The 57671-nt window shown below is 45.9% G+C and carries 56 protein-coding genes and 1 pseudogene (2 of these 57 running past the window's edge); 15 read left to right on the top strand and 42 right to left on the bottom strand.

The annotated features are described in order from the left end of the window. Together DRI82_RS05010 and DRI82_RS05005 are read right to left on the bottom strand one after the other, a co-directional pair. Window positions 1-1326: the 5' portion of a family 43 glycosylhydrolase gene (locus DRI82_RS05010; protein WP_114192424.1), read on the bottom strand. Its footprint begins 219 nt before the window's first position; 1326 of the gene's 1545 nt are visible here — the first part of the coding sequence; its start codon is at window positions 1324-1326; the stop codon falls past the left edge of the window. A gap of 274 nt (window positions 1327-1600) precedes the next feature. Continuing rightward, complete coding sequence (locus DRI82_RS05005) at window positions 1601-2638, bottom strand: LacI family DNA-binding transcriptional regulator (protein ID WP_114192385.1); 1038 nt, start codon at window positions 2636-2638, stop codon at window positions 1601-1603. A gap of 251 nt (window positions 2639-2889) precedes the next feature. Between DRI82_RS05005 and DRI82_RS05000 the strand changes: the two genes are divergently transcribed. The 3 genes from DRI82_RS05000 to DRI82_RS04990 are packed head-to-tail and all read left to right on the top strand — an operon-like array spanning window position 2890 to window position 4931. Then, complete coding sequence (locus DRI82_RS05000; RefSeq protein ID WP_114192384.1) at window positions 2890-3333, top strand: PTS sugar transporter subunit IIA; 444 nt, start codon at window positions 2890-2892, stop codon at window positions 3331-3333. Between the two features lie 41 nt (window positions 3334-3374). Further along, window positions 3375-3662, top strand: coding sequence for a PTS sugar transporter subunit IIB (locus DRI82_RS04995; protein WP_114192383.1), 288 nt, complete (start codon window positions 3375-3377; stop codon window positions 3660-3662). Window positions 3663-3674: 12 nt separating this feature from the next. Beyond that, window positions 3675-4931: a PTS ascorbate transporter subunit IIC gene (locus tag DRI82_RS04990; protein WP_114192382.1), complete on the top strand. Its 1257-nt coding sequence runs from the start codon at window positions 3675-3677 to the stop codon at window positions 4929-4931. Between the two features lie 102 nt (window positions 4932-5033). Here DRI82_RS04990 and fbp read toward each other — a convergent pair whose 3' ends face one another. The 6 genes from fbp to DRI82_RS04960 form a co-directional block, all read right to left on the bottom strand. Further along, window positions 5034-6026, bottom strand: a complete 993-nt coding sequence (fbp, locus tag DRI82_RS04985; RefSeq protein WP_114192381.1) for a class 1 fructose-bisphosphatase — start codon at window positions 6024-6026, stop codon at window positions 5034-5036. A 492-nt stretch (window positions 6027-6518) separates the two neighbouring features. After that, on the bottom strand, window positions 6519-7313 hold the full coding sequence (locus tag DRI82_RS04980) for a spermidine synthase (protein ID WP_114192380.1): 795 nt from the start codon (window positions 7311-7313) through the stop codon (window positions 6519-6521). Between the two features lie 121 nt (window positions 7314-7434). Next, the gene (locus DRI82_RS04975) at window positions 7435-8193 is read right to left on the bottom strand and encodes an iron ABC transporter ATP-binding protein (RefSeq protein ID WP_114192379.1); all 759 of its coding nucleotides are present in this window, start codon (window positions 8191-8193) and stop codon (window positions 7435-7437) included. Continuing rightward, complete coding sequence (locus tag DRI82_RS04970; RefSeq protein ID WP_114192378.1) at window positions 8190-9197, bottom strand: iron chelate uptake ABC transporter family permease subunit; 1008 nt, start codon at window positions 9195-9197, stop codon at window positions 8190-8192. Before DRI82_RS04970 ends, DRI82_RS04975 begins: the two co-directional genes overlap by 4 nt. Continuing rightward, window positions 9187-10146, bottom strand: coding sequence for an ABC transporter permease (locus DRI82_RS04965; RefSeq protein ID WP_114192377.1), 960 nt, complete (start codon window positions 10144-10146; stop codon window positions 9187-9189). The genes DRI82_RS04970 and DRI82_RS04965 overlap by 11 nt, the downstream gene beginning before the upstream one ends. 9 nt (window positions 10147-10155) lie before the next feature. Further along, window positions 10156-11109, bottom strand: coding sequence for a siderophore ABC transporter substrate-binding protein (locus DRI82_RS04960; RefSeq protein ID WP_114192376.1), 954 nt, complete (start codon window positions 11107-11109; stop codon window positions 10156-10158). Window positions 11110-11606: 497 nt separating this feature from the next. Between DRI82_RS04960 and pelA the strand changes: the two genes are divergently transcribed. Then, entirely contained in the window at window positions 11607-12746 is a 1140-nt protein-coding gene (gene pelA, locus DRI82_RS04955; RefSeq protein WP_114192375.1) for a pectate lyase, read from the top strand. A 79-nt stretch (window positions 12747-12825) separates the two neighbouring features. On the opposite strand, the gene DRI82_RS04950 is transcribed toward pelA, so the two are convergent. Beyond that, entirely contained in the window at window positions 12826-13803 is a 978-nt protein-coding gene (locus tag DRI82_RS04950) for a LysR family transcriptional regulator (protein WP_170138669.1), read from the bottom strand. 366 nt (window positions 13804-14169) lie between these two features. Here DRI82_RS04950 and DRI82_RS04945 point away from each other — a divergent pair, with 366 nt between their 5' ends. Next, the gene (locus DRI82_RS04945) at window positions 14170-15657 is read left to right on the top strand and encodes an SLC13 family permease (protein WP_114192373.1); all 1488 of its coding nucleotides are present in this window, start codon (window positions 14170-14172) and stop codon (window positions 15655-15657) included. A gap of 10 nt (window positions 15658-15667) precedes the next feature. Next, window positions 15668-16909 (top strand): 2,3-bisphosphoglycerate-independent phosphoglycerate mutase, encoded by a 1242-nt coding sequence (apgM, locus tag DRI82_RS04940; RefSeq protein ID WP_114192372.1) that lies wholly within the window; start codon window positions 15668-15670, stop codon window positions 16907-16909. A gap of 70 nt (window positions 16910-16979) precedes the next feature. On the opposite strand, the gene DRI82_RS04935 is transcribed toward apgM, so the two are convergent. Further along, a complete protein-coding gene (locus DRI82_RS04935; RefSeq protein ID WP_114192371.1) occupies window positions 16980-17486 on the bottom strand; it encodes a GNAT family N-acetyltransferase in 507 nt (168 codons plus the stop codon). A gap of 107 nt (window positions 17487-17593) precedes the next feature. Here DRI82_RS04935 and DRI82_RS04930 point away from each other — a divergent pair, with 107 nt between their 5' ends. The 5 genes from DRI82_RS04930 (at window position 17594) to DRI82_RS04910 (ending at window position 22410) form a co-directional block, all read left to right on the top strand. Continuing rightward, window positions 17594-18490, top strand: a complete 897-nt coding sequence (locus tag DRI82_RS04930; RefSeq protein ID WP_114192370.1) for a LysR family transcriptional regulator — start codon at window positions 17594-17596, stop codon at window positions 18488-18490. Between the two features lie 167 nt (window positions 18491-18657). Further along, window positions 18658-19383, top strand: coding sequence for a PIG-L deacetylase family protein (locus tag DRI82_RS04925; RefSeq protein WP_114192369.1), 726 nt, complete (start codon window positions 18658-18660; stop codon window positions 19381-19383). 27 nt (window positions 19384-19410) lie between these two features. Then, window positions 19411-20292 carry an amidohydrolase family protein gene (locus DRI82_RS04920; protein ID WP_114192368.1) on the top strand — a complete coding sequence of 294 codons (882 nt, stop codon included), beginning with the start codon at window positions 19411-19413 and terminating at the stop codon, window positions 20290-20292. A 110-nt stretch (window positions 20293-20402) separates the two neighbouring features. Next, window positions 20403-21704, top strand: a complete 1302-nt coding sequence (dctA, locus tag DRI82_RS04915) for a C4-dicarboxylate transporter DctA (RefSeq protein ID WP_114192367.1) — start codon at window positions 20403-20405, stop codon at window positions 21702-21704. A gap of 10 nt (window positions 21705-21714) precedes the next feature. Continuing rightward, window positions 21715-22410, top strand: a complete 696-nt coding sequence (locus tag DRI82_RS04910) for an RraA family protein (protein ID WP_114192366.1) — start codon at window positions 21715-21717, stop codon at window positions 22408-22410. Between the two features lie 211 nt (window positions 22411-22621). Here the strand turns inward: DRI82_RS04910 and dcuC are convergent, their stop codons facing one another. From dcuC to DRI82_RS04895, 3 genes are all read right to left on the bottom strand, one after another. Next, window positions 22622-23992 (bottom strand): C4-dicarboxylate transporter DcuC, encoded by a 1371-nt coding sequence (gene dcuC / locus DRI82_RS04905; RefSeq protein WP_114192365.1) that lies wholly within the window; start codon window positions 23990-23992, stop codon window positions 22622-22624. A 21-nt stretch (window positions 23993-24013) separates the two neighbouring features. Further along, entirely contained in the window at window positions 24014-24832 is an 819-nt protein-coding gene (locus DRI82_RS04900; RefSeq protein WP_157968015.1) for an alpha/beta fold hydrolase, read from the bottom strand. A 150-nt stretch (window positions 24833-24982) separates the two neighbouring features. Next, entirely contained in the window at window positions 24983-25840 is an 858-nt protein-coding gene (locus DRI82_RS04895; protein WP_114192363.1) for a MurR/RpiR family transcriptional regulator, read from the bottom strand. 546 nt (window positions 25841-26386) lie between these two features. Here DRI82_RS04895 and DRI82_RS04890 point away from each other — a divergent pair. Then, window positions 26387-27442, top strand: a complete 1056-nt coding sequence (locus DRI82_RS04890; protein WP_114192362.1) for an NAD(P)-dependent alcohol dehydrogenase — start codon at window positions 26387-26389, stop codon at window positions 27440-27442. A gap of 64 nt (window positions 27443-27506) precedes the next feature. Here the strand turns inward: DRI82_RS04890 and DRI82_RS04885 are convergent, their stop codons facing one another. The 10 genes and pseudogenes from DRI82_RS04885 to DRI82_RS04840 all read right to left on the bottom strand — a co-directional run bounded on the left by DRI82_RS04885 (window position 27507) and on the right by DRI82_RS04840 (window position 38328). Further along, window positions 27507-27794 carry a ferredoxin family protein gene (locus DRI82_RS04885; RefSeq protein WP_114192361.1) on the bottom strand — a complete coding sequence of 96 codons (288 nt, stop codon included), beginning with the start codon at window positions 27792-27794 and terminating at the stop codon, window positions 27507-27509. Continuing rightward, a complete protein-coding gene (locus tag DRI82_RS04880; protein ID WP_114192360.1) occupies window positions 27791-29080 on the bottom strand; it encodes an FAD-dependent oxidoreductase in 1290 nt (429 codons plus the stop codon). The genes DRI82_RS04885 and DRI82_RS04880 overlap by 4 nt, the downstream gene beginning before the upstream one ends. Before the next feature lie 99 nt (window positions 29081-29179). Next, window positions 29180-30124 carry an FAD-binding protein gene (locus DRI82_RS04875; protein WP_114192359.1) on the bottom strand — a complete coding sequence of 315 codons (945 nt, stop codon included), beginning with the start codon at window positions 30122-30124 and terminating at the stop codon, window positions 29180-29182. 16 nt (window positions 30125-30140) lie between these two features. Next, window positions 30141-30831 (bottom strand): annotated as a pseudogene (locus DRI82_RS04870) (adenine nucleotide alpha hydrolase family protein). A 285-nt stretch (window positions 30832-31116) separates the two neighbouring features. After that, window positions 31117-31785, bottom strand: a complete 669-nt coding sequence (locus DRI82_RS04865) for a cyclic nucleotide-binding domain-containing protein (protein ID WP_157968014.1) — start codon at window positions 31783-31785, stop codon at window positions 31117-31119. Between the two features lie 208 nt (window positions 31786-31993). Further along, on the bottom strand, window positions 31994-33088 hold the full coding sequence (locus tag DRI82_RS04860; RefSeq protein WP_114192357.1) for an AMP-binding protein: 1095 nt from the start codon (window positions 33086-33088) through the stop codon (window positions 31994-31996). A gap of 73 nt (window positions 33089-33161) precedes the next feature. Beyond that, on the bottom strand, window positions 33162-34430 hold the full coding sequence (locus DRI82_RS04855) for an MFS transporter (protein ID WP_114192356.1): 1269 nt from the start codon (window positions 34428-34430) through the stop codon (window positions 33162-33164). 19 nt (window positions 34431-34449) lie between these two features. Further along, on the bottom strand, window positions 34450-35664 hold the full coding sequence (locus DRI82_RS04850) for a CoA transferase (protein ID WP_114192355.1): 1215 nt from the start codon (window positions 35662-35664) through the stop codon (window positions 34450-34452). Window positions 35665-35678: 14 nt separating this feature from the next. Then, window positions 35679-36824 carry an acyl-CoA dehydrogenase gene (locus DRI82_RS04845; protein ID WP_114192354.1) on the bottom strand — a complete coding sequence of 382 codons (1146 nt, stop codon included), beginning with the start codon at window positions 36822-36824 and terminating at the stop codon, window positions 35679-35681. A 70-nt stretch (window positions 36825-36894) separates the two neighbouring features. Beyond that, the gene (locus DRI82_RS04840) at window positions 36895-38328 is read right to left on the bottom strand and encodes an SLC13 family permease (RefSeq protein WP_114192353.1); all 1434 of its coding nucleotides are present in this window, start codon (window positions 38326-38328) and stop codon (window positions 36895-36897) included. Window positions 38329-39119: 791 nt separating this feature from the next. Between DRI82_RS04840 and DRI82_RS04835 the strand changes: the two genes are divergently transcribed. Next, window positions 39120-39749, top strand: coding sequence for a GNAT family N-acetyltransferase (locus DRI82_RS04835; protein ID WP_114192352.1), 630 nt, complete (start codon window positions 39120-39122; stop codon window positions 39747-39749). Window positions 39750-39836: 87 nt separating this feature from the next. Here the strand turns inward: DRI82_RS04835 and DRI82_RS04830 are convergent, their stop codons facing one another. Continuing rightward, the gene (locus DRI82_RS04830) at window positions 39837-40091 is read right to left on the bottom strand and encodes a Txe/YoeB family addiction module toxin (RefSeq protein WP_114192351.1); all 255 of its coding nucleotides are present in this window, start codon (window positions 40089-40091) and stop codon (window positions 39837-39839) included. Then, window positions 40088-40339 (bottom strand): YoeB-YefM toxin-antitoxin system antitoxin YefM, encoded by a 252-nt coding sequence (yefM, locus tag DRI82_RS04825; protein ID WP_114192350.1) that lies wholly within the window; start codon window positions 40337-40339, stop codon window positions 40088-40090. Before yefM ends, DRI82_RS04830 begins: the two co-directional genes overlap by 4 nt. Before the next feature lie 447 nt (window positions 40340-40786). On the opposite strand from yefM, the gene fumA reads away from it, so the two are divergent. Then, window positions 40787-42430: a class I fumarate hydratase FumA gene (gene fumA / locus DRI82_RS04820; RefSeq protein WP_114192349.1), complete on the top strand. Its 1644-nt coding sequence runs from the start codon at window positions 40787-40789 to the stop codon at window positions 42428-42430. A gap of 668 nt (window positions 42431-43098) precedes the next feature. Continuing rightward, window positions 43099-43749 (top strand): acyl-homoserine-lactone synthase, encoded by a 651-nt coding sequence (locus tag DRI82_RS04815; protein ID WP_114192348.1) that lies wholly within the window; start codon window positions 43099-43101, stop codon window positions 43747-43749. 17 nt (window positions 43750-43766) lie between these two features. Here DRI82_RS04815 and DRI82_RS04810 read toward each other — a convergent pair whose 3' ends face one another. From DRI82_RS04810 to DRI82_RS04730, 17 genes are all read right to left on the bottom strand, one after another. Then, window positions 43767-44510, bottom strand: coding sequence for a helix-turn-helix transcriptional regulator (locus DRI82_RS04810; RefSeq protein ID WP_114192347.1), 744 nt, complete (start codon window positions 44508-44510; stop codon window positions 43767-43769). Between the two features lie 603 nt (window positions 44511-45113). Continuing rightward, the gene (arsC, locus tag DRI82_RS04805) at window positions 45114-45542 is read right to left on the bottom strand and encodes a glutaredoxin-dependent arsenate reductase (protein WP_114192346.1); all 429 of its coding nucleotides are present in this window, start codon (window positions 45540-45542) and stop codon (window positions 45114-45116) included. Between the two features lie 73 nt (window positions 45543-45615). Next, complete coding sequence (locus DRI82_RS04800; RefSeq protein WP_114192345.1) at window positions 45616-46905, bottom strand: arsenic transporter; 1290 nt, start codon at window positions 46903-46905, stop codon at window positions 45616-45618. Window positions 46906-47052: 147 nt separating this feature from the next. After that, the gene (locus tag DRI82_RS04795) at window positions 47053-47406 is read right to left on the bottom strand and encodes a metalloregulator ArsR/SmtB family transcription factor (RefSeq protein WP_114192344.1); all 354 of its coding nucleotides are present in this window, start codon (window positions 47404-47406) and stop codon (window positions 47053-47055) included. A 188-nt stretch (window positions 47407-47594) separates the two neighbouring features. After that, window positions 47595-48221: a lytic transglycosylase domain-containing protein gene (locus tag DRI82_RS04790; protein WP_114192343.1), complete on the bottom strand. Its 627-nt coding sequence runs from the start codon at window positions 48219-48221 to the stop codon at window positions 47595-47597. Window positions 48222-48250: 29 nt separating this feature from the next. Beyond that, the gene (locus DRI82_RS04785) at window positions 48251-49828 is read right to left on the bottom strand and encodes a hypothetical protein (RefSeq protein ID WP_114192342.1); all 1578 of its coding nucleotides are present in this window, start codon (window positions 49826-49828) and stop codon (window positions 48251-48253) included. A gap of 77 nt (window positions 49829-49905) precedes the next feature. After that, window positions 49906-50544, bottom strand: a complete 639-nt coding sequence (locus DRI82_RS04780; protein ID WP_114192341.1) for a hypothetical protein — start codon at window positions 50542-50544, stop codon at window positions 49906-49908. A 34-nt stretch (window positions 50545-50578) separates the two neighbouring features. Then, the gene (locus tag DRI82_RS04775) at window positions 50579-52300 is read right to left on the bottom strand and encodes a VWA domain-containing protein (RefSeq protein WP_114192340.1); all 1722 of its coding nucleotides are present in this window, start codon (window positions 52298-52300) and stop codon (window positions 50579-50581) included. A gap of 1 nt (window position 52301) precedes the next feature. Continuing rightward, window positions 52302-52907 carry a tight adherence pilus pseudopilin TadF gene (tadF, locus tag DRI82_RS04770; protein ID WP_114192339.1) on the bottom strand — a complete coding sequence of 202 codons (606 nt, stop codon included), beginning with the start codon at window positions 52905-52907 and terminating at the stop codon, window positions 52302-52304. Window positions 52908-52917: 10 nt separating this feature from the next. After that, window positions 52918-53406: a TadE/TadG family type IV pilus assembly protein gene (locus DRI82_RS04765; RefSeq protein WP_114192338.1), complete on the bottom strand. Its 489-nt coding sequence runs from the start codon at window positions 53404-53406 to the stop codon at window positions 52918-52920. A 36-nt stretch (window positions 53407-53442) separates the two neighbouring features. Continuing rightward, entirely contained in the window at window positions 53443-53847 is a 405-nt protein-coding gene (locus tag DRI82_RS24700) for a prepilin peptidase (protein WP_425452622.1), read from the bottom strand. Window positions 53848-53953: 106 nt separating this feature from the next. Continuing rightward, a complete protein-coding gene (locus DRI82_RS04755; protein ID WP_114192336.1) occupies window positions 53954-54439 on the bottom strand; it encodes a hypothetical protein in 486 nt (161 codons plus the stop codon). Then, the gene (locus tag DRI82_RS04750; protein ID WP_114192335.1) at window positions 54432-54995 is read right to left on the bottom strand and encodes a roadblock/LC7 domain-containing protein; all 564 of its coding nucleotides are present in this window, start codon (window positions 54993-54995) and stop codon (window positions 54432-54434) included. Before DRI82_RS04750 ends, DRI82_RS04755 begins: the two co-directional genes overlap by 8 nt. A gap of 78 nt (window positions 54996-55073) precedes the next feature. Next, window positions 55074-55556 carry a roadblock/LC7 domain-containing protein gene (locus DRI82_RS04745; protein WP_114192334.1) on the bottom strand — a complete coding sequence of 161 codons (483 nt, stop codon included), beginning with the start codon at window positions 55554-55556 and terminating at the stop codon, window positions 55074-55076. Beyond that, window positions 55519-56100, bottom strand: a complete 582-nt coding sequence (locus tag DRI82_RS04740) for a GTP-binding protein (RefSeq protein ID WP_114192333.1) — start codon at window positions 56098-56100, stop codon at window positions 55519-55521. Before DRI82_RS04740 ends, DRI82_RS04745 begins: the two co-directional genes overlap by 38 nt. A gap of 89 nt (window positions 56101-56189) precedes the next feature. Next, window positions 56190-56552 (bottom strand): hypothetical protein, encoded by a 363-nt coding sequence (locus DRI82_RS04735; protein WP_114192332.1) that lies wholly within the window; start codon window positions 56550-56552, stop codon window positions 56190-56192. Window positions 56553-56727: 175 nt separating this feature from the next. After that, window positions 56728-57671 carry the 3' portion of a tetratricopeptide repeat protein gene (locus tag DRI82_RS04730; protein ID WP_114192331.1) on the bottom strand. The gene runs 433 nt beyond the window's last position, so the window shows 944 of its 1377 coding nt (coding positions 434-1377); the start codon falls outside the window, past its right edge; the stop codon is at window positions 56728-56730.

The following is a 57671-nucleotide window of genomic DNA, read 5'->3' as shown; positions in this document are numbered from 1 at the left end:
CACGATGTGCGGAGGTTTTTTCTCATCCAGATTCATTCCTGAGCGATGCAGCACCATCCCTTCCTGATTAAAGGCCAAACCGGCATAGAGTTTCTGATTATAGAACAGCAGCAAACCAGCCTGCGCTTCTGGGCTAACATGTACGTTGACCTCGACCTGATAAGCCAAATCGCCGGTGTTCAGTGTCAGCGGTGAACTGTTGCTGGGCGAGGTACCGCGCGCGCTTAATTGCAGCTTGCCGTTTATCAGTTTTATCCGTTGCTGTTCAGTCGGCGAGGCATGGAAGAAATGCCAGCGCGACGGTATAAGATCGAAGCTAAAGCTGTCTGAGAAAGCCATGCCATGCTCAACCGCCTCACCTCCGCTGGGTTTGGGGATCGGTTTGCCCACGTCCAGATTGGATGAGGTAAACCAGCCATCCTCCGTCCACTTGATAGGCTCCAGCAACGTCTGACGCCCTAGCGTCATAAAACCATTTTCATAGCCGTGATAGACCATATACCAGAGCTTGTCCGGTCCCTCGATCAGCGTCGCATGACCACGCGACCACCACTTTTCAGAACGATCCTGGGTCCGGACGATCGGATTGTATGGCGAGTTCTCCCAAGGGCCATCGATCGAACGTGAACGTGCGGCGATCACCATATGACCGGTCGGTGGTCCTGCGGTGCCGCCTTGCGCCAATACCATGTAGAAGTAGTCGCCATGGTGCAGCATTTTTGGCCCTTCCTGCGAGAAACTCTCAACATCCCATTCTTGCGGATACTGCCATCCCGAATATACCACTTCCATCCGGCCAACGGTTTTCAGGCCATCATCGCTGAGCTGAACCCGATTGCCTCCTGACATAAACAAATAGCGTTTACCGTCTTCACCGACGATATGACCAGGATCGCTGGGAGGATCTTTTAGCCCGACATCGCGCGGTGCGTCCCAAGGACCGTGAATGTCATCGGCGGTAACGACATAAAGCGTTTTTCGCTTGGTTCCTGTCGCATCCAGGACTCGGTTGGTGGTGAAGTAGATATAAAATTTGTCCTGATATTTGATCAACTCCGGTGTCGAGATCACATCAATAGGAATGGTGAGGGCAGGCCCTATCGGCTGCCAATTTACCAAATCGCGCGAATGCCAAATCATCAGGCCACGCGTATCGTCAAACGAGGAGAACGTCATGTAGTAATCATCGCCATCTTTGATGATGGTAGGGTCGGGATGATCGCCTGACATGATCGGATTCAGATAACATCCATTACCGAGATCGGCCTTACGTTGCTGCTCAATACCTGTTCCCCAGCGATCGGGTGCGACCTTTTGGCAATCCATAGCATAAACAGCAGGCCCCCATAGCGCCAGAAGCGTCGCTCCCAGAGCGAATATTTTCCGCACGAATAACCCCTTGTTTTTATATGATAATTTTCAAAACCATAAGAAATGTTACTATGTTGTTTTAATTATGTGAATTTTACGTATTTTAAGCAACAGATTTTCCAGTCTTCAGGATTGAATTCATCTGCATACGCCCGATATGCCGCACCACGACAAAAGGCCAGCATGATGCTGGCCTTTTGGTGGTTTTTTGGGTTCTATTGCGACGTTTTCAGGTACTTTGCCGCGGCTCGAATTTGTAGCTGAATGATTGACTCAGGGTTTCATCATCCTCTCCACCCTCCTCATTATCATTGAGCATGTCGATCAGCATCTTGCCTGCCTCTCTCCCCATTTTTTGGTAATCAATGCGCATGGAGGTCAGTGTTGGGTGGGTTTGATCACAACTGTCGGAGCCATCCAGACAAGCGACCGCAATATTGCCCGGGATCTTCAACAGTCGCCGCTGACATTCAAACAGCACCCCGAGAGCAATATCTTCATGGCTGCAAATCACCGCATCCAATTCCGGTTGGCGGTGCAGTATCTCCGTCAGGGCATAGCGGCCAAACTGCAAGCTGGCGGTGTCTGGTGTGGTGACGGTTTGATCGGCATTTTTGTAGTGTTCCAGCATCGCCTTATGCCAACCGTTCAATTGCTGACGCTGCAATCGGTTATCCATATGGGCACCGATAAAACCAATATTGTTATAACCCCGCTCCAGGAGATGGCGGGTAATTTCATAGGCCGACTCAAAGAACGCCGCCTCGAAGGTGATTTTCGCCGCTTTAAAATATGACCCAACTACATTGACGGTGGGTATATTCGCCCGCTCAAGCAGTTGATAGGTTTTTTCGGCCAATTGTGAGCCAAAAATCACCACCGCCGCCGGGTTACTTTGCAGCAGCGTCATCAGAATTTCCGTTTCTTTGCTCTGGTTATATTCGTGGCAGCCGAGTAATAGCTGAAACTCGTTTTTATTCAGAATCTCTTGCAGCGCCTGCATGAATCTCGAACTGGCTTTGTCGGTTAATGAGGGAATCAGAACGGCGACGGTATCACTGTGCCCTGATGCCAGCGCGCCCGCCGCACGGTTGGGAATGTATCCGAGCGTTTCAACCGCCCGCTCTATTATCTCACGCAATTTGTCAGAAACCTGCTCCGGCGTTCGCAGTGCCCTGGAAACCGTCATTGGCCCAACACCGGCATAATTCGCCACTTCTTGTAGAGTCACCCGCCCGGTATTACGGCGCTTACGCGTTTTTTCCATGCTGATTTCCTGTCTGCCTAAAATATCCCGTTTTGCTTAAACAGGCCACTTCGAACCTTTTCACCACAATAGCACGCATTGTATATGGCTTAACTGGCGATAGCCAAAGCCGAAGGCGCGACAAATGATAGCGCTATCACATTTCTTGGTAGCGCTATCAGATAGCGCTACCAAATGAGATATTCATCACATCAATAGCTGCAATAAAAATCTACTCTCTGCGCTAATAGTCACCGGGGGTCATAAATATCATGTTAAAAACACTGTTAACGCCAGACGTTGTTCAGGTGGTCAGTCAGGCCAAGGACTGGCGTGACGCCATCGCAATTTCCTGCAAACCGCTGATTGATAATGGCTCCATCGAAGCACGTTATGTCGAGGCAATTTATCGCTCCCATGAGGCCATCGGCCCTTACTACGTGGTTGGCCCCGGCATTGCGATGCCCCATGCGCGCCCCGAAGAAGGGGTGAATAGGCTTTCTTTGGCATTAACCGTTATTTCCGCGGGCGTCACGTTCAATGCAGAAGGTAACGACCCGGTAAAACTGCTCATAGTGTTGGCGGCGACGGACAGCAATAGCCATATCGAGGCTATTTCCCAACTCGCTCAATTGTTCGACAACGATAACGATGTACAGACCTTACTCAATGCCAAAACGCAGCAAGATATCCTGTCAGTCATTGCGCGCTATTAATTACGGCATTCGGTACAGATTACAATTTCAAGGGGATAGAAATGAAAATTACAGTTGTTTGCGGAAATGGTTTGGGTACCAGCCTGATGATGGAAATCAGCATCAAAAATATCCTGAAAGAATTGGCCGTCAGCGCTGATGTGGATCATGTCGATCTTGGCTCTGCAAAAGGGACTGCGAGCGATATTTTCATCGGTACCAAAGATATTGCCGAGCAATTGGTCGCCCAGGCCGTGGGTGGCAAAATCGTTGCCCTCGATAACATGATTGACAAAAAAGCCATGAAAGAACGTTTGTCAGTGGCATTGACTGAATTAGGCGCGCTGTAACAGGAGGCTGATATGGATTTCTTTCGCTTTTTAATGAGTGACGTTCTTTCTGAACCGGCCATATTGGTTGGTCTGATCGCGTTAATCGGCCTGATTGCCCAGAAAAAACCGGTGACTGAATGTATCAAGGGCACCGTAAAAACCATCATGGGTTTTGTTATTTTGGGTGCGGGTGCTGGGTTGGTCGTTTCTTCTCTGGGCGATTTTGCCAATATCTTCCAACACGCCTTCGGTATTCAGGGCGTAGTGCCGAATAACGAAGCGATTGTTTCTGTGGCACAGAAGAGTTTTGGTAAAGAAATGGCGATGATTATGTTCTTCGCCATGGTGATCAACATTCTGATTGCCCGCTTTACGCCATGGAAATTTATCTTCCTGACGGGTCACCACACGCTGTTTATGTCGATGATGGTGGCAGTGATTCTGGCAACGGCTGGAATCAGCGGCGTAACGCTGATTGCCATCGGTTCGCTGGTGGTGGGGGTTGCGATGGTGTTCTTCCCGGCCATTGCCCACCCTTATATGAAAAAGGTCACGGGTTCTGATGACGTGGCAATTGGCCACTTCTCGACCCTGTCTTATGTTTTGGCCGGTTTTATCGGCAGCAAGTTTGGCAACAAAGAACACTCGACTGAAGACATGAACGTGCCGAAAAGTCTGCTGTTCTTGCGTGATACCCCGGTCGCCATCTCCTTTACCATGTGTATCATTTTCATCGTGACCTGCCTGTTCGCCGGGCCGGAAGTGGTGAAAAGCCTGAGTGGCGGCAAAAACTGGTTCATGTTCTCGTTGATGCAATCCATTACCTTTGCCGCAGGCGTGTACATCATTCTGCAAGGTGTGCGGATGGTTATTGCCGAGATCGTGCCAGCATTTAAAGGGATCTCCGACAAACTGGTGCCTAACGCGAAACCCGCGCTGGATTGCCCGGTCGTCTTCCCTTACGCACCCAATGCGGTATTGGTTGGCTTCCTGAGTAGCTTTGCCGCGGGTCTCATCGGTATGTTCGCGTTGTATCTGATGAACATGACGGTGATTATTCCAGGCGTGGTTCCGCACTTCTTCGTTGGTGCAGCGGCTGGGGTATTTGGCAATGCCACCGGCGGTCGACGTGGCGCGATTCTGGGGGCGTTTGCCCAGGGCTTGTTGATTACCTTCCTGCCCGTATTCCTGCTGCCAGTATTGGGTAATATCGGTTTTGCCAATACGACGTTCAGTGATGCCGACTTTGGCGCGCTGGGGATCTTACTGGGGATCATCGTCAGATAATCTGCCGGTTCAGTAAAAAGCGATTCGGTTCCAAAAACGACAAGGCCAGAGTTCTGTATTCCACGGAACTCTGGCCTTTCTGTTTCAGCACGTCGCAGATGCTTACTCTGGGTTTTGGGCAATAAAACGCTCGGCATCATCAACCATCGAACAGACGCCAACAAAGAATGGGGAACGTTGGTGCAACTGCTCTGGAGTTATATCCAGAATACGGCCCGTTCCATCACTGCCTTTGCCGCCAGCCTGTTCTGACAGGAATGCCATTGGGTTGCACTCATACAACAAACGCAGTTTACCCTGTGGGAAACTGGCCGTGCTTGGGTACATGAAGATACCGCCTTTCAGCAGATTACGATGGAAGTCGGCAACCAAAGAACCGATATAACGGGAGTGGTAAGGGCGCAGGGTCGCTTCATCCTGTTCCTGGCAATATTTGATGTATTTCTTCACGCCCGCGGGGAATTTGATGTAATTCCCCTGATTGACGGAGTACATCGTCCCCTTTTCTGGATAGCGTACTTTTTCATGTGACAAGCAGAAAACGCCCAGGGAAGGATCATAAGTAAAGGCATGAACACCGTAACCCGTGGTGTAAACCAGCATGGTTGATGAGCCGTAAACGACATAGCCGGCAGCAACCTGACGATTCCCCGGTTGCAGGAAATCCTCTTCAGTCGCGGGTTGCCCTACGGGGCTGATACGGCGATAAATTGAGAAAATAGTGCCAACGGTGACGTTGACCTCAACATTTTCTGCGCCATCAAGCGGAGCCATCAAAATAACGTATTTGCCATTTTGCGAGCGTTCATTGTTAAAAATGACAATTTTCTCTTCTTCTTCCGAAGCGATACCGGCCACTTCACCACGCGCTTTCAGTGCAGCCTTGAGCTTTTCGTTCGCATGCAAGTCCAGGTTCATCTGAACTTCACCGCGAGAACCCGTCTCACCCAAAATATCCAGCAAACCGGCTTTATTGATATCCCGGTTAATGATTTTCGCACCCAATTTTATGGCGGAAAGCAGTGCCGTCAAATCTCCGGTAGCCTGAGAGAATTCTTGTTGTTTCTCGACAATAAACTCGTCTAATGTTTTCATGATACGATCCCTGAATCTTCAGTTTAATATCGGTTCACTAATTACCGACCAATACTCGAGATATTAATTTTCTTAATGCCAATGACAGGATTTCCAATATGTTTCCAATTATACCCGCTTAACCGCGCACATACGCAATTATAAATGAAACAATATTTCATTTTTATTGGTTTATTGTTTCATTATAGTACTATTACTGCAAGGAAACAGAGACCACGATCGCGTTTCAATCTCTTGGACATAAAAAAATTTTAAGATTTGGCTAAAAAGATTAACGCGCCCTGCGTCAAGTGCAGTGGCGATGACAAAACAATCAGCTAACTTGTTGTTTTACATAAGTAAACAATGAACGTTTGGCGTGATGATCCAAGATGGGGGTGGAAGATACGTTTCCAGGAGCACTATTTCCGAAAAGGTATGGCTTATAGGTTTGGGTTCTGAGCACTGCCCGGGTTCAAAATGGCAAATAAAATAGTCCTATTGGGATAGGCTCTAGAAAGGTCGTGGCCAAAACGCCAGTCTTGGTACCAGAGTCTCAAAGTCACCGCCGAATCTTTTGCCTACCGCCCTGGCCTGCCGTTGTATTTCTCGCAACGGGGTATCGCAGGATGATTTGCAGGCATACATCACCACATTCCCACTCGGCGTGGTGCAATACATGACCGTTTCGAACAGCGTAAACAACGCATGGGAGAGAAGTGAATTACGCCCAGGCCGCGAATGGTAATTCATGACCAGCCAGCCGTCAGCACTGAGGCGGTCTGCGCAGGCCGCCAGAAAATTGCCCTTCGCCTGCACTTCGGCCATCGCATCGGCCGAATAGAGATCCGAGAAAATCAGATCGTAGACGCCGGCGTGCTCCTCTTTATTAATAAAGGCACCCGCATCGTCAATCAGATAACGAATGTTGTCGCTGTCCGGTAAGCAGAAATATTGCCGGGCCACCGACACCACCGCAGACCGCAACTCCACGACATCCATGACGATCCCCTCGCTCCAGGCATGGAGCGAACGCACCAGACCACCGCCCCCCAGCCCCAGATGCAAAACCCGCTGCGGGGAAGTCAGGGCAAGTACCATCAGCATGGCTTTAATGTAGTTATGAACCGGGAGCGCAGGCGAACCTTTGTGCATTTTGCTTTGTTCGAAAATCGAATCAAAACTCAGTATACGGTATTCCTTGTCATCGATGACCGTGATATCACCGTGATCGTCCCCTACCTGGGCAATCACATCGCCACGTAAATGAACGAATTCGGAACGTTTAAACGCATCAACAAGAGACATGACTATCCGGGTTTAAGGCAACGAGCAGACAACCCACCAGACCATAACGCGGGCGCCAACATGACAAAGGTGAGGGATATTATTTCATTTATCACCCCAAACATCACGGCCCATCTCAAACTCAACGGTAGTAAACAGCGATATGCTGATCCTGCACTGTTTCTATATTGATTTTTATGTCAAAAATCTCTTCAAGCACGTCCGGTTTCATGATCTCCGCCGGTGTCCCCCTGACGATAACCTCACCGTTTTTCATCGCAATAATGTGGTCGGAATACGCCGAGGCAAAATTGATGTCATGGATCACCAGTATGATGGTTTTTTGCAGTTCGTCGGCGGCACGCCGCAGTTGCTTCATCATCGCCACGCTATGTTTCATATCCAGATTATTCAGGGGTTCGTCCAGCAGGATATACTTCGTATCCTGGCAAAGCACCATGGCAACATAGGCACGCTGCCGCTGCCCGCCCGAAAGTTCGTCAAGGTAACGATCTTTCAGGGGAATCAGATTAAGGAACGCCATCGCGGCATCAATATGCTGGCGATCGTTTTCGTTTAGCCGCCCCTTCGAGTAGGGATAGCGACCAAAACCCACCAAATCCGCTACCGTCAGGCGGCTGGTGAAATGATTCTCCTGCCGCAGCACGGAAAGAATGGTCGCGAGCTTGTCCCCTGGGGTTTTCGCCACATCCAGCCCATTGATCTGTACGGTGCCAAGGTCAGCTTCAAGAAGACGACTCATGATCGACAATAGCGTCGATTTTCCCGCGCCATTTGGCCCGATGATTGAGGTGATACCGCCGGAAGGAATGGTCTCGTTTATTTGACTGAGTACCGCGGTATCCTGGTATTTTTTATTGATATCCTTTATTTCAATCACACCGGTGCCTTTTTAATTAACAGATAAATAAACAGCGCGCCGCCAACAAATTCAATGACCACTGACAACGTTCCCGACATGTTCAATAAGCGCTCGAGGATCAATTGCCCGCCGACCAGCGTAATCGCCCCCAGCAGGAAAACCCCCGGCAGCAAATATTGATGGCGGAACGTCCCCATAATCGGATAGGCCAGATTGGCGATAAGCAAGCCTAAAAATGTCAGCGGCCCCACCAGCGCCGTCGACATGGCGACCAGCAGCGAAACCAGAAGGAGAATGACGGTGATTTTTTTCTGGTACGCGACACCCAGATTAACCGCGCTGTTTCTGCCCAGCGCAATCACATCAAGGCAATGGCGCATCCGCCAGACGGCCAGCGCCACAAGCACCGTGATCCCGGCCGACACAGCAATAATTTCCGGTGCGGCACGGGTAAAGGTAGCGAAAACGCGTCCCTGAAGGATGGCAAATTCGCCGGGTGAGAGAAGGCGCTGCATAAGGCTGGAGATACTGCGGAACAGCGTGCCGCACACCAGCCCGATCAACAGCACCTTGTGCAGATTGATCCCCACGCCCGTCAACAGCCAGCGGTAAAGAAACACCGAGAACAGCACCAGCAGCGCCGATTCACAGAGAAACTTCCCGGTAACACCCAAAACCCGAAAGCCATTGGCATCGATAAAGAATATCAATAGCGTCTGGATGAGAATAAACAGCGCCTCCAATCCCATGACCGAGGGCGTTAAAATGCGGTTATTGGTGACGGTCTGAAATAAAACGGTGGCAACGCCGGAAGCAAAAGCGACCAACAGCATCGTGGCTAAAATCAGCCCGCGATGGATCAGAATGTACTGAATGTTTCCACCCAGATTGATCGTCATGAAAATGACAATAACCACAAGCGCAATTACGCCCAATAGCAGTAACCGCTTTGCCGGTACGCTTAACGTTCTGTTTGTCCCGGGCAGCAGATGGTCTTTTGACGGATATTCCTCAACCTGCATGACGTTTGGTCCTAACAATTAATAACAGGAAAACGAGCGCGCCGATGGCTCCCAGGATCACGCTGGCAGGGATTTCAAAGGGGTAACTGATTAACCGGCCAATAATGTCGCATAAAACCACCAGCCCGCCGCCGCAAAGGCTCACCCACGGAATGGTTCGACGTAGATTATCGCCCATTGCCATGCTGACAATATTCGGGACAATCAAACCCAGAAAAGGAAGCACACCAATCACGACCACCACAACACCACTGATGATGGCGATGATCGACATTCCCACCAGCATCACCCGCTGATAATTCAGGCCGACATTGACCGAGAAATCTCGCCCCATGCCTGCAACGGTAAAACGATCGGCGATCAGGCACGCAATCAGCGTCAGTGCGCCAACGATCCAGAGCAACTCATAGCGGCCCTGCAATACGCCAGAAAAATCACCGGATTCCCAACTGCCCAATGATTGCAGAAGGTCGAACTCCATCGCCAGAAACGTTGTCACCGCACTGAATACAGCGCCCAGCATGATGCCGGTAAGCGGCACCATCAGCGCCGATTTCATCCTCATCCGTGCCAGCAACAGCATAAAAAGCGCGGTACCGCCCATGGCGAATACCGTTGCCACCAGCATTTTCACCATCACCGGGGCCGACGGGCTGAACACCATCACCAGCAGTAAACCAAGACTGGCCGACTGGGTAGTACCCGCAATTGAAGGCTCGACAAAGCGGTTCTGTGTCAGCATCTGCATGATTAGCCCGGCAACGCTCATGGCACTGCCAGCAAGAACCAATGCCAGCGTGCGGGGTACGCGACTGATTAAAAATATGTCGCGCATGTCCGGATCCGACCAGAGATTCGCCAGAGTGACATGCCCAGCGCCAATGAACAGGCTACATGCCATCAGGCCCAGTAAAATAACCAGACCTGCTACAAAGCTTAAATTTTTCATTGATAAGAATTATTGCGCTGACGCTTGCTTATCCAGAGCCGCATTCACTTTATCCATCAGCAGCGTGTAACTCTGTATCCCACCCGCAATGTAAAGCGAGGCGGAATCGAGATAAATAATGCGATTGTTCTGCCACGCCTTGGTTTTATTGATCAGCGGGTTATCGAGGATCTGTTGCGCGGATTGCCCTTCAGTACGGCCAATGGCATTGTCACGGTCAAGTACGAACAGCCAGTCAGGGTTGGCATTAAGAATAAATTCAGAGGTCACCACATTGCCGTGACGACCTGATTCAGCAAACGTAGCCGCAGGTTTGAATCCCAGATCGTCAAAAACAAAGCCGAAACGGGAACCCGGGGTGTAAGCCGACATTTTGCCACCGCTGATCATCAATACCATTGCCGATCCCGCGTTAGCCGATTTCTGCTTGATGCCGTCTATCTGTGCGGTGAATTTGTCCAGCAGCGTCTTCGCCTCTTCTTCTTTGCCAAATATTGATGCCAGTTGCTCTGTGCGATGGCTCAGGCTCTGGGTAAAGTGCTGGGGATCCAGATCCAGCGAAATGGTGGGTGCGATGGCGCTGAGCTTGTCATAAGCATCATTGGCACGGCCACCTGCGATGATCAGATCGGGTTTCGCCTGACTGAGCGCTTCATAATCCGGCTCAAACAGGGTACCGTCGTTCATATACTCAGACCCGCTGTATCTGGATAAAAATGCGGGCAGATGCGTACTGGTTTGCGGAACACCGGCCACCTTGATGTGCAGGGCGTCGGCGTTATCCAGCATCATCGGGTTCAGTATGATCACTTTCTGCGGATTAAGCGGAACCTGCGTCGTACCCTGTGCATGTTCAATGCTGATCTTGGCTGAGGCTTCTGGTTTTGCTGCGGAATCATCACACCCGGTCAGGGCAAAAGTTGCTGTCAACAATGACGAAAATAAGGCTGAACGTAATCGCATTTTCTCTCCTGAGAATTGTGGATATAGAAATCCCATTTCGTAATGCTAATGATTGGCATTACCAATTCCAGGAATGATACCGTTCAATGGGGCCGATGAACAGGCTAGACAGTCGGTTCTTGCGAGGAATCTTCCAGAATGAACGCTCAATGGTTGCTCACTAGCTGAAATGATTAATGTAACTTCTTGTATTTTTTTAATAAAAAAACCGTCATCTTCCCTATTGAGCCTTTGATTAAAGATTAGGAAGAAGTTGTGAATTTTCACTCTTGGTGACGCAAATACCACTAACTATCATCTGGTTGCATATTCATTGAAATAGAGTATTTAACCTCATACTTCGCCATCAACTTGAGGCATTTGTTTCTACAATAAAAACAAACTGCTATTTCATTTTATTTAATAAACAGTTTCTTAATGTGACAATCATTTGTTTTTTAAACGAAAAGAGTCGTTATAGTCTGCCTGCCAGAAAAACAACTGAAAGGGAGCTATTAATGAAACCGAAGTTTTTACTGACTGTTTTCTCCGTCATGCTGATAACGACGCATGCCTACGCTGACACCAAAACGACGACCTCATTGGACGGTTTTTACGACGCGATACACCATTATCAAAATAAAAATGGCAAAGATTATGCGCGTTATGCACCTGAAGACGTTACGGCGATTTCAAATAATATACTTCTTTATCAAAAAGATAACGGTGGATGGATTGAAAATCAGGATCCGGCACGCATTTTGACACCAGAAGAAATCAGCGCATTCACTGCGATGAAATCCGATCCAAAGTTGTCACTTGACAATCGAAATACCTACACACAAATCGCTTATCTCGCCAATGCCTGGCAGATAACGAAAAATCCTGCATATAAGGATGCCAGCCTGAAAGGGTTGCAGTATATGTTGTCGCTGCAAAATACCCAGTGCGGTGGTTGGCCGCATACGCTGCCTCCCAAAGAGAAATATCACGCCTATATTACTATCGCGGATGAAGTGACCTCCGGGGTGCTCTCTACCCTGCGCCAAGTTATTGCTGAACCTGAACGCTATGATTTTGTGGATAGCCAACTGCGTGGAAAGATTGAGCAGGCGATCGCGAATGGCGATGCCTGTTTACTCAAACTTCAGGTCGTTCAAAATGGAGTTAAAACCGGCTGGGCGGGTCAGTATAATAATGAAACGCTGGAACCGATGATGGGACGATCCTATGAACTCCCTTCTATCGTGTCGCAAGAAACCGTCGAAGTGTTGCGCTATTTGATGCGTATAGAAAATCCTTCCCCGGAAATTATCGCCAGCATCAACGATGGGGCAGCCTGGTTACAGCGTTCGGCACTGACCGGATTAAGAATCGAAAATTTCAGCGCCAAACCCGAGAAGTACGAGTGGCACTCCTCTGACAAAGATCGCCGCCAGGTGAAAGATCCGAGTGCGCCGCTGTTGTGGGCACGCTTCTACGATTTAAAAGACAATAGCGTGGTATTGGCAAACCGAGACAGCGTGAGGGTGAAAGAGTACAGCGAGATAGCGCGGGAAAGACGTACCGGTTATTCATGGTATGGCACCTGGCCAGCAGAACTTCTCAAAACTGAATATCCGGCCTGGCAGGCTAAATTGGCGTCCTCTAAACCTTAAATAATTGGCGTTGCAGGCCCCCCGTCACAGGGATTACCTCTGTGGCGGGGTATCAAATTCTCTGGAAAGACCGTGCAAATCATGATGTCACAGCGCTCTGTATACACTTTTTCTCACCCGGAATGCTTTGCAAAGACCAGTTAAGCAAAGCTTGCTGGATATCATTTTTATGATTTATTGACTCCAGCAGCTTAATAAAGTTACTGGCAACAGGGGTTAATATTTTATCCCTGCGAGTGACATACACCACCCCGCGTTTAATATTCAACTGCGGAGTAAACACCTCCGTCAGCAGCCCATGATTAAGTTCCTGCTTTACCGCAGACTCCGAAATAAAGGCAATACCCAATGAGTTAATAACACTTTGTTTAATGGCCTCCAGACTGCTTATTTCAATATGATTTTTAATCGAAACGTTATTATTTTTTAATAATTGCTCCAGAAAAATACGGGTAGACGAATTCTCAGGTTTCCATAATAAAACGCATCCCTCCAACTGACTTAAATCCAATAAGGTTACCTGAGCCAAAGGGTGTTCACTGGGCGCAACCAAAATCAATCTATCGCGATAAAAATCTTTTTTCTGATAAATAGTCTCATTTATTTTCACTTGATCAGAAAGGATGAGGAAATCCACTTCGTTTTTTTCCAACAGCCCTAACAGCGTTGCTGATGATCTGATCTGCATATTGATCTTTATTTTAGTGTGCTTTTTTTTGAATGTGGACAGCAGAATAGGCAGCAGATAAATTCCCACAAAATTACTGGCCCCAAAAGACAATAATCCATACTCTCCTGAACGGGACCTCAACGCATTCTCCTTTGCGGCGGCCCAGATATTGAGCATTTGGGTGGCATAGATTTTAAATTCATTACCCTGCTGATTAACATACAATTTCTTCCCAACACGATCGAACAGCGTGCAGCCAATTTCCTCTTCCAGCGTGCGAATCTGAATACTGACAGTGGGTTGGCTACAGTACAGAATCTCCGCCGCTTCAGAGAAATTGAGGCACTCGGTTAATACCAGAAATGTCCTTAGTCGTGTGAGATTCATAAAATTCCCCTCGGGTCGCCGTGTTGTTATTATTTTCCCTATCCAACCCTTCATTATTTCTTAACAAAGCAGTAAAAACAGACAATATAAATAAGAATCATTCATTCTTTTAGAGATTAAACCCTACTCTATTTAGAGTAGGGAGAGTTACTCCCTACTTCTGTGATACATCTCACTAATATTTGGTTGTTTTTTTATTTATGATCATAAAATAGAGCAGCTATAAATTTTACCTATAATCATCCAATGAAAATGGAATTGATTAGTCTCTGGCTTCATGATTAGGTAACAGTGAATTTTAGACACAACTGATTATCTCATTAGGTTTTATAGTGACTGATCATAAATGACGCCAGGGATATTAAAATGAAAAACAAAGCTCTGAAGAGTGATGAACACCATCCGAGTGGAGTAAAAAATGGCAAACCTGATTCTTGGATGAAAAAATATGGCTTCTATTTGGCTGCCATTTGTTTCTTACTTCTCTATTTTATGCCGCAACCGGCAGGACTGCCGGTTGAAGGACAAAAGGCCATTGCGATATTTGTTTTCGCGCTGATTATGTGGGTAACCTGCCCTGTCCCGATTTTCATTACCTCACTGATCGTTATTATTCTCTTATCGGTAACGGGAACCTGGTCAGAGAAGAATGTCCTGGGTACCCTGGGTTACGATGTAATCTGGCTAATGGTCTCAGCTTTTGTATTAACTTCGGCCATGATTAAATCTAATCTGGCACGCCGTTTTGCGCTATTTATGGTAACGAGGTTTGGGAAAACCCCCAAGAAGACCCTATTTATTCTGGTATTTATCAACTTTGCCCTCGCATTCTTTGTCCCTTCAACGACTGCCCGTGCAACCTTGATGGTACCTATCTGTATTATTCTCCTTGAAGTGTATAAAGCCATACCGGGGGAAAGTAATTTAGGCCGCGTTATGATGCTGCAAGGGGTGCAGGCCGATGCACTGGCAACCTCTGGAGTCATGACCGCCACGGCAGGTAATATTATTGCCGTGGGGTTTATCAATGACTTAACAGGTTCCTCGATTGGTTATATGGACTGGCTATTAGCCGGTATGCCAACGGCAATTATTACGATGGCGATAACCTTTTTTATTGGTCTTCGGCTGTTTTCTTTTAAAGGTGAAGCAACCTTCAGTGACGGTATTGGGCGGTTGAGCAGTGAACTGAATTCAATGGGTAATATTTCCACCATCGAATTCAAGACCCTGACTATATTTCTGATCACCGTCGTGCTGTGGGCGACCTCAGATTATCATCAGGATTGGGTTGGTTTTAAAATCAGTGTGTATATGACCGCAATTATGGCGGCCACCTGGTGTTTACTGCCCCGGTTTGGCATCCTATCCTGGCCTGAAGCCAATATAAAATGGGACCTGATGTTGTTTGCGGCTGGGGCTTATGCTGCGGGAAATGCGCTTGAAAAAACCAAAGGCGCAGAATGGTTGATTGGTAAAGTGGTGACCAGTTTGGGACTGGAAAATATGAGCCACACCGCCGTTTATATTCTCGTGATTTTTATCAGTATGTACAGTCACCTCATTTTTACCAGCAAGACAGTACGCGTAACGATCCTGATTCCCTCTTTTATCGCCCTGGCGAAAACGTTAGGCATGGATCCTGTGGGTCTGGCACTCGCTGCTGCGTTGACAACAACTTATACCATCACGCTACCACCTCACTCCAAAGTGAATGCGATTTATTTCTCAACCGGATTTTTCAGTGTATTGGACCAAATAAAATACGCCATGGTGACCTGCTTTATTGGGGCATGCGTGATCAGCATTACACTGTTTACCTGGTTTAAAGTACTTGGGCTATTTACCGGTTAAGGATTAAGAAATGTATTATCGAAAAGCGATAGTGGCTATTGCCGATGGATTGGGAGATCGCCCGCACCCATTATTAAATGGACTTACGCCTTTACAGAAAGCACATACACCTAATCTTGATCGCGTCGCGTCACAAGGGATTTGTGGCATGATGGATTTGATTGCGCCAGGAATACCCGTTGGCACAGATATGGGACATCTGGTGTTATTTGGTGGACGGCCAGATGATTATCCCGGCAGGGGACCGATTGAAGCTTACGGTATTGAAATGGATACCCGACCAGGTGACGTGATATTTCGCTGTAATTTGGCGACGGTCGATGAGTACGGCATTGTTATTGACCGCCGGGCTGGGCGGATTAATCAGAATACGGTTGAATTAGTGGCCGCAGTAAATGGCATGGTGCTTTCTGATAACGTCACTGCTTATATGCAGGCAGCGACCGAGCATCGGGCAGTATTGGTTTTTCGTGGTGCTAATCTCAGTGAAAATATTACTGACTCGGACCCCAAGGCACCACATGACGGCAAACCTTATGTCGTACCGCAGGCGATTGACAACAGTGAGAAATCACTGCAAATGGCTGATTTAATGCAGCTATTCCTCAATAAAAGCCATGCAATTCTGGATGCTCACCCCATTAATACCGAGCGCAAACGGCAGGGACTGTTGCCTGCCAACTTTATACTGACCCGGGGTCCAGGCCGGTGCCAACCCCTGGCATCAGTGCCACAGAAATACGGATTCAACGGTTGCTGCATCGCAGGCGAAACCACGGTACTGGGCGTAGCGAAATTGTTGGGTTATAGCACGCACAGTCATCCACTGTTTACTGCCAATATCAGCTCAAATTTTCAGTTGAAAGCTGAACGTGCATTGCTGGCGCTGGATAATAACGATCTGGTTTTTCTGCACTTCAAGGCCACCGATTTAGCCGGGCACGATAACCTGCCCTTTGAAAAAATCACGGCCATTGAGCATTTTGATCAAATGGTCGGCCTGATACTGGATAATCTGCCTGAGTATACCTATCTGGCCCTGGCCGCCGATCATTCAACGCCCTGTGAAGTCAAAGAACACACCGGTGAGCCCGTGCCGGTCGCACTGTGTGGTAATGGCATACGGCAGGATAACGTGGTGCAGTTTGATGAACATGCCTGCGCAAAAGGAGGATTGAACCGACTATCAGGCACTGATTTTATTCATACTATTATTGACTATATGGGGTATAGCCAAAAGCAGGGAAGTTAAGGCAGGCAGAGTAAGATGTAGCGCAAAAAAACCTCTTACTTTGCATTTCCCTATGTGTCTTAAAATTATTTTATTGCATTGATATTATTATGTTTTTCTCAAGGGTAATAGTGAAATGCGCCTCACCTTCAAACTTCTCGATTTTTGCAAATTCGAATCCGCATTTATTGATATAGAAATGATGATTTTTCGTGGAAAATCCCGGCGTTTCGGTTTGCCATTTCCTGGTATTCGGATATTTGTTTTCAATGAATTGCCAGACCAGAAATCCCAGCCCTTTATCTTGATAAGAGGGATCAATAAATATATTTCCTAAAAATCGCTCATTATCTTTCCAGCAAAAGATGTTCACAGCACCAATTAACGTACCGTGAAGGAAAACCTTATAGGCATCGCTTTTAGCGTTGATATACCAGTCACGAATAAAATCGCCATTGTCATAGCCCGGAGGGCCGCCCTGCTCCTTTCCCAAGTGTCGGCGGGTATCTTCATCAAACGCGCGTTTCATTATCCTTGTTAGATCGTCAATATCCTTGACGGTTACCGGTTCAAATGCGAGTTGCTTATAAATTTCCATATAAATCTCCAGAAGCCGCATCTGTGAACCGTTTCACAGCGCCTTCTCTCATTAACCGCTTATCCTAATGGATAATATAATCATATTATTGCGGGACTTGAGTGATCATGGATCTGAAAAGGCTACAATGTTTTATCCGGGTCGCAGAACTGGGTAGCTTTACTCAGGCATCCCTTACGCTGGATCAATCGCAATCCGTGGTCAGCCGTCAGGTACGTCAACTGGAAATAGATCTCAACCAAACCCTGCTGCAACGCAATGGCCGCGGCGTGACGTTAACGCCTGCGGGACGTCAGTTGGTCGAGCACGGCAAGGGAATTCTGCGTCAGGTTGAGGTGGCAGAATTGGCCCTGCAGGGTGAATGCGGAATTCTCAAAGGAACGGTGACCGTAGGGATGACCCCGACACTGGGCAAATTGTTGACGGTGGATCTGGTGACTGCTTTCTTTGCGGAGTTTCCTGACTCTTCGTTGGCGATTACAGAAAACCTGACCTACTGGATCCAGAAGAGGCTGATACTGGGTGAACTGGATATCGCCTTACTGTACAACCCGTTACCCAGTACCCACCTGAATTACCAACTGCTGTGGACGGAAAAACTGTGCCTTGTGGCTCCCGCGTCGGCAGCCATTGCCTCTGAAACGGTTATCCCTTTGCAGGATCTGGCTCGCTATCCGCTGATTATCCCCAGCCGCCAGCATATGCTGCGTAATCTGGTTGAGATTGAGTGCGCCCGGCATAATGTCAGCCTGAATGTAGTGATGGAAATTGATGCCGTCTCTTCCCTGCTGGCCTTGGTGGTGAAGGGTTTCGGCTATGCGATTTTACCGGCAAATGCCCTCGCCGCGCCCTATCGTCCAGAGGGATTGGTGGCAATTCCAACGTCACCGCCCATTCTCAACCGGGTGGTGCTGGCGACTTCCGCGCAGCGCAAATTGACACCGTTGGCACAGCGCACTATCGAGATCCTCCATCAAAGTATTGGTGACGAAGCACTTCCCTGATCCTGTCGATCTCTCCCTCACTCTCCCTGCCTTGCCTTGAAAAGAGTCGCTTTCGGCTCCCTTTCTGTTATGCGGAAAATGCAAATCAGCTAGTACGCTTTGCGTCTTTTTCATTACTCCAGCGCTTGTTAACGTGTCCACATCAATAGAAAGGATGAGGAGTCACTATGAACACGAAAACCAAAACTGCATTAGTCGTCAGCGCACACTCTGCTGACTTTGTCTGGCGCGCTGGCGGTGCCATTGCGCTGTATGCCTCCCGCGGTTGGGATATCACTATCGTCTGCCTCTCCTTTGGCGAACGCGGGGAATCGGCCAAACTGTGGCGTCAGCCGGGTATGGAAATGGCGACGGTAAAACAGGCGCGCAGAAGAGAAGCGCAGCAAGCCGCCGAAATTCTCGGTGCGAAAAACATCCTGTTTATGGACGCCGGGGACTACCCGCTGCGCATCAGCGATGAGGTGCTGTTTAATCTGGCAGATCTGTATCGCGACATTAACCCTGAATTCGTTCTGACCCACTCCCTGAAAGACCCCTATAACTTCGACCATCCGCTGGCCACATACGTCGCACAAGAAGCGAGAATCATTGCCCAGGCTCACGGCCATTGCCCGGAGAAGAAAATTATTGGTGCGCCACCGGTATTCCTGTTTGAACCCCACCAGCCAGAACAGTGCGAATGGAAACCTGAGGTGCTGCTGGATATCACGGAAGTCTGGGAGAAGAAGAGCAAAGCCTTTGAGTCCATGGCTGCGCAGGAACATCTCTGGGAATACTACACACGAGTCGCGTTGCAGCGTGGCGTACAGGCATCCCGTAACTCAAACCTGAAAATAAAATATGCCGAAGGCTATCAACGTATTTTCCCACAGGTTAGCGGCGAGCTGGCTTAGTCATCAACGTCAATCAAGGAGTGAGTTATGAAATCATGTAAAGCACCGGATCCCCATCCGATCAAACCTAAAATGACGCTGCCTGCCGGCGCCTGTGACGCCCACTGCCACGTATTCGGTCCCGGCTCGCGCTTCCCTTACGGTGCCAGCCGTAAATATACCCCGGAGGACGCACCTTTTGAGCAACTGCTGGCGCTGCATGACTGGCTGGGTATTTCCCGTGCGGTCATCGTTCAGGCCAGTTGTCACGGTACCGACAACAGCGCAATGCTGGATGCCATTGCCCGCAGCGGCGGACGTTATATGGGCGTCGGGATGGTGGACGGTAGCGAAAGCGATGCCGAACTGGAGCGCCTGCATGCGGGGGGTGTACGCGGTGTACGCTTTAATTTCGTTCAGCATCTTGGCGGGGCACCCGATTTACCGACGTTCTTTTCGATTCTGCAACGCGTGAAGGCACTCGGTTGGCATGTGGTGTTGCATCTTGATGCGCAGGATATTCTGACCTACGAAGACACCATCGGCAAAATCGATCTGCCGTTCATCATCGACCATATGGGACGGGCGAAAACCGCGCAGGGCCTGGAGCAGCAACCATTCCAGCAGCTTTTGCAATTGATGCGCGACAATCCGTTGGCGTGGGTGAAGGTCAGCGGCTCTGAGCGTATTTCAGCCGGCGTCCGCCCCTTCAATGACGCGATTCCCTTCGCTCAGACCCTTATCGAAACCGCCCCGGATCGGGTGCTGTGGGGAACGGACTGGCCGCACCCGAATATCAGCAACGACATGCCCAACGATGGCGAACTGGTCAATCTGATGCTCGATTTTTGTCAGGATGAAGGTCTGCGCAACAAACTGCTGGTCGAAAACCCGGCTCGCCTCTACGGCTTTCCGGCTCTGGTTGTTTGACCGATACTTGAAGGACTGAGCATCCGACAGACATAGGTGGCTCTGTGCAGTTCACCAGGATTGTACCCATACCTTGCACAGAGCTCGGTTATTACGATGGAATGATAAACATGAAAAAAAAGCCATTTTATAAAGAGCTCTATTTCCAGGTGATAGTTGGGATTGTGGTCGGGGTTTCTCTCGGTTACTTCTTTCCTGACCTCGCCGTGAAAATGAAACCTCTCGGTGACGGCTTCATCAAATTGATTGCGATGATCATCGGGCCCATTATTTTCTGTACGGTAGTATCAGGTATTGCCGGTATGCGCGACATGAAAGAACTCGGTCGTGTGGGCGGGAAGGCACTGATCTACTTTAGCGTGATGTCGATAGTGGCGCTGGTTATTGGCCTGTTCGGCGGCCATATTATTCAGCCGGGTCTTGGGTTTAACATCGATCCCACTACGCTGGATACGTCAGCGCTGAACAAATATACCGAAAGTGCCAAGGACGTAAATCTGGTCGATTTTGCGATGAATATTATTCCCGCAACTTTCGTCAGTGCGTTCTCCTCAGGTAACGTTCTGGCGATTTTGCTGGTTTCCATTCTGTTCGGTTATTCGCTTTCCGCTATCGGTGATAAAGGCAAACCGGTCTTTAATTTTGTTGATAGCGCATCCAAAGTATTTTTCCATAATGTTCATCTGATTTCGAAACTCTCCTCTATCGGGGCATTCGGTGCTATTGCCTATACGATTGGTGCCTACGGATTGGCTTCGCTGATTCCGTTGATCAAGATGGTACTGGGATTTTATCTGCTGCTGATTGTCTTCGTACTGCTTATTTACGGCGCGATTGCCAGCTTCTGCCGCTTCAGTCTGCTTGCCTACCTGAAATTCATCAGGGAAGAACTGCTGATTATCCTGGGAACCGGCTCCTCATCCGTCGTGCTCCCGCAACTGATGGTCAAGCTGGAACGCATGGGCTGCCCGAAATCCGTTGTGGCGCTGGTCGTGCCATCCGGTTACTCCTTTAACCTTAACGGCACCAATCTGTACATGACGATGGCGATTCTGTTCATCGCCCAGGCCACCAACACGGAACTGTCGCTGACCAGCCAGATCATTCTGGTGCTGGTCGCCATGCTCACTTCCAAAGGTGCGGCAGGTGTGACCGGTGCAGCCTTCGTTATGCTCACCAGTACCCTGATCGTCCTGCCTGTTGTGCCTGTCGCCGGTATGGTCCTGATTCTGGGGATCCACCGTTTCGTGGGCACCGGACTGGCGATTGTCAACCTGATTGGCAACGGCATTGCCGCTATCGTTATCTCCGCCTGGGACGGCGTGCTGGACAGAAAAGTGATGCAGCAGACGTTCAAGCCTGACCAAAATGATGCGGGTGAATATCACTCTCAGGCCATCGATCAAAAATGAGGATAAAGCTATGAGCGTTGGATTCCGAGTATTTACTCAGCGCACGCTGCCTGCCCCTGAGCTGGTTGCGGCATTCAAAACCATTCCTGCGGCAAATATCGCTGACTGCATGGGACGCCTGAGCGCGATGAACAGCCAGATTCGTCTGCTCTCTGCACCGGTCACTGAAAATATGGTTGGCGTTGCGCTGACCGTAAAAGCGCGGGCCGGTGACAATCTGATGGTGCATAAAGCACTGAATATGTTGAGCCCTGGTGACGTACTGGTGGTGTCAAACGACGGCGGTACCAGTCAGGCGCTGATGGGTGAGATCATGCTGACCTACGCCAGACTGCAACAGGCTGCGGGCGTGGTGCTGGATGGCCCGGTGCGCGATCTCTACAACATTCAGCAGATGACCCTGCCAGTCTATGGCACCGGCAGTACGCCAGCCGGTCCTTATAAAGACGGGCCGGGCGAGGTGAATGTCCCGATCTCCTGCGGCGGTGTGCATATTAATCCTGGGGATATCATCGTCGGTGACGGCGACGGTGTTATTGTCATTCCCCAGCACGATGCAGAACGTTTATTGGCAGAAGCGCAGAAATACCAGTTGCACGACAGTGGTAAATTAACCGCCACGCAGGCCGGTGAAGCCGAACGCAGTTGGGTTGACCGGGATATGGCCAATAAGAAGTGTGAAATTATCGAGGGTGTTTACCTCTAAAAATAGTCCGTATCCGCATTGAGTTATATTCAAAACGTTATTGCAATAGAAATCGACACCAAGGGTATTAATATGACAAAGGGATCTGACATGACAATGCCAGATCCCTTTTTAACTGCCTACCTTTTACCTATTTACTCACTTACTTTCTTACTCACTTCTTGCTTACTCACTCACTTACTCACTTACTCACTTAAATCAAACCCATCACTTAATTCAAAATACCATTGATAATTAACATTGTGATGATACCGCCAACGGCAGGAATTACAGTTCGGCGAACAATCATGAACGGAGAACACTCACCCGCTTTACTCACCGCAATAATCACACCTGCGACAGGTGAAATCGATCTCCCCATACCGGCCATCAACTGCATAGGTAAAATCATGCTTACTGCGCTTTCGCCAAATTTAGTGGCAATCCCTGGAGCCAGCCCTGAGAACGAAAAGAAGGCGGCGACGCCAGAACCGGTCAAGGCAGCGGTAACGCAAACCAGCAGGGCCATCACAACCGTCATACTGCCGAAACCAAATCCAGCATTTTGAACAGTTTGGATAATGTAATCAACGGCACCTATGATTTGCAGGCCCTGGGCAAAGACATCCGCACAGACCAACAGGGAAACAATACTGGTAAACATTGAACCCATGCCGCGGAAAAAGACCTGAACGCCTTTACATACCGCTTTGAAATCCCGCTTAACGAACAGTTCACAGAAGAACGCCAGCATAGTACCCATGATCATCGCGGTGACAACGTCGACCTTGATGGTAGCGACAATCAACGGGCTGAATACAATAACCAGAACAACGGGGAAAATTGGCAGCAAGGCATAGAACCATGGAACCTTGTCACCCTCTTTCTGTTCCTGTTGTTCATGCGTTTGCTGTACGACAACGTGCCCGTCTTTGGCATCAAAGTAACGTGCGGTGAAGAATATCAATACCGAGACCACCAGCATGACACCGACAGCGACCGGGAGTTGGTAATGGGCAAAATAAACCGCAGTTTCCATTCCTGCATGTTTCGCAGCCAGGTTAGCGGTACCTACCGCCGGGCCGAGGTCCATAAATGCCGACATACCAATCATTGATGCCGCGGCGGCCTTACTGACCCCCAAACGCACCAGGACCGGGAAAAACGTCACCAGCAAGAGCATGGCGAGGCCGGCCGCACTGGAGATCGCCACATGCAGAAGTTGGGATAAAATATAACCAATAGCCAGAATGACATAAGGGGCTCTAATCATCTGCAATGGCTTGATACACATATCCACCATCGAGTTGGAGGCTTTGATATGATCCATATAATCTGCAAAACCACCCGCAGCCATAATGATCAAACCAATTCCCGCCACCTGCGTGGTTAACGACTCTTTAACGAAAGCAAAAATATCGCCGCCTACCCAACCGATCGATTTTGATTTTGCATACAGTATCGATTGTTCAGGAAAGAATACGGCCGTAATGGTTAACAAACTTAAACCGGCCAAGAGCAGAACCGTTTGCGGCTGGTAGTTTTTTATTATAAACCAGGCCGCTAACACGGTAACAAATATACCTATTAAGAATCCAGTCATCATATCTTCCTTAATATATAATTAGTTTTGGGAGATAAAATCATAAAGCAGCGCGTTATAATATTCTGGCGCTTGAAAATAAGGGGCATGCCCCAGACCAGGCATTTCGATATGTCGGGTGAACGGCACCAGCGAGAGAAGGTCTGCTTTGAGTTGCGGTTGCACCACGGTATCTTTTTCGCCGGTCAGAATCAGCGCAGGAGCCTTAATCTTTGGCAACAACGGACGATTATCGGCAAGCTGGAGCATACGGGATGCGCGTCTCAGACCTTCAGGATTGGTTTCCGAGGCGATCATCGCGGCATAGGCCAGGACCGTTTCCGGCACATCATCAAACGGCAACAAATCACGCGCCCGGTTGCGGCCATAGGCTTCGCGACCAATCTCGGCGAGCTCTACCATGCGCTTTTCCAGTTTTTCTGACATGGGCGCGGTTTCAGGCGCCGCATAGCCAGGATGCGTGCAAGATAAAACCACACATTTGACCTTATCAGCATGCTCCACCGCATAACGACTGGCGAGTGTTCCACCCATCGAGTGCCCGACGATGGAGACTTTTTTACCTCCGCAAGTCTCAACGAGTTCGTCCAGCATCTGAATGTACTTATCGATATCGGCATCAACCAACGCGGACTCTCCGTAGCCCGGCGCATCCCATCCAATCACTTTGTAATGCGAGGATAAAGCTGCATACTGGAATGCCCACGCCTTGGAACTGCCCATCAGACCGTGCAGAAATATAACGGCATCGCCCTCACCACAGGAGCGGAATGTTAAATTCCCCTGCGATGTATTAATACTTTGTTGCTCCGGACAAATTGGAACTTCTTTATTGGACATGATAAAAACCTCATTTAATAGAATCAAAACCCGGCATTTCCCCCGTGTTTTGCTGTTACCTGAATATAATGACGCATGCTCATCGCGAGCAATTAGATGCATAGACGTAAAGCAAGTATTTACTTGAATAATCGATACTTTTATTAGTTTTTATTTACTGAAAACATTAAACTCTTCAAATAATGATTCCATAATATGGAAATTATCGCCCAGGTCATTACCGGCAACTTCGCCCATATAATTAACCAGCGCTTCAATAAGAACAAAACCAGAACTTCGACTATTGAAAAGCCCATTATGCTGGCTCTCCATAAGTAACAGCGCAGTGGCGAAGTGGCTGAAAGGATTGACAGCACGATCGGTAATTACCACGGTTTCGCCACGATTCTGATGAAACCACCTGATTAAACGCGTAGTGACGCTAGAAAATCGATAATAGGAGATCGCTAGCAACACATCACCTTTTCGTGAATCTATTAGCTTGTGCGGTAAATTCGCGATGTTGGCATCAAGCAACACGAGATCTTTTTTGATGTACCGGCCCAGCAGATAGAAATACTCGGCCAAAGAGTGTGCGGTAGCGCTTCCTATGATGTAAATTCTTCTTTCTGGGTCACAAATCAGTTCTATGGCTTTTTCCAAATCTTTCTTATTGATATTCTCCAACGTACCGGTAATATTTCCTGTTATCTCTTTGAAATGTCTATCAATATACTCCATCCCACTTTTAATCTTGCTTTCTTTATTATACCTTTCTATTGGAGAGATGTTTCTACGTTGCTCAGATTCAAGGGTGGATTTCTTAAAGTCCTGAAAACCATTGAACCCGATCTTCACCATAAAACGCCCTAGTGTTGACTTGGCAATATTAATTTCTTCACAGATATCAATGACTTTACTGTAAGGTATTGACATGAAATGCTTATCAAAATAGTCAATGATGCGAATATCTGTCTCTGTCAGGTTGTCTAACTGAGCAATACGCTGAGAGAACTCTGTTTTGTTCATATCATTTTTGCCTCACCGTAAAGTTCTTTCTCATTAATAACAAAACCCATGGGATAGGAAAGGGGAATTGAAAATTCCCTTTGCAGAATTGTGTGTCATCTCTCATTCCCTCCCAATTACTCAGATTCCCGGTAGTGCATTGCTGCGCTTCGCTGCACCGCGTAGCGTCTCGCGTGGTCTCTCACCAGTATATCGAAACTTATGAGTTCGATTCATATACTCATGCACATTTCTGGATCTAATCTTCCCACCGAAATTTGCTACTCTTTATGCTGTCCTCGTGAGGTTTTTTTACTGAGCAGAACGTCTGTCGCCTTGATGAATTTTGCTCATGGCGCCTATCGTCTTTTGTTATCTGGTTCTTAAAAAAGAAGGGAGGTACCGTTACTTTACTCGATATTAACCCCGGCAGCCTTGGTCGACGTGGAGGAAAAAGTCACCGACGCGCGGTATAAAAAGTAGCGTCGAGGTAAGTTGTGGCGCAAGGTATCGGAGGCTAGATCGATCCCACCTACGCTATTGAACTCATGAAATTGGAGTACAAACATGACCATGAAAGTGCTCGGTTATGCTGCAAAGTCAGCACAAGTTCCTTTGGCACCGCTCGAATTTACCCGACGCGATCCGCGCCCTGATGATGTCGTCATCGAAGTGTTGTATTGCGGCGTCTGTCATTCCGATCTTCATCAGGCTCGTAATGACTGGGGCTTCAGTACCTATCCGCTGGTTCCGGGTCACGAAGTGATTGGCTGCGTGACGTCAGTTGGCAAAGAGGTCACCAAATTCAAGCCCGGTGACTATGCCGGGATTGGCTGTATGGTAGATTCATGTCGGAAATGCCCGCCCTGCAAAGATGGGCTGGAGCAGTATTGCGAAGAGGGCAATGTGCAGACGTATAATGGCGTCGATCGCCATGACCACCTGCCTACCTACGGCGGTTATTCGCAAACCATCGTTTCCTCGCAAGATTTCGTTCTGCGCGTGCCTACCGGCATGGATCTCAAGTCCACCGCCCCGCTGCTGTGCGCCGGTATCACCACCTGGTCTCCGCTGCGCCACTGGAAAGTAGGCAAAGGCAGTAAAGTCGCCGTCGTTGGTTTGGGTGGTTTGGGTCATATGGCGCTGAAGCTGGCGAATGCGCTGGGGGCGGAAGTCACGCTATTCACGCGTTCACCAAGCAAAGAAGCCGATGCCCGCCGTCTCGGTGCACACAATATCGTGTTATCTACGGATGATGCACAGATGGCGGCGGTGAAGGGTCAGTTTGATCTGATAATTGATACCGTTCCCTACGCTCATGATATTAACCCGTATGTGCCGACGCTGAATCTGGATGGCACTCTGGTGTTTGTTGGTTTCCTGGGAGATATCAATCCGATGCTTAACACCGTGACGTTGATTCTGGGGCGGCGTTCCATTGCCGGTTCATGCATCGGTGGCATTGCAGAAACCCAGGAAATGCTGGATTTCTGCGCAGAACACGGCATCACCTCAGACGTTGAAATGATCAACATGAAAGATATCAATGACGCTTACGAACGCATGCTGAAAAGCGATGTGAAATACCGCTTCGTTATTGATATGGCGACGCTTCAGGCGTAATAAGTGGTTAACACCAGACGTACCCCTGTTACTTATCGGTATGTCTGGTGGTCTTGATCCATTGTCAGCCATGCCTGAACTCTACGCCAAAAGAGCCGCGCGGATATTGCCATTTTTCCAGGATTGTTTTATTGCAGAGAACCCGGCACGTACCGCACTCCAGGCAGCCCGCATGATCAAAATGCACCGTTCCCTTGTCATCAAGCTGATAGAGACCCGCCGGACAGGCAATAATCAACTTTTTCAGTTCAGTAAGATCCGGGGAGTCAACCAGCACAATATGTGCTTCCTCTTCATCGACATAAAACTTGTTTGCACTCAGTTTCGCTGCAACGTTGACAGTTTCGCTCATATTGCCCTCCCGCCTTTCACCGCATCCTTGATGAGATTGATGTAACCTACTTTCTTGCAGTGTTTCATGATGTTACGTCGCAAAGGGATGCCGGGTCGCCCATTGACAGTGAACAGATCGCTGACAATACCGCTCACCATTTGCGGATATTCATTGTAGATTCTTGATGTACCCAGCAAATTAGGCAACTTGTTGTAAAGTTTGAGATCTTGCATTAAGAAACTCTCTTCCAAGAGCTTTTCATAAACAGACAGGCTGGCCTGGCTATAATCATTTTTCTCACGCGCCTGTAACACGGCCTGTGCCGCAGCCTCTGCTGACGCCACCGCCAAGTCCATACCCCGGATTGTAAATCCCATATTGAGGCAAAAACCCGCAGCATCCCCGACAATAACCACACCGTCACGACACAGTTTTGGCATCATTTTTAAACCGGCTTCCGGCACAAGGTGTGCCGAATACTCAATGACCTCCCCGCCCTCAATTAATGGTTTAATCGTAGGATGATTTTTAAAATCCTCGAGCATTTGTGGAACGCTTTTCGTTGAGGACTCAATATCATGCAAGCCGCAGACAATCCCTAACGATACCGTGGACTGATTGGTATAAAGGAACCCGCCGCCCATCAATTTATTGGATGGCATTCCCGCAAAAAGCCAGGCGACGCCTTCATTGCCCCTGATGTTAAAACGCGCCTCAATTTGATCCTGGGGTAACTTGATCAACTCTTTGACGCCGACCCCCACTGATTCGGCAGAAATGGGCTTAACCATGCCTAACTTTTCGCCCAATATAGAATTGCATCCATCGGCAAGAATCACCGTATTTGAACGCAACTCATCTCCTCCTGCTTTAACCCCGACGACTTTCCCATCCTCAACCCAAAGATCATCAACCCGTATTCCGGTAATGAACTGAGCGCCCGCCGCCTCGGCCTTGCCCATCAACCAGGGATCAAACTGCCCACGCAGAATCGAATAGGATTCCTCTGTAGGGTTATTTTTCTCTTTGGCGTGATAGTCCAACGTCACCGAATCTTCCGCTGTCATGAATGATATTTTTTCGCGGGTGATCAACCGTTCAACCGGCGCTTCCCTGGCAAACCCTGGCATAATCTTTTCAAGACTGTGGGCATAAATACGCCCGCCAGTCATATTTTTGCTACCAGCGTAATTGCCTCTTTCGATGACCAAAACGTCAGCACCGGCTTTAGCTAAAATATAGGCGGCCACGCTTCCAGCAATACCGGCCCCAACAATGATGGTATCAAAGGTATCATCAGACATAAGTTACTCCCTTGCTGCTTTATTTGGCCCGCTAGAAAAACCGCCATGATTAGGTATAACCGCCTTCCTGCAACCCGAATTATTAAGGGGATACCATGGCTAATTTTTATAAGCGGCCATAATGGCAGGAACCACTTTGTACAAATCGCCGACCAGACCATAGTCAGCCTTTTGAAAGATGGGGGCATTTTTGTCTTTGTTAACGGCAATAATCGTTTGGGCACCATTAATACCCACCATATGCTGAATTTGCCCTGAAACACCCAATGCCAGATAGACATCAGGCTTCAGCATGACGCCAGAAACACCAATGTAGCGATCCGGATCCACCCATTTTTCACCTTCGGCAATGGGCCGCGTGCACCCCATTTCGGCACCGATAGCGACACAGAGTTCTTCAATCATCTGAAGATCTTCTTTCGCAGACAAACCACGCCCAACGCCAACCACACGCTGCGCCTGCCGCAAATCCGTGCGTTCCCCTTGCTTCACTTGTCGGCCGATACATTTGATACGACTGACAGGCTCCACAAAGGTTGCCGGAATAATTTCTCCCGTTTTTGCGGGGTCTTCCGGTAAGGGCTCCACGCTTTCAGAACTGAGCGTGATAATGGCTATTGGGGTATCAATCCGTTCTTCACTCAGTGCCAATCCGCCATAAACCATGCGTGTTGCGATAAGTTTCTGCTCATCCAGTTTCACACTGGAGACATCGTTGATTACCCCAGCTTTTAGCAATACGCTCAATTTCCCGGCGATCGCCTTGCAACACGAGGTGGAGTTCATAAACAATGCCGTCGGTTGCTGCCCGGCAGAAATAAGCTGTGCAAAACTTAAGGCATACTCTTCGATTAACCGCGTGCCATCTTCGTAATTAAACTGGAATACCCGATCGGCGCCGTATACCAAAGCCTGACTCGCCGTATCCAATGCCGTAATATTGATGACGTTGACTTGATCTGCGTAGACTTTTCCCGCGGCGATCAACTCAGGGTATTTGGATCCGCTATCACTAAATACCCATACACAAGGTAATTTGCTCATTTCCCGCTCCATTCAGTCAAATTAATGCCGTTTTCAAATGGGTTATAAATGTCGCAATCTGCTCTTCACTGTCACCTTCAATAATGATGTTCTTCCTTGATGTCTGTTCCGGTGCAGCAATGGAAGATATGCAGGTCAATTCAGCCAACGCGCCGAGGTCTATCACTTCACGGTTATAGGTTGTGGTGGGCTTTTTACCCGCACCTAAAATAGCTTTCATCGTTGGGATACGCGGAATATTGATATCTGTGGTTACTGAAATGACTGCGGGTAACGGCATTGATCGTCGGTAGATTCAGCATTTCACCAAGCAGCATACCCACTTGCTGGGCATACCTGTCACCTGAACCATCACCGCAGATGATCACGTCAAAACCTATTTTAAGAACGGAATGAGAAAGAATTTGGGCCGTTTGATACGCAGAGATCTGATGAAATTGCTCATCCACGACCAGAGCCAAGGAGTCGGGGCCTCTTGAGAGGACGTCTTTACGCACCTTGGTATTGTTTAGATATTCCCCGCCAACGCTTAACGCGACGACTTCTCCCCCAGCCGCCATTGCCACCAGTTCACTGGCAGCTTCTATGGCATTAAGATCAAACTGACTTATTTTTGGTGCAGCAGTGGTCAGGTTGAGACTTCTGTCAGCATTCACAGAAATGTCCTGTTCTTCGGGTACCAATTTAAAACAGACAATGGTTTTCATAATGACCTCTTCAGATAGCGCCGAAATTTTTTGGTCGCGCTCCAACATATCTTCTGAAAGCACGTTTATTTTAAGAGGGTAGCAATTCATATTTTTTAAAAACAGGATATTACCAGGTAGTTTTTATGAAAATTTTCATAAAAAGTTAAAATTTATTTTATTGCCATGGGAGATAGCGTAGAGTGAAAATTAACGGAAATTGAAAACAAAAATCCCCACAGCGCGTAACAAAACGCTGCAAGGGTTTTCGTATTATTGAGGTCGCTCACCCCTCATTTATATCCTTCAAACCGGATCGCACACGGTTTCTTTCAATCGGGAAGAGTGATCAGAAAAATGATAGTCTGGTGTTGGCTCGTGGATTACCACATCATGTTTGTACAAAGAGTCGGCAATATCTTTATCCAGAAGGTCAACGTGTACAAAAGACCCTTCTATGGTTTTTTTATAAAGTTGTTCTTTCTTCCACTCAAGCAAGGTGTTATCCAATGTTAGCAGGCTACAGAAAACAATCTCACAATACTCTTCCCGCGTTAGCTTGTAAGGGAGACGTATCCAGCCGTTTGCATCTGGTAATGAACCAGAATGTCTCGCCAGTGCTTTGAATAATAAAATAAGTCTATATTTACAGGGGAAAATAAAATTGCAATGACAGCTTCTCAAAGAACTCTCCGCATTGCCGCCATACATCTGATAAATCAAATGTCTTATTTCCTCATCTTCCTCCATCAATGCGTAAATTTTCTCGAAGGGTGTAATGTACACCTCCGAATGGCGCAAGGCCAGAATGCGTATTTTTACTTTCCCTGGTGAAAAAAAATTAATAAAATTCGCCATGCAACCCGGCGGAGTAATTTCCAAAAAACTCTGTTTGGTTAAAATTGGCGTTTCACGGATTCGGCCAATCACTCCAGATTTTACATATACAAAACTTTTGATAATATCTTTATTCACAAGAAATTGTTTTTTCTGCAACGTAACGAATTTACCATGCATCTTCAAAATTTGAGAAAGTCGATTCTCAATGCGTGGCGGGACGTAGGGTGTTATATAAATGTCATCTGGTCTGTATATAGACAACCTCCATAAAAAAGCATGAAGTATCAATTTACTAACATTAATCGCAGAATCGTTTCATTATCAAAACATAAACTAACCCTACTCATATTTCTACACTGTGACTCACAGTTCCCAACAATTGCTTAAGTTCAGAGCGGCGAATTTTATCCGTTTCCGTCATGGGTATTTTTTCCAGATAAATAACCTTCTTCGGTCTGTAATAAGCGGGAAGAACTTCATTAACCGCAGCAATGTCAATGTTTTGCTCGGAAACGAGAACCAATACTTCACCAAACTTCTCATCGGACACGGATGAAATAGCAAAATTACCTGAAATAACTGATTTCAACAGACTTTCCACCGTCTCAATATGAATTTTTATTCCACCGCTGTTAATCGTATTGTCTTTACGTCCAATGATCTGGAAACTTCCATCATCAAATACCACGCCCACATCATTGGAATGCAGTAACCCCTCAGCAACGCGCGGGGCATTAATAATCAATGTGTCATCTTCAGCAAGGGAGACCGTCACATCCGCAAACGGAATGTAGCGTTCAGAAACTTCTGGGCCACTGACTCTTCTCATGGCTATGTGGGAAACGGTTTCTGCCATACCATACGTCGAATAAATTGAATTAGGAAAATCACGCAAAACCATCCCAATTTCCTTGCTGATTCCTCCCCCGACGATGATCAGATTCTTTATTGTCGCCAAGGCTTTTTTATCAAACTCTTCTTTTATGCTGTTATAAACCTGCAATGCCGTGAGAGAAGCAAAATCCATTTTCCCGCAAAAAGTATTATTCAGTGGCCTGCCGCCAGGAACGAGGATAAATAAATTCATCCCGATGACCAGGGATCTGATAACCATCATTGTTCCCGCAATATAAGGTAGCGGCAAGCAAAGAAGAGCCTTTTTCCCTGGCTTTAAAGCGAAAAAATCACGGGTATAATCGATACTGCGTAATATCTGCTCTTTCCCCACCTTCATATCTTTGGATCTGCCCATGGACCCCGAACTCTTGATGGTTATTGTTGGTGACTCTGAATACCACTCTTTGATTAATCCATAGACCGCATGGTGAAACTCAGACTGGTGAGCAAAATCAGGTACTTCACCCTTTAACAGTGAACTGACTTGATACTTTTTATTATCAATAGTGAAGGTTTGGTTAACTTTCTCTGAATCACACATAAGTCATCCTCCTTTTTTACCTGTAATTCCCTACCTGCACCTCGCATTATTTATGGGTATACAGGCAATGATTCTATCCGCGTTGCAAACTTTGGGGATCATAGAGTTTTTCTTTAATAAACAAGGCCGGAATCGCCCCGCAAAGCAGATAAGCGCCTCCCATAATCAAGAATCCTAATCCAATAGACCACGAGGCAAGATAGCCGATCAATAATGGGGCCGCCGCCGCACCGACGCGTCCCATGTTGTACGCAAAGCCCACCGCACTTCCTCTGATACTGGTTTCAAAGCTTTCTGTCATATACGTTGCATTGACTCCGTAGGGTGCGCCATACAAAAATCCGAAGATAACCAACAGATAAGCAATATTGTCCGGTGTATTATATAAAACCACCACGGGCAGAAAAAATGCTGTCGCCACCGCGGAAACGGAGAAGACAATACGTCGGCCAAAATAATCTGCCAACCACCCCGCAATCACCTTGCCCAGAATCATCGCGGTATAAACTCCGACCATGTATCCACTCAGGGTTCTGAAATCAATCGCCAACTCTTGTTCCAAATACGCTGGAAACCATGTGTTTACACCAAAATAGCCAAATTGCAGCGCGCATGATGTCAAAATCCATAATAACAGTACCCTACGTTGCAGCGGATTCTCCGCCATCGTCTTAATCAACCCCCTCTTTTGCACCCGGCCTGATTTACCTTGCGCACGTTTCTCCCTCTGCAAGGCCAACCAACCGGGAGGTTCTGGAATAAATGCCCGGATGAAAACAGCGAGTACGATGGGAATAAGGCAAAGATAGAATAACCAGCGCCAACCATAGAGAGGCAATAGGTAGGCGGCCAACGCTGTCGCAACAATATATCCCACAGACCAACCTGATTGTAATGCCCCCAATACCGTCGTTCGCCATTTGGTGGGAACAAATTCAGCCATGAGGGTATTGCAGACAACGTACTCAGCTCCCAAACCCAAACCGGAAATGAAACGGAAAAAAACGATCTGCTCATAATTGCTCGAAAAACCAATGGCTGCCGTGCCGATTGAAAAAACAGCGATACTCCATACCACCGTCTTGACGCGTCCAAACCGATCCGCCGCCCATCCGCCAAAAATACCGCCGATAGCCATGCCTATCAGCGTCACGCTTCCCAGCCCACCAATCTGAATGTTCGTCAGGCCAAACTCAGCCTTTATTTTGGTCAGGCAAAAAGAGAGAATAATCAAATCTGCACCGTCAGCCATCATGCCAAGAAAGCAAGAAATGAAGATCATTATCACAACAAATCTTTCAGATCTTCCTGTCATCACCTGCTGTGCAGATTTGATATTCATATCCTTATCTCGACGCTTTTCAAGAGGTTACCTTCGTCAGAATTTTACTCTTATAAAACTCGGCGATCTCTTCAGCGCTATATCCCAAACCAGACAACACCTCTTCATTATCTGCTCCATATTTGGGCGCGCCACGCCAAATCGTTCCGGGATTGTTCTTAAAGCGCAGTAGTGTATTGGGTCCCTTAATCGGTTTACCGTCAGCATCATCCCATTGGGCAATAACCTGACGCGCCTTGTATTGCGGGTGATCCTCCATTCTATCGTGCGTCATAATGGGACTTGCCAAAATCCCTACTTTATTCAATTCCCGGTCCGCCTCATCAACGGTTCGGCCAGCACAATACTCAGCAAGTTTCTCTTCCAGCAGTTTGGCACCTTTTGTCCCGGTAGGGGTAAATTGCCAGTTTTCAGGAATGTCCTCGCTGCCGTGTTGGAGGCCCAGGAAGGGCAATCCTTTTTTCATGGCGCTAATTCCGGCAGGAGCGCAATAGATGCTGCCGTCTTTACAGGTATAGGTTTTCCACGCGCCGTATTTCGGATTATTGAGACCCGCACGCTTATATTCGATGCCTTTATTGAGATAATTCATCAAGGCATCACCCATGCTGTAAATCAGTGTTTCATACTGGGCAATATCGATGCTGTCGCCTTTGCCTGTTTTTTGCGCCTTTATATAGGCAGCCAAACAGGCCCAGGAGGCATAAATGGCCGTGTAGTAGTCGCAAACATAAGGGTTGGTAATCATCGGAGGCTCAGGTTCAGCCAGTCCATTCATAGAACTGATGCCACCAAAAGCCTGCCCTATTGCATCCCACGATCCTCTTGAAGTGTATTCAGGCAGACCCGTTTGACCAAATCCCGAGACATGGGCAATGACCAATTTTGGATTACTTTCCCAAAGGGCCTCATCATCCAATCCCCAGCGGCCCCATTGCCCAGCCTTTGAGCTTTCAATAAAAATATCGTGTTCTTTAATGAGCTTGAGAAATATCTCCCGTCCTTCGTCCGTTGGTACGTTCATGGCAATAGCGCGCTGATTTCTGTGCATTTGCTGAAATACGGAGCCCGTTCTGATCATATCAGGCGCGACTGTGCTCTCAATGGAAAGCACTTCAGCCCCATAGTCAGCCATCAGGCTTGCCGCGAATGGCCCCGCATACGCGACGCCAGAAACCAGCACCTTTACCCCGGCAAGGGGGCCAAACGCAGGAGGCAAATTGTTCTTATCCATAGAAATTGCTCCTCTTATTTGCTTGCTGCCTTGAGCATGGCCTTGGCGGCGATATAGACCATGATTTCATCCGTGCCGCCACCGATACGGCCAACACGGAGATCGCGCCACATCCGGGAAACGCGGTGGTCGTTGGTGTAACCGATGGAGCCAAAGATCTGCATGGCCTCATCCACCACTTCACATCCAGCCTGGGCACAGTAACGTTTTGCCAATGCCGACGTGATCTGAATAGAGATGCCGTTGTCTTTTTCCCATGCGCATTTGTAGAGGAAATTGCGCATGTTATGCAGTTTTATCTGCATATCGACCAGCTTTTGCTGAATCATTTGGAAGGAGCCAATTTTTTGGCCGAACTGAACGCGCTGGGTCGCATATAGCAACGCATCATCAAAAGCAGCCTGTGCACAACCTAATGATCCCGCACACATAACGAGCCGCTCAATCTCAAAGTTTTTCATTAACTGGAAGAAACCTTCATTGGGCTTACCCACCAGATCTTTTTCGTCCAGCTCGACATCTTCCATATAAACTTCACAAGATGGCCTCATGTTCCAGCCCACTTTGTCCAGTTTCTCAATTTTTACCCCTTTTTTGTCCAGAGGCAGGAACCACATGCTAATGCCTTTGACCGGCTTGGGATTGTCCAAATCACGGGTCATGCAGAGCATATAAGGGGAAAAGCTCGCATTGGTAATAAAGGTCTTATGCCCATTGATATAAACCTTGCCGTTCTTGTGAGTGGCAGTCGCGGTCATTGCAGAATTATCTGAACCGGCCTGAGGTTCTGAAATACCCAAACAGAGGGACGGTTTTCCTTGGGAAACCAAATCCATGGTGACTTTTTTCTGCTCATCACTGCCAAACGTCAGGATATCGTCAACGTAGATCAAATAGGAGGTCAGGTATGACGTTCCTGTCAATCTCGCCACCTCCTCGCAAAACATAATCAAGGTCAGATCATCAACAGGTGTACCGCCATATTCCTCTGGGATCCCCATTAACCCAAAACCGGCATCACATAATCCCTTCATAAATTCGATCGGATACTTATGTTGGGCATCGCAATCTTTAAAATAGGAATCTGGAAAATCCCTTGCGATGAACTCACCCAGGCTTTCCAAGAGAATTTGTTGTTCATCTGTTCTGCTAAAGTTCATATTCAATTGCCTCCAGGAGTCGAGCAAATAACCGGTACCACCGCAATATCGTGTTCGGTACCGGCGGATATTATTGCGTTATCAAGCCAGTCCATTGCCAAAATGGAATACTCAATAAAGTACCAACAATACTTACAATCATATAAACGACGGATAGCTTCATCATTTGCCCATGAGTGACATAGGGTTCGCCATCTTCACTGGCTGCCGCTGACGCATATTGCGCGGCAAGGAATGTAATACTGTGGTATTTGACGTTCCAGACACCGCATGCAGCCAGGGTCACAAAACCGATGACCCAGGGGCTGATACCGGCGGGGCCACAGAAAGGGATAAAAATCAGGGTGAAAACAGTCACCAGAGCCGTTTGGGAAACGATGATAAAGCGAATGAGATAGACAACAACGGCCAGCACCGTCAGGAAAAAGTAGACGTTCTCCGACATCAGCGGAACAATGGTTGGCCCAAGCGCATTACCCAACCATTTATCGACTTTCAGGTAAGGAAGTACGGTGGAGAGGTTGAGTACGCCACCCAGCATGAACAGCGCATCCCAGACGATATGTGATTTGAATGATTTGCGGTCAAGTACATTAGTGGCAACCAGAATACAGAGTGCGACCGTCGCCACGATGCCTGAGTTTATTCCATGCATGCGTTCTGTTACCCAGAGCACAATACAAATGAGCAACAGGGAAATAACAATTTTCTCATCCCTACTCATGGGCGGTAATTTTTCATTCAGTACATTTTCGGAGGTGGCTTGAGAATGGGCGGTATGTGCTTCTGGTTTATACAGAATAACAATCGCAATATAGTGGAGCACTAATACAGCCGTGGCCCAAATGGCGGTATTTAAAAACCAGGTTCCCCAATTGATATAAGCGGTTGTTGATTCAGGCATCAAGGCAAATATGGCATAACAGATAAATGAACTGCTTAAAAATACAGGTTGCATTCCCGCAGCAGAAATAAACATGGCGCCGAACAAACCACCTGCACCTCGGCTATTTTTCTCATACCCCATGATTTCGCCAATCGCTTTGGGGAAGGGTGCCATTAACGTCGACTTCGTGGTCGTACTTGGAATCAGGGGGGAAATCACCAGACCGGTTAGCAGCAGCCCCAGAGCTTGTCCTTTGAATGTTAAAGGGAATTTCCGCATCAACGTTTTGGCAATTCGAGTCAGCAGCCCGCTTTTACCAATCGCCGCCGCAAGCCCAAATGCCCCCAGGGTTAACCAGAAAGTGGGCGTATTATAGGCGGAGAAAGCGATACTGAATGGCACGGCGCCAAATGCTGCCCAGCAAACCGACATAAGGATTGCTGCGATAAAATCCGGGGTGATTTCGAAAATCCAAAAAATCACGGTTGCCAGGAAGATCCCAAGCCCGAGCATGGACTGTGGAGTAAGCCCTTCGGGTGGATCCATTTGCGAAATGAAAATTGCGATTATGACGGCCAGAATACCTGCACATATCCTTAACGCTGTAGATTTAAACATAATCTCATCTCTTTCTTAACAAAAGAAACACATGGCAAGTTTCTGGTACAAACGTGCCTTTTTTAAGATCGCTCTGCCGGGAAGGTAATTAACAATTACGTAAAGTAATTCCGTAGTATTTTTTACTATCTGGCAGGCTTTTATCTACGAACTGACGCTAATCTGGTAATGAGAATGAAATCCTGGCTGATATATCTCTGCTGGCACATTCCCTGATGCACTCTTAATTTACACATTCAGGTTAACGAGAGAGTTGCATTGAAAACAGCCTATCAATGGGTACTTTTCCCAATAAACTCTTTAACCTTATAGACATGGCTTTAAAATTTATAGAAATAATTCGGAGCTTTTGAAAAAAGCGGACAATGAAAACAAAACAACTTATGAGTACATTAAACCTTGAGCGATAATTTTTGATTTTTATCAAAGACTCAGACTATTATTATTACAATATCTAAGGTATAATTTTTTTGCGTTATTATTTCTGTTTTTATCGTCGAGGTTTTTGTGTTGGATATTGTGTCTAATCAATAAGTTTTTCTGTTTATTCAGCAGAAACCAAATGTGTTACTTAATGCATGAGCGATGCTATTGATTTATACGAAATATCGATGCATGAACGTATCTCACACCGCTCTTTCCGCGCTTTCGCGCATAAAAAAGTGGTTTCAAATGAGTTTCGCTCTCTCTATTTTTCTTGTGTCGAATTCATTATATAAAATTGTGAGTCTGCCTTTGTATGCGCAAATTTTGCCATTAGGGAAACGAATACCAGGTGTGAGGTAATAAGAATGTTCTTGGATGGAATCGAGTTAAAAACGACCGACGATCAGGATATTGATGACATTATAACGGTCGAAAAAAATGCGTTTGGCTATAATAAAGAAGCCAATTTGGTTCAAGAGCTGCTGGAGGACGCGAGTGCCGAGCCGATGCTCTCTCTTCTTGCATATCATCAAGGCAGAGCCGTTGGTCACATCCTTTTTACTGCCGTGCGCATTGAGGGGCAACCAACATCTCCGCTGATGCACATCCTCGCACCGCTGGCTGTCACGCCTGATTATCAGCGTCAGGGTGTAGGTGGCCTGCTCATCAACGCCGGGATCCAAAAGCTACGGGAGATGGGATCAAAAGCCGTTTTTGTTTTGGGGCATAAAGAGTATTACCCGAAATATGGCTTTCAGCCTGACGCAGGTCAGTTGGGCTTTGCTGCCCCTTTCCCGATTACCGATAAATATCGTGAATGCTGGATGATGCAGGCCATCTCTCCAGAAGGTCTGTCATCTGGTGGGGGTAAAATCCAGTGCGCGGAAATGCTCAATAAACCGCAACATTGGAGAGATGAAGTGGCTGATAAAGTGACAACGGAGAATAAATATCTGCAACAGATCTATGAAACGGGGATGCGGGTTAGTCTCTGACAGCCAGTGAATCTGCGAAAGCGTTTCACGGGTCAAACGATAATACGGCGGGTAAAATCTGATTACTGATTCAATGGCAACATTGAATCAGTAATGGTAACGACATGCCGCAATCAACACATTATCACCGGAGATCTCATAAACCAGCCGGTGCTCCTCTGTAATCCTACGGGACCAGAATCCTGCCAGATTATGTTTAAGAGGCTCCGGTTTACCCTTTCCCTCAAAGGGGGTTCTTTGAATATCCTTAACAAGTTCGTTAATTCTCTTAAGAATCTTCTTGTCTGTTTGTTGCCAATAAAGATAATCATCCCAAGAATGACTTGAAAAAGTAATCTTCAATCTTCAAGTTCCTTTTGAATTCCTTTTCCTGTCCTCAATTCCTCAATGGAGTCCATCAAGCGCTTGGCATTGGCCGGTGAACGCAACAGGTAAGCCGTTTCTTCCAGAGACTCAAATTCGTCGAGTGACATCAGGACGCAAGAGGTCCCATTCTGACGGGTAATTAAAATTGGCGCTCGATCTTCAACGGTCTGCACCATAGTTGCAGACAAATTTTGACGGGCCTCGCTATAACTAATTGTTCTCATTACATGTCCCCTTTTCATGCTGATTCTTCAGGCACTATTATAGAGGGGAAAAACCATACTGACAATAACTTGTACAATGTAGTTCTGAACATGCTTTTGCACTAAAGCATCAGCGAGCGCCCGCCGGGGATACGCAATGAATTGGATCATCAAAGTTAGCAGAAAAATGGCTAGCGGAGTTTTTAGCAAATAGAGTGGAACAAGACGACCATTAGATAGTTTCCCACCATGATTCGTTCGGCGCTATTAATAAGTAAAGAAAATGGGATCAATACGCTAGAACGAGGTCTGGCGCGTCGCTTAGCCATCACAATCTGTAGTAGGATCATGATCAAAGTCATAGTAAAAAATATATCGGCTTGGTTTTGCTAACGATCGCTTTGGGTTTACGAACGATTGTTTTGCCAACGATTGGTTTCGCTAACTGATGTTGCATGTGAGAAAATTATGTCAAATAAACCGTTCCACTATCAGGACCCCTTCCCGCTAGGTGAAGACGATACTGAATACCATCTTCTTAGTAGTGATCATGTTTCTGTCGCGCAGTTTGAAGGGCAAGATATTCTGAAAGTTGAGCCAGAAGCCCTCACCCTCCTGGCCCAACATGCGTTCCACGATGCCTCTTTCCTCCTGCGCCCTGCCCACCAAAAGCAAGTTGCCGCCATTCTGGATGACCCGCAAGCCAGCGAAAATGACAGATACGTTGCCCTGCAATTCCTGCGTAATTCTGAAATCTCGGCCAAGGGCATTTTGCCAACCTGTCAGGATACCGGCACGGCACTTATCGTGGGCAAAAAAGGCCAACGCGTCTGGACCAACAGCGACGATGCTGAAGCCTTATCGCGCGGAGTCTACAACACCTTTATCGAAGATAACCTGCGCTACTCGCAAAACGCCGCGCTGGATATGTACCAGGAAGTGAACACCGGCACTAACCTGCCTGCGCAGATCGACCTGTACAGCACTGAAGGCGAAGATTATAAATTCCTCTTCGTCACCAAAGGCGGCGGTTCAGCCAATAAAACCTATCTGTACCAGGAAACCAAAGCGCTGCTGACACCGGGAAAACTGAAAGAATTCCTGGTCGCGAAAATGCAGACCTTGGGTACAGCCGCCTGCCCGCCATACCACATTGCGTTTGTCATCGGCGGTACTTCTGCTGAAAGCACGCTGAAAACGGTAAAACTGGCGTCAACCAAGTATTACGATGGTTTGCCCACCGAAGGTAATGAACATGGGCAGGCTTTCCGTGATGTCGTGCTGGAGCAGGAACTCTTGGAAGCGGCACAACAATTGGGTTTGGGTGCGCAGTTCGGCGGTAAATATTTTGCTCACGACGTGCGGGTCGTTCGCTTGCCGCGTCATGGGGCATCATGCCCGGTCGGGATGGGGGTTTCCTGCTCTGCTGACCGAAATATCAAAGGCAAGATTAATCGTAAAGGTGTCTGGCTGGAAACGCTGGAGCAAAATCCGGGTAAATATATCCCTGAACATTTGCGCCAGAGCAACGAAGGTCAGGTTGTTAGGATTGATCTCAACCGTCCGATGGCAGACATTTTAAAAGAGCTGTCGCAATACCCGGTTTCTACCCGCCTGTCTCTGAGCGGCACCATTATTGTGGGACGTGACATTGCCCATGCCAAACTGAAAGAGCGCCTGGATAACGGTGAGGGCCTGCCACAATATATTAAAGATCATCCGATCTATTATGCGGGTCCAGCTAAAACGCCAGAAGGATATGCGTCTGGTTCTTTAGGGCCGACAACTGCAGGTCGTATGGATTCTTACGTGGATCTGCTGCAATCCCAAGGTGGCAGTATGATCATGCTGGCAAAAGGCAATCGCAGCCAACAGGTAACAGATGCCTGCCACAAACATGGCGGGTTTTATCTGGGCAGTATTGGCGGACCGGCAGCCGTTCTGGCACAAAACAGCATCAAGAGTCTGGAATGTGTGGAATACCCTGAACTGGGTATGGAAGCAATCTGGAAGATTGAAGTTGAGGATTTCCCGGCCTTTATTCTGGTAGACGATAAAGGTAATGATTTCTTCCAGCAGATTCAGGCTTCTAGATGTAACCGCTGCGGTTAATCGCAGGTTTCAATGGCCCCGACCAGGTCGGGGCTTTTTTTATCTATTGTTTTTTCAGGGATGATGCCCCTTCCTACCTATCTTTATTATCCCTTGCAGTACCTACTTTCCATTGCGATGATTTTCATCTCTGACAAAAAAATAGATTTTCATGATATTCAATGCAAATAATAATCACCGAATTAATATTCAGAGTGTAAATCTAAAAATATCATTTTATTTAATGCAAAACATTAAATATCCGCATCGTATGTTGCGATAAACCACATTCGCAAGACATTGTGCTTAACGCTTCCACGATACCAGAAGAAATTTTACGGCTCTTACTCAATCTTATGGACAGATACTGACCACTGTAAGCATGAAGCATAAAATTCTCTCTATTATTTTTAAACAGCCACATTGAAATGTTAAGAATAATTGACCAAAATAAATCACAAGAATGGCGTAAAAACCTACACTAAACAGGTAGGGCCAATTCACAAAACACACATAAGTCACATACTCTTGTGCAATACAATTCGGTTATAATCAATGATCTGTCGACTTTCGTGCTTTCCGGCCTCGTGAAGAACCCAGCCGTGTCCGAACGCGACATATGTCTTTTGTGATGGTAAAATTCATTAAAAATTTGCACAGTATTGCATTATTAAATATAAGGAAATTAAATGTTAAAAATTATCGATGTCAGTTATGAAGAGCTGACTGATATGCGCTCTGTAGACCTCTACAAATTGAGGAAAAAGACCTTTAAGGATCGCCTGAATTGGGCAGTGAATTGCAGTAATGACATGGAGTTTGATGAATATGATAACCCTGACATGCGTTATCTCCTTGGAATTTACGATGACCAGTTAATCTGCAGCGTCCGATTTATCGATCTCCGCCTGCCTAATATGATCACCCATACCTTCAATGCCCTTTTCGATGATGTCGTGTTGCCACAGGAAGGGTATATCGAATCGAGCCGTTTCTTTGTTGATAAGACCCGCGCAAAATTGCTTTTGGGTAACCATTTCCCGATCAGCCAGGTGTTCTTTCTGTCGATTATCAATTACGCCCGGCATTATGCGCATACCGGCATTTATACTATCGTCAGTCGAGCGATGTTAACCATACTTAAGCGCTCGGGCTGGCAGATTGAGGTGATAAAAGAAGCCTATGCCTCGGAAAAAGAACGTATTTATCTGCTACGTCTCCCGACTGATAAAGACAATCATGCGCGACTGGCTTTGCAGGTTAATGAACTTCTGGAGTGTTCAGAGTCAGCCTTGAGCAGATGGCCGATGTCGTTACCCGTTATGCGAGAACCGGCTTAGAGCCTATCTCAATGGGACTATTGGGGTAGGCTCTTAATCAGTTCGAGTTCAACGCCTAGCCTGATAGCCTGTTTGGCGTTAATTACTCCCAATTTCTTCACCACATTTCCCATGTGATATTTCACCGTGCGGGGCGTAATGCCTACGATTAATGCGACCTCATGATAAGTCTTGCCCATGCTAGCCCAGTGAAGCACCTCATTTTCGCGCGGGGAAAAAATATCCTTGGCAGGTGTTTCTACCCGCTTGCGATCCGGTTGGTGATTCTTTTTTTGACTCAACGTAAGCATCTTTTCATGGGTTTCGATCAGCAACATCTGTAGCCGTTCCCTATCATCGATGACCCTTCCTTCCAACCCTTTCTGAGCCTCATCGTCAAGAATAAGTGACAACATCGCCAGATTGTTCATATTATCGTGAAGCACAAAAGTGAACCCATTAACGATATTATATTTCTTGGAAAGAGCAAAAATTTTAGAAGATTTCAGATCAGAGAGAACGGTAATATTCTCATCCCATGAAAAGGGAGAAAATCGTCTGAACGCGGTAAGAACCACCGGATCAATGTGCTGGTAATTATTGGTTATGTAGAAATCAGCCCATTCGTTCGGGTAGCTGGTAACGATAAAAATATCGACGGGATTCTTTTTATTGATCACCATATACGTGTATCTGGGGCTGTTGTAGGCAATGAGTTTTCGGTCGATATAATCACGCAGTGTATCTATTGTATTTCTGTCACTTTTGAAGCCTGAAAACATTCTCCTTCTCCCAAAGCTTACGCTGCTTCCCATTTTGATGAGGTGTCAACTTTTTGTCTTTAAGTACTTTTTATCTTTAAGTACTTTTTGTCTCTAAGTGCTTTTTGTCTTTAAGTACAGTATCCGATTGCACCTTAGTACAACTACCGCATCATGTCTGCATCCGTAATAATACGCCAGCAATAAGTTGAAAAAAAAACCTGACCTCGTGAGTCAGGCGGCAACATTAGCCAACACCAGGGAAAAACTACAGATAATAATAAAAAATGTTACCGAAGTGCATTTGTTTTCGCAAGTGTTACTTCAGTAACATTTAATATAGTTTTATTTTCTGTCTAAATATTGATCACGCAATGACCTTGATCAACAGCACTACAAATAAATCAAAACTTATCATTGCGCATCTGTAAAATGGAAACGTAAATAAAAATATTTTCTCCGAATGCCCCCTCTTTTTAATAATTAATAGGTAGCTCAAATAAATATTAACTATAATAATTGCACCTTGAATAATTCTACTCAGAGTCAGAATATTTGTGCGCAGCCGAGATACATGTGGACGATAAGTAAAACGGCAGCTTCCATGCTCACTACCCAACAATCTTATTTCTCTACGCGCTTACCTTGTTTATCTACTACTTTCTCTCCATCTTCCTTGGTAAAAGCGCCCTGCTGAGGATTGGGCAGGATATCCAGCACGGTTTCGGAAGGGCGGCAAAGCTTCGTTCCCAAAGAGGTGACAACAATGGGACGGTTTATCAGAATCGGATACTGCAGCATAAAAAGGATCAGGTTTTCGTCACTCCACTTATCTTCAGCCAATTCCAATTGCTCATAAGGTTCCACATTTTTACGCAGAAGTGACCGAACAGAGATCCCCATATCAGCGATCAGCTTTTCCAGCGTTTTCCTCTCTGGCGGTGTTTCGAGATAAAAGATCACTGTAGGTTCGATACCGCTATTGCGTATCAGTTCCAACGTGTTGCGTGACGTGCCACATGCAGGGTTGTGATAGATAGTGACATTGCTCATCTTTGATTCTCTCATTCAGTACCAGTAGGTATCGCCTACTGGATATATGTTTTAACCTCAGGCGAACAAATCGCTACTGAGGCAGGGAAAGTCGTAGCGCCAACGCCACCAACGTGACAAAAAGCACCGGTATCGTCATGACAATGCCCACGCGGAAATAATATCCCCAAGTGATAGTCATGTTCTTTTGGGCCAGGACGTGCAGCCACAACAAGGTTGCCAGACTCCCTATCGGGGTAATTTTTGGTCCCAGATCGCTGCCAATTACATTGGCATAGATCATCGCCTCTTTGATCAACCCAGTTGCAGTGCTGCCATCAATGGATAACGCCCCCACCAGAACAGTAGGCATGTTATTCATAATAGAAGACAGGAATGCCGTTAGGAAACCCGTGCCTAATGTGGCCGCCCATAGCCCTTGCTCACCCAGCCGATTCAAAATACCGGAGAGGTAATCAGTCAACCCCGCATTGCGCAGACCGTACACCACCAGATACATCCCCAGGGAGAAGATAACGATTTGCCAGGGGGCACCTCGCAGTACTTTCCCTGTATTTATCATCTGACCATTTTTCGCGACGGCAAACAGAATTAGCGCGCCAACTGCTGCTACCAGACTGACAGGAACGCCGAATGGCTCGAGTCCAAAGAAACCGACCAACAGCAGAAGTAGTATCGCCCACCCTGTTTTGAACGTGTTTACATCGCGGATCGCAGCAGAGGGTTCTTTCAACAGAGAGAGGTCATAGACTGCTGGAATATCCTTGCGGAAAAACAGATGTAGCATTCCAAGCGTAGCGGCAATAGCCGCCAGATTAACGGGTACCATCACGGCGGCATATTCACTGAAGCCGAGTTTAAAAAAATCGGCAGAGACGATGTTCACCAGATTCGACACAATCAACGGCAAGCTGGCAGTGTCAGCAATAAAACCAGCCGCCATGACAAAAGCAAGCGTCGAACCCCGGCTAAAGCCTAGCGCCAGCAGCATGGCAATCACGATCGGAGTGAGAATCAATGCAGCACCATCATTGGCAAATAGCGCGGCGACAGCGGCACCGAGCAGAATGATGCAGGTAAACAGAAGTCGTCCACGGCCATTACCCCAACGCGCTACATGCAGGGCAGCCCATTCGAAGAAACCCGATTCATCCAACAGCAAGCTGATAATAATGACTGCGACAAAAGTCGCTGTCGCATTCCAAACGATTTGCCAAACAACAGGAATATCAGTGATATGCACCACGCCAGTGAGCAGAGCCAATACTGCGCCGAGCATCGCACTCCAACCGATACCCAACCCCCTGGGTTGCCAGATAACCAGTAGAATAGTCAGGATAAAAATTGCTGCAGCTAACAGCATAATGCCTCCATAAAGGACAAATGATCCCTGCAGTGAATCAGATTGTATTTATTACCACCAATCCAAGGGCTAAACCGGACAGCTTGGAGTATCTCGCCCACCTCATATACGTTAATACGCATATGAAAGGGCAAATTTTTGGCCGAATTAAATGCAGATGGCTTTGCCCGCCGTGGTACTTCTGCCGCGAATACCGCCTTGCCTCAGCAAGGCGATTTCATCTCGTTGACTGAGATATGCTTGCTCAATAATGGTCGCTGCCCAGGCAGGGACATGAGGAGATAACCGGTAATGCACCCACTTTCCTGCGCGTCTGTCCAGCAGAAGCCCTGCCTCTCTTAGCATTGCCAAATGCCGTGAAATCTTGGGCTGCGATTGGCTCAACATATCGCATAGCTCGCAAACACAAAGCTCATCGACCCCTTTGAGCAACAAGACAATATTCAGGCGCGTTTCGTCAGAAAGATTTTTGAACAGCTGCAACGGCGTGAGTGCAATCATGACGGCTCCAAAAGATGAACATTGCACTATCTTAAAATTCTGGGAAATAAAGTCAACAAAACATATGGATTTTCGAATATGTTTGCATAAAAAAAGGCATGAGCCAAAATGCCATGCCAGCGAAAATTTTAACCACGTCACTTGCGTACACGACCCCATTCAAATGACCAACTCGAGTTTTTCCAGCGTCACTCCCCTCTAAGTTCTTTCACCCCACCCATACGCTTTTGTGGACTGGAAATACGTGCCTCACCATTCTTCGCCGTCACCGTTAAAGAAGTATTTTTTCTGGTAGGGGAGTTTCCGGAGGTGGATATCACCTCAATAGGAATACCCGTTGGCGCGGAGGTGGTGGGTGCCACGGCGAGAATACGGTCAACGTAACTGCTCTGGTTGGCTCCCTCTGGTTTAAATCCCCGGGTGAAATTCCCGCTGTAGTAGCAGGAATAAGCAGCCAGAACAGCCTCGTCCCGGCTTAATTTGCTCTCGGCTCTTCGCAAACACTCATTGAAAATTTTGGACGCCGTTTGCATATTCAAACAAGGGTCGAAGACCAACTCATAGTCCAGACCGTAAGGACTCAGGTTATGACGATTAATCTGGCCCAACCCCATTGAAAAGTTCCAACCCGCATTGTGTAAGGACATAGCCGTAGCGACCGCTTCGCTTTTATTGATCGGCTGACGAACTAAACGGCCATTAACAACACCAATTGCATAAGGGTTAAATGAGGACTCCACTTTAATAATCCGTTCAAGAATATGTGGAGCAATATCTGGCGCACACTGGGCGATCATTGCTGTATAATCAACCATTAAATCCTATTCCTTAAACCAGAAATACACTAAATAACTTGATAGACAGTAAATACATCATCTTTATATACTTCCTTCAGATGAGCGTTTAAAGTCAACTGTGTATTAATAGGCAGAGATTTATTTCTAATAATAAGATGTGTCAGTTGATATTCATCAATGAAGCTGGAAATATTTTTACTCAGGTTAACAAATTCCGAATATTCATTAAAATAATCCTTTGTCTTATTAAAAGGTAAAGTGTAAAGATCGGCCCTTGAATCAATAAAAACCTTGAATCCTTTAAAAAGCAAATAGCTGCCGTCATCATACATCGCGAATACACGCAACTGATCTTTATTATTTACATGCTTAGTCAAATACTCAACGGCTTCTACTGGATAAACATGGTCAAAGGAAGGATTTTTCAGATTGTTGCTGATGCCATTATAAGAGACCAAAGCCATAAACAGAAGAGTGACAATAGTCCCTTTCAATGTGAATATGTTGCTGTTGTAAAACTCAATCCGCTGCGGATTATTAGCCATAAAAAAACGCGTCAGCAAGTCACACAACAGGAAACCCGAAATGAGGAAAAGAAGCATAGTCTGTCTAACACTCATTAAAGCCATAAGTGTTAAACCCAAAAACATCAGAAGCTGGCTTACTGAAATTTTTAGTCTGGTAAAAATCAATAGCGTCAAAATAGACGATATGAAGAATAAAAACCGTGGAAAAGCAAAAGGGACAAGGGGAAGATGTTCACTAATAAAGTTAACCGTCTGACTTTGATAAGTATCGTATAGATAGGTATAAGGCAGCATACCTGTCGGTGAAATGAACCCCGTTAGAATGCAAACCATGAAAACAAAAAACAATACTTTAATGTTTTCATTTTTACATGCTGTGAGTTTTTTTATTTTTACACTGTCTTTATCATCATCGGTGGAAGAACAAAAATAACTTAATACATGCTCTGCAAAATAGGGCATGAAAAGGATAAAGAAAACCACCCATGTGGCACAGTGGACATTGACAATGGCAATGGATATAGCCATTAATGAAGACGTCAGGAATAAATTATTGATCTTCTTCCTACGTGAAAATTCAAGTATCAATGCCTCCAACACAAATAAAATATAGGTGATCAATTGTGCCCTGGCCGTAAGACCTTGGTCGATCATAAAAATGATGACACATACGACGAAGAAAGAAACAAAACGGTGGCCATAAAGCTTCAAGAAGCCGAAGTAAAGACAAGAGACGAGAATTAAAGAAAAAATAATCGTTGAAAGATAAACACTGAAAAAACCACCGATACTAAAGATGAGATAAATGACAATGTCATAGAACCAATGTGGGGAGGTGTAATTGATACCCTCATGAAAGGTAAACGCATCTTTGGTAGTTAAACCATGGTTAATGATGTGCTCACCAACTTTGATAGTGTAAAAAGTATCATTTTGCAGAAGCAAAGGACAACGAAAGAGTATCACAACAAGAAATATGAAAAGTATCAGAAAGTTTTCTTTAGTTAAAAAAATTATCCTATTCATTTTTGCCTTTGAAGAATAATACCAATAATGATTTATCTGATCGCCTAAAATATCCACTTCCTTTATATCCATCTGTTTCTCTACAAATTTACAAGGTAAAAAAACAGAATTATACTCCTTGCAACCCGGAAAGAAATAAGTTCAAGAGGCTAGCTTTTGTTATATTTAGCTAACGTACTTCGGTTGGAGATGGGTTCTTTAGGCGTATTGTAGGAGTTGCAGGTGCTCCATAACTTATATAACGCATTACGGTTAAAGATCGAAAAACGATTCTTTAGTCTATTTGAAACATAACAGAATTTTTTATTCTCGCCGTTAGGTTCACCTTTCATTATATTATTATTTATTGTTTTGGCCCAATCTTTCATAATCGTAACTTCATTATGGCTAAATTTTACATGATTAAATGCATCAGTATTAAAGCTTTCTGTCCAATTTAAAGATAATTCCTGCAGGGAATGAAATGAAATATCAGCAGAAACAATTATCGTGTTGGGAGAAATAATCAGGTGACGTTGTAATTTCCTCAACCCTATGATATCGGAAAATAAAACCCGAAACACATTGATATTATTGTTTTGTCTTCGCAGGATATTACTAATTCTGAGCGAAGTTGGTGCGGTGTGGTTCCCAATAATAGTTGCAGAACGATATTGCTCCAGTTCACTGCAAAATTTTATTGCATAGCCATCATAAACCTTTTCGAAACCATGAGTTACTTCATTTCTTTTTAAAAATAAATTCAATCCCAAGCGCCGAAAATGATTATTATCGGCGATAATAGCCATTCTTCTCTCTTCCCTGAAACTCATAAAACTTCACCTATTCTTCGTTTTTATTAATATAACTAACAGATCCTTTCTGAGCGATACGCAAAAGCGTTTCCAACAGCGTTTTATAATCTTTTGCGAGAAGTGAATTCGCTTTCCCTGTGCAGTTATCAGCCCAATAATTTATATATTTTGCGTTATCAACAACAGATATAAAATAAATGTCAGACTCTTCGGTCTTCGTTCCTTCTGGATATTTAAGCAGACCCGCTTTTATTTTATCGCAAACCCGATTTGTCTTATGAAGTCCGTCGGTTAATTTCACTGGTCCCGCGTTATCTTCGCCATCGGAAATAACCATAATTATTTTTCTGGGATTGGTACCTTTTGCGATAAGAGGCACCGCACGCAATAATCCACTATTGCTATCCGTATTGCCAGCCGGTGTCATTGAAGAAAATTCATCCAGCACGCCAAGGTCTGATGTTAAATCTATTAAGTAATGTTTCGGCTTGGCTAAAGTACCAAGATTAGTCGTACTAAGCGTTGGTGACATTGAACCGCAAGCATAGCTACTGGTTGAAATAGGACGAACGCTAGAGAGAGGGTGTACCTTAAATGTCGTCACTGCGGCATCAGAAAAAAGAAATCCTTCATTCAATGTACCTGCATAATCGATATTTGCGGAGTTCACTATAGAGTCCACAATCCCCTTAAAAAATTTATAAGCAACAGTGCGCCTATTTGTAAACTCTGTGGTATGGTCAAATAAACGAGACCTTTGATCATAATCACAACTATATAGCGCTCTACCCGTAGTGGATGAACTGTCTTCGTTCTTTTCACACCAACCCTTGGTAACCAAATTTTGCATACTCAGGCTAGTCGCTTTGGTTACATAGTTATTATAATAAGTATAAAGCTGCACATCATGATTATACTGTTGCGCATTAACGCTAGCCGCAGACATTCCTGAATAATTTTTGTTATACCAAAAATTCAAATCGACATCTTTGTATTCATCTAATAATTTACCTGCGAAGGTACATCCCATATATTTTCCGCCGGCTTCATTCTTCTCATCCATCTGTACCGCAACGCCCCATGAAAAAGGCACAATACCAATTTTTGTGGCTTCATTTTCTTTAAGCACTTCATTTGAAAACTCATTTACAACTTTTTTCAATAATTGAATTCGAGTCAAGCCTGCTTCAGAAGAAGCGGAAGTCATGGATGTTGAAAAATCCACGACGAATACATAATCAGTAGAGTTGGAAGCGTCATAAGTCATCGTTCTTCTGACAACTCCCGCATTGGAGTCAGCAGTAATATCAACATCCCTGCTGAAGCCAGCATATCCATTTTCTTTCGCTGAGGGCGCAACAATGGGATGGACGACCACTTTACCGGCCACGCTATAATCTATATAAGATACGATGTTTTTGTTATACTTAACATCGGCATTAATCGTTAGATCTTTATTATCAATTGTTGCCTTTGGCAAATAAAACGTTAAGTATTTATTTAAGACAACTTTGTTTTCTAGCAAATGCTCTTCGCTACTGTTTCTGTTATCCTGGATTGCAACAGCGTAAATCCCCTGATTCAAACCATCAGCCAGGCGTGCCCGACCCGATAATATCACTGCACTATCAAATGCCATCGAATAAAAAACAATTACACTAGGAAATAAAAGTGCAAACATAACACCAATTGCACCCTTCTCTTTTCTAATGTATCCATATAAGAGTTTGGAAAAAATCGTATTTGGCATTTTATTTATCCAACCTTGGGATCGAAGCATTGTTTATCGACAGATCGGCCATCGTTATGTCGGCCAGACTTAACAGGCGTTTAAATAGACTCTGACCGCCAGGGACACATAACGTAATGAGATAAACTGGCGTCCATTTTCCGGTATCCGCATTCAGAACTGATAATCCAGTGATTGCAGAACTATTCACCGTGGGTAATTGGGCTTGACAATTAACAATGCCAGACGAAAATTTTTGCGTGCTATCGATTTGTTTACCCGTAGTCTTATCCCCGCTGAAATAAACTGCGCTAACCGTGAGCTGAAAATTATTTTCATGTTTTCCGCCTTGCAGCATTACATTGCCCAAAGAAAATAAATCCGCTACCTCTTGGTTAGTTATTTTTTCCCGCTTTTCGTATAGCGCATCACGCTCACGAATTATGCTTGATAAGGCACCATTGACTCTCTCAAGTCGACTTTTTGCCAGAAACACCGTACTAAAATCAACTAACACCAGGCAAAGCATCATGAACAAGAAAAAATAGAGGCAACCCTCAACTGCAACTGCTCCACTTTCGGAATTAATTTCCTTTTTAATCGCAACGAAAAATTTACGTCTCAACATGTCTCTCCCTTTATGGCCGGTTAAATTCCTGCACGAATACAATCCGGCGACTCATTGCATACTCTGAATCATTCTTAGGCAATATAAAGAATAACGGTCGGTATTTTATAAGTACTTTATACATAGCAAGAGGATTACCCGTAGCACTAGTTTCACTACAGCCCGTCATATTGTTCGTCATTGCCGAGATACTGCCACAGTAAGTAATAGATAATTCGACAGCCTCATTGCGTGAAAACAACGGCCATGCCGCAAGGCGCTTGTTGATTTCTGTCGTAAAGTAATCTCCATGTTTCTCTGGTATACTCGTTATCGATGCAATATAGCCAGATTCAGCGAGGACAAGATCCAGACAAGAAGAAAGATAGACAACACGACATATTTCCATGATAAAAAGTACTGTAACAATAAAAGGTACAAAAACTATTGCAAATTCTACAGAGACATTCCCTTTCTCATTGGTGATTATTGCACGTATTTTTTTTACCATATTCATCATATAACTTTCTTTCCTTTCTACTGTGCGAGGATTGACCTATAAAACGTAACTGACTCCCCAATGAATACCGTATCCCAAGCTAATCGCGACACCATAGGGGATCGTGACCCCCGTCTTGGTTGAACGAAGTAATCTATAGAAACAGAGCGTTATCAGACTTAATGGAATGCCGATAAGTGCTGTAAAAAAAAGAAAATCGCCTGTCTCTCCTACTGATAAAGATAAGCAAAGAGCGACCACGAGTTTAGTATCAGCGGCCCCAACTATACCCAGGGTTGAAATGAAAAAACCAATAATGAGGATCCCTAGGGGTAATATTATTGAAAGGGATCCCTGTATCACAAATCCAAGAAGTAATGACAAAATTGCAATTAAAGCGATTGTTTTATTGGTAATACGTCGATAGCGAATGTCGGTATAGCAAACATAGACCAATGCCATACCTAGCAATATTAATAGGGAAATTTTCATCGTATGGCATATATCTCCTAAATAATTCTAACCGCAGTCAAAGTATCTGCGGTTGGAGTATGATGGGTATACTCCGTTATTTCCTTCCGCGACGGTGCTGTTGTCTCTTTTTCTTGAGCGGGTATAAATTGGTAGTTTTTTGATCGAGTTCTACTTCCAGATGATTCTGGCTTATCTCAAGCAAATTATTGGCCTCCTCCATTGCCGTTTTAACCACCTCCACGGCTCTTGGATAGAGGTAGTGGAAATAGTCTCGTAACTTACTGTTTATCAGTTCATCACGGTCATAAAGTACCGGGGCCAATGATATAGCATCACTTTGTATATCTGCGCATATCATTGATATAGCGTGCTTTAACGCGATAGCTGCGCTTTTTTCATTCAATGTAGCATCACACATTAATTTATTATGGAACGCTGAAATAATTTTCTGATAGTGATCCAATCTTCGACAAATCAATTCATCGCGGTCACCCAGAACGGGGGTAACTGAAATAAATCCGCATACCATATCTGCATGACATAACTCAACGGACAGTTGAAGATTCAAGTCTTTATTCATTATCATCTTCCTGTAACGAATTATGCTCATCGATATTGTTACAGATATCCTCAACGTCATTAGTGAGTTGACGTAACAACCAAAAAAGTTGCCCTAATGCATGACTTGCAGAAGTAATTACCGTGATGCAAAGTATAAAATGTCGGGTTGCGGCATGAGAAATTAATATAGTTCCTTTACTGCCTTCCAATGTCAGCATTTTTTGTTCACCCGCTCTCATTTCTGCAAGTATTTCTCGTGAGAGCGAGAGCATTGAACTGGTTATTGCAGCTAGCCTGTGGATCCGCGCTTCATCATTTTCTTTGACGACAGAGGCTATATCGAAGCCATCTGTACTTGCTACCAATACATTCTCTAATTCTGGATATTCATCAGTGAATTTTTCTAAAACCTGTTGTACACGCGTTCCCAAGTAACCAGGTAGTTTTACTTCTGGTACTGCTGCGATTTCTTCCGTTATTTTACTGGTTTCAGTTGGTTCAATTGTTACTGTTGACGCAAATGTTGCGGTTGCGACTTCGACTTCTTCTATAGGAAATGGCAGCGTAATAGACATTATATAATCCCTTATGGCTTTATTCGTTTACGGATGTTAATAGTGTGGTATTGTTTGGTTTAGCATATTGAAAATTTATTATTTGTTGTCAGAAGTTTCCCCCTCATCAATTACATCTAGAATCAATGACGACAATTGTCGAATATGCCAATTTAATTTGGCCATATTACTATCATTGAAAAACGCTGCGGTTAATACGAGCCTCACTTTGTGGTGAGGAATCATATATATGATGATATTCCTGCTTTCACTTTCCAGGAACATTACCCGCTGCTGTCCTCCCTCTATTTCATCCAGGATCCCCGCCAGCACAGATAAGGTAGACTTTATCCAGATTGACAAGCGTTCCAGGTGTACGTGGTTATTATCCTTGCAGTGAGAAGCAATCGGATATCCATCCAATGTTGTTAATACTACGCCAGTCAGCCCTTCATGCTCATCAGAAAATAGTGTGAGAATTTTTTTTATTTCTTCTTTCTGCTCTGATGATAACTCTGAAATATTCAGCACGGATTGTGCCGAATCAAGTAAGTACATTAACTTTTTCTTCAGCGTCGCCATATAAATCTTCTTTATGCAAGTGTAGTGACAGAGTCGTTAGCATGAGCATCACACTGCTATAATCTCGTGTATCAATAATGACTATCGGAATGTCTATCTCTAACTCCTTTAAAACCTGCTGATATTCTCTTTTGCCAGGGTAAGGATTTATATCGGTTTTGGATATACCCAATATTCCCGCGCATTCTTGCCCTCGCAATCTGTCCTTGAAGATCTGCAAGTAATGTCTGATCTCTTCCAGTGGATTTTGTAGGCTGTTGTCTGCCAGTAAGACAATACCCGTCGTTCCCTGAACCACGGTTTTCCACATGAAAGAGAAACGCGCCTGTCCTGGTGTGCCATACAAGCGCATCTTTCGCCTTTGCATATCCGGGAGAGAAACCTCCCCATAATCCAATCCAACTGTGGTGGTCTCTTTCTTTAAATTTTTACAATCAGTATTCATTACGTCAGTGATAACGGGAGTAATTTCACTGACGGTTGATATGGCAGTAGTCTTTCCTGAGCCACTGCTTCCTACGAACATAACCTTATAATCTTTCATTATGGAATGTTCCTAAATAATATACTGAGAAAAAATATGCAAAGACAAAAAATTGAGAATGAAAGGAAATCCTTCCATTCTCTTTTCATTTAAATATGAGTAATGGTTTTCTCAACGTCTGCCACTTTTCTTCTTGCCAGTGCCAGGTTGGCATTACGCCCATCCAAGACCAGATATATAAATACACCGGGCACAGCAGATAAAGGACGAAGGATGTGATATTGCTTTCCTAGCGTAATGAAAATATCGATAATTTCATCTTTCATGCCTAGCATTTTCATTGTTTTCTGCTTGGCACGCACCACATCGGCATTACCCGCGGCTGCTATCTCGATATCAATACCCGATCCTAAAGAAGCGAAAATCATACCGTTATTACTATCAACGATAGCTGCACACATTGCCCCATCCAGGCTGAGAATGTCGCCCAATGCAGGATTCAAATCGTTCATTATACTCTCCATGATAAAATGTTATTTACAGAATAAATTTTGTTGATCATTACCATTAGTGTACTGCTTGATAAATAATTATTACCTGTTCTTTCCAGAAACTATTTCTCCACTAAATAGAAGTTCGCTGTAAACAGAATTTGCAATAAATTCGGGGGTAACAGGCACGCATCGACTAGCCATGATATATATCGAATACCAATCTCTCTTGAGATGCTTTATCTTTTGATAAACGGAATATTTTTGAACGCATGACTGGCTTGGTCAGTTCAAAATCAATTAAAACCGTATCAACATCTTTTTGCATGAAATTGATATTTCTAATATGACCTTCGGATTTATTTATTCTCTCACCTGACTTTAGCAATACATGGTTGAGTTTTACGTTATATAACTCAAATGCCCGTTTATTGCTTATTCCACTTTCCACTTCTCTGAAATTGATTGCCTTATCTGATTCCAGTGTCATGCGAAAGTATTGTTTATGCTGCCCTGTTCTGACGGCCTTAACCTCTTTCAAATTCCCGGTCATGGAAAGGGATGCTTTTTCTTGTCCTGAGGGACGCGCGTTATCTACATTCGTTGCGATATCAGTTGTTGCAATATCAGCGGCGGCAAACGTTACAGGTAAAACCGGAGGCGGAATTTCCCTGGTTTGCTTAGGCAGAACCGGCGGTGTTTCTACCTTTTTTTCCGGTAGTATCGTGCTGGTTATCAAGACAGGGGCGGGTAAAGGTGCTGATACTGCCTTGGGTGTTAAGGTTTGGGGCTGAACGAGATTCGGCTTTGTTGATTCTGTGGGTTTTCCGCGTAACTGCGTCTGCGAGCGTGGGCTCACTTTAGCCAATGATTCCAGTACGCCCTCAGGAGAGTCAGTCAGCCTCTGCTGACGCAGAATGCCATCGGCCTGCTTGAAATCCTGCAATTTAACCAGCACATATACCAGGTTGTGCAACAACCTTTGGCTGCTATGACCTCGTTCATAGAGCGGTATCAGGTAGTCCCTTGCCCGGGGATAATCCTCTTGCATAATCGCCAGCATCGCCATGTTGTTGAGAACCACATCATCTGCAACAAAGAGAAGTCTGGCCTGCTCAAAGGCCTGTTGGGCACCGGCAT

Origin of the sequence: Edaphovirga cremea (assembly GCF_003332275.1) — a bacterium.
Taxonomy (GTDB): Bacteria; Pseudomonadota; Gammaproteobacteria; order Enterobacterales; family Enterobacteriaceae; genus Edaphovirga; species Edaphovirga cremea.
Note: the sequence above shows the minus strand (reverse complement) of the source record. Positions and strands in the feature narration are given on the sequence as shown.

Coding starts and splice junctions, on each gene's coding strand:
- DRI82_RS05005 (WP_114192385.1), bottom strand. CDS start 2,638: ATGGAAAAAACGCGTAAGCGCCGTAATACCGGGCGGGTGACTCTACAA.
- DRI82_RS05000 (WP_114192384.1), top strand. CDS start 2,890: ATGTTAAAAACACTGTTAACGCCAGACGTTGTTCAGGTGGTCAGTCAG.
- DRI82_RS04995 (WP_114192383.1), top strand. CDS start 3,375: ATGAAAATTACAGTTGTTTGCGGAAATGGTTTGGGTACCAGCCTGATG.
- DRI82_RS04990 (WP_114192382.1), top strand. CDS start 3,675: ATGGATTTCTTTCGCTTTTTAATGAGTGACGTTCTTTCTGAACCGGCC.
- fbp (WP_114192381.1), bottom strand. CDS start 6,026: ATGAAAACATTAGACGAGTTTATTGTCGAGAAACAACAAGAATTCTCT.
- DRI82_RS04980 (WP_114192380.1), bottom strand. CDS start 7,313: ATGTCTCTTGTTGATGCGTTTAAACGTTCCGAATTCGTTCATTTACGT.
- DRI82_RS04970 (WP_114192378.1), bottom strand. CDS start 9,197: ATGCAGGTTGAGGAATATCCGTCAAAAGACCATCTGCTGCCCGGGACA.
- DRI82_RS04965 (WP_114192377.1), bottom strand. CDS start 10,146: ATGAAAAATTTAAGCTTTGTAGCAGGTCTGGTTATTTTACTGGGCCTG.
- DRI82_RS04960 (WP_114192376.1), bottom strand. CDS start 11,109: ATGCGATTACGTTCAGCCTTATTTTCGTCATTGTTGACAGCAACTTTT.
- pelA (WP_114192375.1), top strand. CDS start 11,607: ATGAAACCGAAGTTTTTACTGACTGTTTTCTCCGTCATGCTGATAACG.
- DRI82_RS04950 (WP_170138669.1), bottom strand. CDS start 13,803: ATGAATCTCACACGACTAAGGACATTTCTGGTATTAACCGAGTGCCTC.
- DRI82_RS04945 (WP_114192373.1), top strand. CDS start 14,170: ATGAAAAACAAAGCTCTGAAGAGTGATGAACACCATCCGAGTGGAGTA.
- apgM (WP_114192372.1), top strand. CDS start 15,668: ATGTATTATCGAAAAGCGATAGTGGCTATTGCCGATGGATTGGGAGAT.
- DRI82_RS04935 (WP_114192371.1), bottom strand. CDS start 17,486: ATGGAAATTTATAAGCAACTCGCATTTGAACCGGTAACCGTCAAGGAT.
- DRI82_RS04930 (WP_114192370.1), top strand. CDS start 17,594: ATGGATCTGAAAAGGCTACAATGTTTTATCCGGGTCGCAGAACTGGGT.
- DRI82_RS04925 (WP_114192369.1), top strand. CDS start 18,658: ATGAACACGAAAACCAAAACTGCATTAGTCGTCAGCGCACACTCTGCT.
- DRI82_RS04920 (WP_114192368.1), top strand. CDS start 19,411: ATGAAATCATGTAAAGCACCGGATCCCCATCCGATCAAACCTAAAATG.
- dctA (WP_114192367.1), top strand. CDS start 20,403: ATGAAAAAAAAGCCATTTTATAAAGAGCTCTATTTCCAGGTGATAGTT.
- DRI82_RS04910 (WP_114192366.1), top strand. CDS start 21,715: ATGAGCGTTGGATTCCGAGTATTTACTCAGCGCACGCTGCCTGCCCCT.
- dcuC (WP_114192365.1), bottom strand. CDS start 23,992: ATGACTGGATTCTTAATAGGTATATTTGTTACCGTGTTAGCGGCCTGG.
- DRI82_RS04900 (WP_157968015.1), bottom strand. CDS start 24,832: ATGTCCAATAAAGAAGTTCCAATTTGTCCGGAGCAACAAAGTATTAAT.
- DRI82_RS04895 (WP_114192363.1), bottom strand. CDS start 25,840: ATGAACAAAACAGAGTTCTCTCAGCGTATTGCTCAGTTAGACAACCTG.
- DRI82_RS04890 (WP_114192362.1), top strand. CDS start 26,387: ATGACCATGAAAGTGCTCGGTTATGCTGCAAAGTCAGCACAAGTTCCT.
- DRI82_RS04885 (WP_114192361.1), bottom strand. CDS start 27,794: ATGAGCGAAACTGTCAACGTTGCAGCGAAACTGAGTGCAAACAAGTTT.
- DRI82_RS04880 (WP_114192360.1), bottom strand. CDS start 29,080: ATGTCTGATGATACCTTTGATACCATCATTGTTGGGGCCGGTATTGCT.
- DRI82_RS04875 (WP_114192359.1), bottom strand. CDS start 30,124: ATGAGCAAATTACCTTGTGTATGGGTATTTAGTGATAGCGGATCCAAA.
- DRI82_RS04860 (WP_114192357.1), bottom strand. CDS start 33,088: ATGTGTGATTCAGAGAAAGTTAACCAAACCTTCACTATTGATAATAAA.
- DRI82_RS04855 (WP_114192356.1), bottom strand. CDS start 34,430: ATGAATATCAAATCTGCACAGCAGGTGATGACAGGAAGATCTGAAAGA.
- DRI82_RS04850 (WP_114192355.1), bottom strand. CDS start 35,664: ATGGATAAGAACAATTTGCCTCCTGCGTTTGGCCCCCTTGCCGGGGTA.
- DRI82_RS04845 (WP_114192354.1), bottom strand. CDS start 36,824: ATGAACTTTAGCAGAACAGATGAACAACAAATTCTCTTGGAAAGCCTG.
- DRI82_RS04840 (WP_114192353.1), bottom strand. CDS start 38,328: ATGTTTAAATCTACAGCGTTAAGGATATGTGCAGGTATTCTGGCCGTC.
- DRI82_RS04835 (WP_114192352.1), top strand. CDS start 39,120: ATGTTCTTGGATGGAATCGAGTTAAAAACGACCGACGATCAGGATATT.
- yefM (WP_114192350.1), bottom strand. CDS start 40,339: ATGAGAACAATTAGTTATAGCGAGGCCCGTCAAAATTTGTCTGCAACT.
- fumA (WP_114192349.1), top strand. CDS start 40,787: ATGTCAAATAAACCGTTCCACTATCAGGACCCCTTCCCGCTAGGTGAA.
- DRI82_RS04815 (WP_114192348.1), top strand. CDS start 43,099: ATGTTAAAAATTATCGATGTCAGTTATGAAGAGCTGACTGATATGCGC.
- DRI82_RS04810 (WP_114192347.1), bottom strand. CDS start 44,510: ATGTTTTCAGGCTTCAAAAGTGACAGAAATACAATAGATACACTGCGT.
- arsC (WP_114192346.1), bottom strand. CDS start 45,542: ATGAGCAATGTCACTATCTATCACAACCCTGCATGTGGCACGTCACGC.
- DRI82_RS04800 (WP_114192345.1), bottom strand. CDS start 46,905: ATGCTGTTAGCTGCAGCAATTTTTATCCTGACTATTCTACTGGTTATC.
- DRI82_RS04795 (WP_114192344.1), bottom strand. CDS start 47,406: ATGATTGCACTCACGCCGTTGCAGCTGTTCAAAAATCTTTCTGACGAA.
- DRI82_RS04790 (WP_114192343.1), bottom strand. CDS start 48,221: ATGGTTGATTATACAGCAATGATCGCCCAGTGTGCGCCAGATATTGCT.
- DRI82_RS04785 (WP_114192342.1), bottom strand. CDS start 49,828: ATGGATATAAAGGAAGTGGATATTTTAGGCGATCAGATAAATCATTAT.
- DRI82_RS04780 (WP_114192341.1), bottom strand. CDS start 50,544: ATGGCTATTATCGCCGATAATAATCATTTTCGGCGCTTGGGATTGAAT.
- DRI82_RS04775 (WP_114192340.1), bottom strand. CDS start 52,300: ATGCCAAATACGATTTTTTCCAAACTCTTATATGGATACATTAGAAAA.
- tadF (WP_114192339.1), bottom strand. CDS start 52,907: ATGTTGAGACGTAAATTTTTCGTTGCGATTAAAAAGGAAATTAATTCC.
- DRI82_RS04765 (WP_114192338.1), bottom strand. CDS start 53,406: ATGATGAATATGGTAAAAAAAATACGTGCAATAATCACCAATGAGAAA.
- DRI82_RS24700 (WP_425452622.1), bottom strand. CDS start 53,847: ATGGCATTGGTCTATGTTTGCTATACCGACATTCGCTATCGACGTATT.
- DRI82_RS04755 (WP_114192336.1), bottom strand. CDS start 54,439: ATGAATAAAGACTTGAATCTTCAACTGTCCGTTGAGTTATGTCATGCA.
- DRI82_RS04750 (WP_114192335.1), bottom strand. CDS start 54,995: ATGTCTATTACGCTGCCATTTCCTATAGAAGAAGTCGAAGTCGCAACC.
- DRI82_RS04745 (WP_114192334.1), bottom strand. CDS start 55,556: ATGGCGACGCTGAAGAAAAAGTTAATGTACTTACTTGATTCGGCACAA.
- DRI82_RS04740 (WP_114192333.1), bottom strand. CDS start 56,100: ATGAAAGATTATAAGGTTATGTTCGTAGGAAGCAGTGGCTCAGGAAAG.
- DRI82_RS04735 (WP_114192332.1), bottom strand. CDS start 56,552: ATGAACGATTTGAATCCTGCATTGGGCGACATTCTCAGCCTGGATGGG.